The 56,275-nt window shown below is 64.8% G+C and carries 51 protein-coding genes and 3 pseudogenes (2 of these 54 only partly in view); 33 read left to right on the forward strand and 21 right to left on the reverse strand.

What is annotated here, in order from left to right; genetic code table 11:
• The 4 genes from AC07O3_RS25705 to AC07O3_RS25720 form a co-directional block, all read right to left on the reverse strand.
• On the reverse strand, positions 1 to 75 hold the 5' end (the start) of the coding sequence (locus tag AC07O3_RS25705; protein ID WP_495340667.1) for a hypothetical protein. The gene continues 165 nt to the left of window position 1, outside the view; 75 of the gene's 240 nt are visible here — the first part of the coding sequence; its start codon is at positions 73 to 75; its stop codon lies beyond the left edge, outside the window.
• 62 nt (positions 76 to 137) lie between these two features.
• Positions 138 to 1,133: an alpha/beta hydrolase gene (locus tag AC07O3_RS25710; RefSeq protein WP_495340668.1), complete on the reverse strand. Its 996-nt coding sequence runs from the start codon at positions 1,131 to 1,133 to the stop codon at positions 138 to 140.
• A 6-nt stretch (positions 1,134 to 1,139) separates the two neighbouring features.
• Positions 1,140 to 1,907 (reverse strand): coniferyl-alcohol dehydrogenase, encoded by a 768-nt coding sequence (locus tag AC07O3_RS25715; protein ID WP_495340669.1) that lies wholly within the window; start codon positions 1,905 to 1,907, stop codon positions 1,140 to 1,142.
• 33 nt (positions 1,908 to 1,940) lie between these two features.
• Complete coding sequence (locus AC07O3_RS25720) at positions 1,941 to 3,416, reverse strand: benzaldehyde dehydrogenase (RefSeq protein WP_495340670.1); 1,476 nt, start codon at positions 3,414 to 3,416, stop codon at positions 1,941 to 1,943.
• Between the two features lie 256 nt (positions 3,417 to 3,672).
• Here AC07O3_RS25720 and AC07O3_RS25725 point away from each other — a divergent pair, with 256 nt between their 5' ends.
• The 4 genes and pseudogenes from AC07O3_RS25725 to AC07O3_RS25740 all read left to right on the forward strand — a co-directional run bounded on the left by AC07O3_RS25725 (position 3,673) and on the right by AC07O3_RS25740 (position 7,482).
• Positions 3,673 to 5,496, forward strand: a complete 1,824-nt coding sequence (locus AC07O3_RS25725; protein ID WP_495340671.1) for a sigma 54-interacting transcriptional regulator — start codon at positions 3,673 to 3,675, stop codon at positions 5,494 to 5,496.
• A 573-nt stretch (positions 5,497 to 6,069) separates the two neighbouring features.
• Positions 6,070 to 6,252, forward strand: a pseudogene (locus tag AC07O3_RS25730) (IS3 family transposase); the annotation flags it as partial.
• 604 nt (positions 6,253 to 6,856) lie between these two features.
• On the forward strand, positions 6,857 to 7,015 hold the full coding sequence (locus AC07O3_RS25735) for a hypothetical protein (RefSeq protein ID WP_177142450.1): 159 nt from the start codon (positions 6,857 to 6,859) through the stop codon (positions 7,013 to 7,015).
• Positions 7,012 to 7,482: a nuclear transport factor 2 family protein gene (locus tag AC07O3_RS25740; protein WP_177142451.1), complete on the forward strand. Its 471-nt coding sequence runs from the start codon at positions 7,012 to 7,014 to the stop codon at positions 7,480 to 7,482. Before AC07O3_RS25735 ends, AC07O3_RS25740 begins: the two co-directional genes overlap by 4 nt.
• Positions 7,483 to 7,959: 477 nt before the next feature.
• Here AC07O3_RS25740 and AC07O3_RS25745 read toward each other — a convergent pair whose 3' ends face one another.
• Complete coding sequence (locus AC07O3_RS25745; protein WP_093179007.1) at positions 7,960 to 8,223, reverse strand: transposase; 264 nt, start codon at positions 8,221 to 8,223, stop codon at positions 7,960 to 7,962.
• Between the two features lie 814 nt (positions 8,224 to 9,037).
• Between AC07O3_RS25745 and AC07O3_RS25750 the strand changes: the two genes are divergently transcribed.
• The 8 genes from AC07O3_RS25750 to cysC all read left to right on the forward strand — a co-directional run bounded on the left by AC07O3_RS25750 (position 9,038) and on the right by cysC (position 18,380).
• Positions 9,038 to 10,009, forward strand: coding sequence for a sulfotransferase family protein (locus AC07O3_RS25750; RefSeq protein ID WP_093179009.1), 972 nt, complete (start codon positions 9,038 to 9,040; stop codon positions 10,007 to 10,009).
• Positions 10,006 to 11,340 (forward strand): MFS transporter, encoded by a 1,335-nt coding sequence (locus tag AC07O3_RS25755; protein ID WP_495340672.1) that lies wholly within the window; start codon positions 10,006 to 10,008, stop codon positions 11,338 to 11,340. The genes AC07O3_RS25750 and AC07O3_RS25755 overlap by 4 nt, the downstream gene beginning before the upstream one ends.
• Before the next feature lie 13 nt (positions 11,341 to 11,353).
• A complete protein-coding gene (locus AC07O3_RS25760) occupies positions 11,354 to 12,799 on the forward strand; it encodes a condensation domain-containing protein (protein ID WP_495340673.1) in 1,446 nt (481 codons plus the stop codon).
• Positions 12,796 to 14,295, forward strand: coding sequence for a GMC oxidoreductase (locus AC07O3_RS25765; protein WP_495340674.1), 1,500 nt, complete (start codon positions 12,796 to 12,798; stop codon positions 14,293 to 14,295). The genes AC07O3_RS25760 and AC07O3_RS25765 overlap by 4 nt, the downstream gene beginning before the upstream one ends.
• A complete protein-coding gene (locus AC07O3_RS25770; protein WP_495340675.1) occupies positions 14,296 to 15,552 on the forward strand; it encodes an aminotransferase class III-fold pyridoxal phosphate-dependent enzyme in 1,257 nt (418 codons plus the stop codon).
• A 4-nt stretch (positions 15,553 to 15,556) separates the two neighbouring features.
• Complete coding sequence (locus AC07O3_RS25775) at positions 15,557 to 16,276, forward strand: HAD-IA family hydrolase (protein ID WP_256330984.1); 720 nt, start codon at positions 15,557 to 15,559, stop codon at positions 16,274 to 16,276.
• Between the two features lie 10 nt (positions 16,277 to 16,286).
• Positions 16,287 to 17,714 carry a glycosyltransferase gene (locus tag AC07O3_RS25780; RefSeq protein WP_093179016.1) on the forward strand — a complete coding sequence of 476 codons (1,428 nt, stop codon included), beginning with the start codon at positions 16,287 to 16,289 and terminating at the stop codon, positions 17,712 to 17,714.
• Between the two features lie 75 nt (positions 17,715 to 17,789).
• Entirely contained in the window at positions 17,790 to 18,380 is a 591-nt protein-coding gene (cysC, locus tag AC07O3_RS25785) for an adenylyl-sulfate kinase (protein ID WP_093179018.1), read from the forward strand.
• Positions 18,381 to 18,477: 97 nt separating this feature from the next.
• On the opposite strand, the gene AC07O3_RS25790 is transcribed toward cysC, so the two are convergent.
• On the reverse strand, positions 18,478 to 19,248 hold the full coding sequence (locus AC07O3_RS25790; RefSeq protein ID WP_256330985.1) for a FadR/GntR family transcriptional regulator: 771 nt from the start codon (positions 19,246 to 19,248) through the stop codon (positions 18,478 to 18,480).
• Between the two features lie 186 nt (positions 19,249 to 19,434).
• On the opposite strand from AC07O3_RS25790, the gene AC07O3_RS25795 reads away from it, so the two are divergent.
• The 7 genes from AC07O3_RS25795 to AC07O3_RS25825 are packed head-to-tail and all read left to right on the forward strand — an operon-like array spanning position 19,435 to position 24,785.
• Positions 19,435 to 19,935, forward strand: a complete 501-nt coding sequence (locus AC07O3_RS25795; protein WP_093179019.1) for a RidA family protein — start codon at positions 19,435 to 19,437, stop codon at positions 19,933 to 19,935.
• Positions 19,936 to 19,938: 3 nt separating this feature from the next.
• A complete protein-coding gene (locus tag AC07O3_RS25800) occupies positions 19,939 to 20,604 on the forward strand; it encodes an amino acid ABC transporter permease (RefSeq protein ID WP_495340676.1) in 666 nt (221 codons plus the stop codon).
• Between the two features lies 1 nt (position 20,605).
• Complete coding sequence (locus AC07O3_RS25805; RefSeq protein ID WP_093179023.1) at positions 20,606 to 21,262, forward strand: amino acid ABC transporter permease; 657 nt, start codon at positions 20,606 to 20,608, stop codon at positions 21,260 to 21,262.
• Positions 21,243 to 21,971: an amino acid ABC transporter ATP-binding protein gene (locus tag AC07O3_RS25810; RefSeq protein WP_495340677.1), complete on the forward strand. Its 729-nt coding sequence runs from the start codon at positions 21,243 to 21,245 to the stop codon at positions 21,969 to 21,971. Before AC07O3_RS25805 ends, AC07O3_RS25810 begins: the two co-directional genes overlap by 20 nt.
• Before the next feature lie 59 nt (positions 21,972 to 22,030).
• The gene (locus AC07O3_RS25815) at positions 22,031 to 22,798 is read left to right on the forward strand and encodes a transporter substrate-binding domain-containing protein (protein WP_495340678.1); all 768 of its coding nucleotides are present in this window, start codon (positions 22,031 to 22,033) and stop codon (positions 22,796 to 22,798) included.
• The gene (locus AC07O3_RS25820) at positions 22,795 to 23,820 is read left to right on the forward strand and encodes a succinylglutamate desuccinylase/aspartoacylase family protein (protein ID WP_495340679.1); all 1,026 of its coding nucleotides are present in this window, start codon (positions 22,795 to 22,797) and stop codon (positions 23,818 to 23,820) included. Before AC07O3_RS25815 ends, AC07O3_RS25820 begins: the two co-directional genes overlap by 4 nt.
• Positions 23,817 to 24,785 (forward strand): threonine ammonia-lyase, encoded by a 969-nt coding sequence (locus AC07O3_RS25825; protein ID WP_495340680.1) that lies wholly within the window; start codon positions 23,817 to 23,819, stop codon positions 24,783 to 24,785. Before AC07O3_RS25820 ends, AC07O3_RS25825 begins: the two co-directional genes overlap by 4 nt.
• A 413-nt stretch (positions 24,786 to 25,198) precedes the next feature.
• On the opposite strand, the gene AC07O3_RS25830 is transcribed toward AC07O3_RS25825, so the two are convergent.
• The 7 genes from AC07O3_RS25830 to AC07O3_RS25860 all read right to left on the reverse strand — a co-directional run bounded on the left by AC07O3_RS25830 (position 25,199) and on the right by AC07O3_RS25860 (position 35,327).
• Entirely contained in the window at positions 25,199 to 25,669 is a 471-nt protein-coding gene (locus tag AC07O3_RS25830) for a type 1 periplasmic-binding domain-containing protein (protein ID WP_495340681.1), read from the reverse strand.
• Positions 25,670 to 25,965: 296 nt separating this feature from the next.
• Complete coding sequence (locus AC07O3_RS25835; protein WP_093179030.1) at positions 25,966 to 26,640, reverse strand: glutathione S-transferase family protein; 675 nt, start codon at positions 26,638 to 26,640, stop codon at positions 25,966 to 25,968.
• 300 nt (positions 26,641 to 26,940) lie between these two features.
• A complete protein-coding gene (locus tag AC07O3_RS25840) occupies positions 26,941 to 30,465 on the reverse strand; it encodes an indolepyruvate ferredoxin oxidoreductase family protein (RefSeq protein ID WP_495340682.1) in 3,525 nt (1,174 codons plus the stop codon).
• 22 nt (positions 30,466 to 30,487) lie between these two features.
• Positions 30,488 to 31,477 carry a Bug family tripartite tricarboxylate transporter substrate binding protein gene (locus AC07O3_RS25845; RefSeq protein ID WP_093179034.1) on the reverse strand — a complete coding sequence of 330 codons (990 nt, stop codon included), beginning with the start codon at positions 31,475 to 31,477 and terminating at the stop codon, positions 30,488 to 30,490.
• 201 nt (positions 31,478 to 31,678) lie between these two features.
• Positions 31,679 to 32,566 carry a LysR family transcriptional regulator gene (locus AC07O3_RS25850; RefSeq protein WP_495340683.1) on the reverse strand — a complete coding sequence of 296 codons (888 nt, stop codon included), beginning with the start codon at positions 32,564 to 32,566 and terminating at the stop codon, positions 31,679 to 31,681.
• A 48-nt stretch (positions 32,567 to 32,614) separates the two neighbouring features.
• Positions 32,615 to 33,337, reverse strand: a complete 723-nt coding sequence (locus AC07O3_RS25855; protein ID WP_256330988.1) for a Crp/Fnr family transcriptional regulator — start codon at positions 33,335 to 33,337, stop codon at positions 32,615 to 32,617.
• Positions 33,338 to 33,359: 22 nt separating this feature from the next.
• The gene (locus tag AC07O3_RS25860; RefSeq protein ID WP_093179040.1) at positions 33,360 to 35,327 is read right to left on the reverse strand and encodes an aconitase family protein; all 1,968 of its coding nucleotides are present in this window, start codon (positions 35,325 to 35,327) and stop codon (positions 33,360 to 33,362) included.
• Between the two features lie 200 nt (positions 35,328 to 35,527).
• Here AC07O3_RS25860 and rraA point away from each other — a divergent pair, with 200 nt between their 5' ends.
• Both rraA and AC07O3_RS25870 read left to right on the forward strand, forming a co-directional pair.
• Complete coding sequence (rraA, locus tag AC07O3_RS25865; RefSeq protein ID WP_093179159.1) at positions 35,528 to 36,073, forward strand: ribonuclease E activity regulator RraA; 546 nt, start codon at positions 35,528 to 35,530, stop codon at positions 36,071 to 36,073.
• 60 nt (positions 36,074 to 36,133) lie between these two features.
• Positions 36,134 to 36,327 (forward strand): annotated as a pseudogene (locus AC07O3_RS25870) (IS110 family transposase); the annotation flags it as partial.
• Here the strand turns inward: AC07O3_RS25870 and AC07O3_RS25875 are convergent.
• Positions 36,318 to 36,515: a carboxymuconolactone decarboxylase family protein gene (locus AC07O3_RS25875; protein ID WP_371127576.1), complete on the reverse strand. Its 198-nt coding sequence runs from the start codon at positions 36,513 to 36,515 to the stop codon at positions 36,318 to 36,320. The pseudogene AC07O3_RS25870 and the gene AC07O3_RS25875 overlap by 10 nt on opposite strands.
• A 459-nt stretch (positions 36,516 to 36,974) precedes the next feature.
• Between AC07O3_RS25875 and AC07O3_RS25880 the strand changes: the two genes are divergently transcribed.
• Positions 36,975 to 37,991, forward strand: coding sequence for a zinc-dependent alcohol dehydrogenase family protein (locus AC07O3_RS25880; RefSeq protein WP_093179041.1), 1,017 nt, complete (start codon positions 36,975 to 36,977; stop codon positions 37,989 to 37,991).
• A 37-nt stretch (positions 37,992 to 38,028) separates the two neighbouring features.
• Positions 38,029 to 38,853, forward strand: coding sequence for an SDR family oxidoreductase (locus AC07O3_RS25885; RefSeq protein WP_093179043.1), 825 nt, complete (start codon positions 38,029 to 38,031; stop codon positions 38,851 to 38,853).
• Between the two features lie 228 nt (positions 38,854 to 39,081).
• Here AC07O3_RS25885 and AC07O3_RS25890 read toward each other — a convergent pair whose 3' ends face one another.
• A complete protein-coding gene (locus AC07O3_RS25890; RefSeq protein WP_093179044.1) occupies positions 39,082 to 40,296 on the reverse strand; it encodes a multidrug effflux MFS transporter in 1,215 nt (404 codons plus the stop codon).
• Between the two features lie 2 nt (positions 40,297 to 40,298).
• On the reverse strand, positions 40,299 to 41,342 hold the full coding sequence (locus tag AC07O3_RS25895; RefSeq protein ID WP_495340684.1) for an NAD(P)-dependent alcohol dehydrogenase: 1,044 nt from the start codon (positions 41,340 to 41,342) through the stop codon (positions 40,299 to 40,301).
• Positions 41,343 to 41,655: 313 nt separating this feature from the next.
• On the opposite strand from AC07O3_RS25895, the pseudogene AC07O3_RS25900 reads away from it, so the two are divergent.
• A pseudogene (locus tag AC07O3_RS25900) lies at positions 41,656 to 42,486 on the forward strand (molybdopterin cofactor-binding domain-containing protein); the annotation flags it as partial.
• A gap of 44 nt (positions 42,487 to 42,530) precedes the next feature.
• Here AC07O3_RS25900 and AC07O3_RS25905 read toward each other — a convergent pair.
• Entirely contained in the window at positions 42,531 to 42,785 is a 255-nt protein-coding gene (locus tag AC07O3_RS25905) for a hypothetical protein (protein ID WP_143047817.1), read from the reverse strand.
• A gap of 468 nt (positions 42,786 to 43,253) precedes the next feature.
• Between AC07O3_RS25905 and AC07O3_RS25910 the strand changes: the two genes are divergently transcribed.
• The 9 genes from AC07O3_RS25910 to AC07O3_RS25950 all read left to right on the forward strand — a co-directional run bounded on the left by AC07O3_RS25910 (position 43,254) and on the right by AC07O3_RS25950 (position 52,050).
• Entirely contained in the window at positions 43,254 to 43,490 is a 237-nt protein-coding gene (locus AC07O3_RS25910; protein WP_143047818.1) for a hypothetical protein, read from the forward strand.
• A gap of 298 nt (positions 43,491 to 43,788) precedes the next feature.
• The gene (locus AC07O3_RS25915) at positions 43,789 to 44,685 is read left to right on the forward strand and encodes a nitrilase family protein (RefSeq protein WP_093179050.1); all 897 of its coding nucleotides are present in this window, start codon (positions 43,789 to 43,791) and stop codon (positions 44,683 to 44,685) included.
• Between the two features lie 53 nt (positions 44,686 to 44,738).
• Entirely contained in the window at positions 44,739 to 45,908 is a 1,170-nt protein-coding gene (locus tag AC07O3_RS25920) for a substrate-binding protein (protein ID WP_093179052.1), read from the forward strand.
• 31 nt (positions 45,909 to 45,939) lie between these two features.
• On the forward strand, positions 45,940 to 46,773 hold the full coding sequence (locus AC07O3_RS25925) for a branched-chain amino acid ABC transporter permease (RefSeq protein ID WP_093179053.1): 834 nt from the start codon (positions 45,940 to 45,942) through the stop codon (positions 46,771 to 46,773).
• Between the two features lie 10 nt (positions 46,774 to 46,783).
• Positions 46,784 to 48,580, forward strand: a complete 1,797-nt coding sequence (locus tag AC07O3_RS25930; protein WP_093179160.1) for an ABC transporter permease subunit — start codon at positions 46,784 to 46,786, stop codon at positions 48,578 to 48,580.
• Positions 48,577 to 49,284 (forward strand): branched-chain amino acid ABC transporter ATP-binding protein, encoded by a 708-nt coding sequence (locus tag AC07O3_RS25935; RefSeq protein ID WP_093179055.1) that lies wholly within the window; start codon positions 48,577 to 48,579, stop codon positions 49,282 to 49,284. The genes AC07O3_RS25930 and AC07O3_RS25935 overlap by 4 nt, the downstream gene beginning before the upstream one ends.
• The gene (locus tag AC07O3_RS25940) at positions 49,281 to 50,264 is read left to right on the forward strand and encodes an asparaginase (protein WP_093179056.1); all 984 of its coding nucleotides are present in this window, start codon (positions 49,281 to 49,283) and stop codon (positions 50,262 to 50,264) included. Before AC07O3_RS25935 ends, AC07O3_RS25940 begins: the two co-directional genes overlap by 4 nt.
• A 12-nt stretch (positions 50,265 to 50,276) precedes the next feature.
• Complete coding sequence (locus AC07O3_RS25945) at positions 50,277 to 51,428, forward strand: transporter substrate-binding domain-containing protein (protein WP_093179058.1); 1,152 nt, start codon at positions 50,277 to 50,279, stop codon at positions 51,426 to 51,428.
• 4 nt (positions 51,429 to 51,432) lie between these two features.
• Positions 51,433 to 52,050, forward strand: a complete 618-nt coding sequence (locus AC07O3_RS25950) for an ANTAR domain-containing response regulator (protein ID WP_093179059.1) — start codon at positions 51,433 to 51,435, stop codon at positions 52,048 to 52,050.
• A gap of 42 nt (positions 52,051 to 52,092) precedes the next feature.
• Here the strand turns inward: AC07O3_RS25950 and AC07O3_RS25955 are convergent, their stop codons facing one another.
• The 4 genes from AC07O3_RS25955 to AC07O3_RS25970 all read right to left on the reverse strand — a co-directional run.
• Positions 52,093 to 52,680: a hypothetical protein gene (locus AC07O3_RS25955; RefSeq protein ID WP_093179061.1), complete on the reverse strand. Its 588-nt coding sequence runs from the start codon at positions 52,678 to 52,680 to the stop codon at positions 52,093 to 52,095.
• Positions 52,681 to 52,811: 131 nt separating this feature from the next.
• Positions 52,812 to 53,222, reverse strand: a complete 411-nt coding sequence (locus AC07O3_RS25960) for a chorismate mutase family protein (RefSeq protein WP_256330989.1) — start codon at positions 53,220 to 53,222, stop codon at positions 52,812 to 52,814.
• Between the two features lie 10 nt (positions 53,223 to 53,232).
• Positions 53,233 to 54,282, reverse strand: a complete 1,050-nt coding sequence (locus tag AC07O3_RS25965; protein WP_093179062.1) for a Bug family tripartite tricarboxylate transporter substrate binding protein — start codon at positions 54,280 to 54,282, stop codon at positions 53,233 to 53,235.
• 338 nt (positions 54,283 to 54,620) lie between these two features.
• On the reverse strand, positions 54,621 to 56,275 hold the 3' portion of the coding sequence (locus AC07O3_RS25970; RefSeq protein ID WP_093179064.1) for a site-specific integrase. It continues 241 nt past the right edge of the window; 1,655 of the gene's 1,896 nt are visible here — the last part of the coding sequence; its start codon lies beyond the right edge, outside the window; the stop codon is at positions 54,621 to 54,623.

The following is a 56,275-nucleotide window of genomic DNA, read 5'->3' on the forward strand; positions in this document are numbered from 1 at the left end:
CGCATCTGCGGGGGCAAAGCCGCGGTTCGCACGCGCCATTTCGATCACCGTCACAAGAACGTCGGTCTTTTCCATTTCAAGCATCCTGTGGTCAAGTCACAGCGCACCGATGCCGGGGATTCCCATGCTCTCTGCATCTACCCGAACACCACTTCCTTCCATCGCACAGACAGTCGGGATCGCAACCACGCGGCCAGATCGGCCATCACCTCTATGCCCAGCGTCGATACCGCGGTGAAATGAATGCAGGCATGGATGGCATCGGGGTAGTGGCGGTGCGTGGTCGGAACGCCGGCCTGCGCGATGCGCAGCGCCAGCGCAAGGCCTTCGTCGCGCAGCGGATCGTGGCCCATGGTGGCCAGCCAGGTGGGCGGCAGCGTGTGCAGTGCCTGCGCGTGCAGCAGCGCGAAATCGGCGTGCCGCACCAGTTCCTGGCGTTCGCCGAGGTAGCAGTCGATGAACCATCGCATGACATCGGTGGTGAGGAACTTGCCCTCGCCGTTCTCGACCATCGAAGGGCTCGGTTCGCCGTAGTGCTGGGCGAAGGGATAGATGAGCCCCAGCGCACGGGGTGCGAGCGTGCCGGCCGCACGCAGCGTTGCCACGGTGGCGAGCTGCGCGCCCGCGCTGTCACCGGCCAGCGCGATGCGCGACGCATCGACGCCGAGTTCGCGCGCGTGCGCGGCCACCCAGCGCAGCGCACAGGCCACGTCGTCCACCGCCGCCGGAAAGGGATGCTCGGGCGCCAGCCGGTAGTCCACCGCCACCACCACGGCGGCCACGTCGTGGCACAAGGTGCGGCACACCTTGTCGTGAGTTTCGAGGTCGCCGATCACGAAGCCGCCACCGTGCACGTAGAGCAGCAAGGGAAGCGGCCCTTGAGCATCGGGCTGGTAGATGCGCAGCGCCAATGGGCTGCAGGGCCCGTCGATGACACGGTCGTTCGCCGACGCGATGGCCGGCGCCGGCAGGCCCAGGCCGGCGGCCAGGTCGCGAAAGACCTGGCGCGCCAGCGGTGGCGGCAGCGACTCCAGCGGCGGACTGCCTTCGACGGCGGCCTGCGCCAGAAAACCGGCCAGCGCCGGATCGAGCGGCGCCGTGTCGAGCACGGTGGGGATGGCGGTGGGGATCATCGCGCCTCAGATGTAGGTCGACGCCAGTCCGCCGTCGACCGGGATGTTGGCACCACTGATCCAGCGCGCCTCGTCGCTGCACAGCCACGCGATCAGCGGCGCGATCTCGTCGGCGAAGCCGGGGCGCAGCATGCGGTGCGCATCGGCCTGCACCCGCTCCTCGCCAAGCATGCTCACAAAGTCGCCCAGGATCGGCGTGAACACCGGGCCCGGCGCGACGCAGTTCATGCGCACGCCATGCGCCAGCAACCACTTCTGCGACTGCGTGGCACTCCAGACGATCAGCGCTTCCTTGAAGTACTGGTAGCAGGTCTCCTTCGGCACGGGGTGGTCGCGCAGCCAGTGGGCACCGGCCTCGAAGCCCTGCGCGGCGGCCAGGGCTTTGTGCAGCGCCAGGCGCTGCGGCCATTCGGCGCCGAGGATGGAGGCCACGTTGACGATGGAGCCGCCGCGCGCGATGCGCGGCAGCGCCTGCTCGCTCAGATGGCGCAGCCCCAGGTAGTTGACGTCGGCGACCAGCTCGACCGGTGCCGTGCCGGGCACGCCGGCGATGTTGCACAGCGCGTCGAAGCGCTCGGGCAATTGCGCCACGGCCGCATCGATGGCGGCAGCGGAGCTGAGGTCGGCCTTGACGAAGCCGTCGAGCGTGAGGCTGGGGTCGTTCCGGTCCACGCCGATGACACGGGCGCCGGCAGAGCGCGCGACGCGCACGACCTCCGCGCCGATGCCCGACGACGCGCCGGTGACGACGATGGTTTTTCCTTGAAGCTGCATGAAATGTCTCCTGGTGGATACGGTCGCTGACGCTCAGAACGGGTAGGGATGCGGAGCCTGCTTGATGGTCAGCCACTGCCACTGGGTGTATTCCTCCCAGTCGGCCGGACCGCCCACGCTGCTGCCGTTGCCGGCGATGCCGGGACCGCCGAAGGGGTTGACGCACTCGTCGTTGACGGTCTGGTCGTTGATATGGACCATGCCGGAGTTCAACTGCGCGGCGATCGCCATGGCCCGTCCGATCGAGGGCGAGATCACTGCCGACGCCAGGCTGCCCTGGTGGTTGTTGGCCAGGGCCACGGCCTCGTCGTCGGTCTTGAAGGTGATGATGTTGGCGACGGGGCCGAACACTTCTTCGTCGTACACGCGCATGCCGGCCTTCACGCCCGCCAACACCGTGGGCTTGTAGAAGAGGCCCTCGCTGCTGCCACCGGCAAGCAACTGTGCGCCGGCCGCGATGCTGTCCTGCACGATGGCGTGCACGCGGTCGCGCTGCTTCGCGTCGATCAGCGGCCCGAGGGCCACCTGGCCGCTGGCGCCGTCGCCCACCGGCAGGTGCTGGGCTTTCGCGACCAGCCGCTGCGTGAAGGCGGCGACGATGCGCTCGTGCACGATGATGCGATTGGTCGCCATGCAGATCTGCCCCTGGTGCAGGTACGCGCCCCAGGCGGCATTGCTGGCCGCGATGTCGAGATCGGCATCGTCCAGGATGATCAGCGAGTTGGCGCCACCCAGCTCCAGCGTGACCTTCTTCAGGTGGCGCCCCGCCAGTTCACCGATGCGCCGGCCTACCGCGGGCGAGCCGGTGAACGCGATCATCGGCACGTGCGCGTCGGTCACCAGGGCTTCACCGGCGGCAGCATCGCCGGGCAGCACCTGCAGCAGGCCGGCAGGCAGGCCAGCCACCTCGAGCACGCGCGCGATCATGAAGCCGCCGCTCACCGGCGTGCGCGCATCGGGCTTGATCACCACGGCGTTGCCGGCCGCGAGGGCCGGCGCCACGGTGCGAAGCGTGAGGATCAGCGGAAAGTTGAAGGGCGAGATCACACCCACCACGCCGCGCGGCACGCGCCGCGCCAGGCTGGTGGTGCCGTTCGCGCTCGGCAGGACCTGGCCCTGCGCCTGCAAGGGCATGGCCGCCGCCAGGTGGCACAGGGTGATGGCCTCGCGCACCTCGTGCTGTCCCTTGGGCAGGATGGCGCCGGTCTCCCGGGCCACATATAGCGCCAGCTCGTCGAAGTGCTGCTCGAACAGCGCCGCGGCCCGGTGGAACACCGCGGCCTTCTCGCGCGGTGCCACCTGCGCCCAGCTTTTCTGCGCCTGCGCCGCAGCGGCCGTGGCCACCTCCATGTCCTGCGCATCGGCGATGCCGACGGTCGCCATCACCTTGCCCGTGGCCGGCTCGACGACGTCGCGCGCGCCGCCTGCGGACGCGACCCACGCGCCGTTGAACACCTTGCCGGCCCAGGCCGCTGCGTCCAGGAACGCCGGCTTCTCGGAAACATCCATGACTACCCCTTGCGAAAAATTGATCGGCTGGCCGCGGCTGGAAATGCCCGCAGCACGGCCTTCTTTTCGCAACGGGCGTACCAGTGACGCTGCAGCGGGGCGATTCGACACCGCTGCACGGCGCTGTCTTCATTGGAGGATTAGGGGAATTCCCGGGGCCGTAGTAGTTATCTTGGATAACTGGTTTACCCTGACTGCAGACTTCACCAAATCATCAAGAATCGGTCGCTCGTTTCACCAAATGATGAGATCGACATTGACCAAAGTCACAGCTTCACCGGTCCCGCCGCGCATCTCGCTGGCCGACGTGGCGCGCGCCACCGGCGCCGCGCTGGGGCGTTTCGACGGCGTCGAAGTGGCGCGTGCGATGAGCCGCTTCGAAGCCTCGCACGTGGGCAGCGAAGAGCACCCGACGATTGCCGACATCAGCGAATGCCTGTTCTTCTCTCCCGGTGACGGCCGCATCTGGCTGCAGGACCAGCGCATGGTGCTGCTGCACACCGAGGCGCTGGGGTCCCTGCGGCGCGAGCTGATCGACAGCCTGGGCCAGGAGAAGGCCCGGGGCCTGTTCACGCGCGCTGGCTACGTCAGCGGCGCGCGCGACGCGCAGCTGGTGCGCGCGCATTGGCCCGAGGCCGAGCCGGCCGCAGCCGCCATGGCCGGCACCCGCTTGCATGCCCTGGAAGGCGTGGTGAAGGTCGAACTGGTGCACGCGCGCTATGACCCCGAGACCTCGGACTACGAGGGCGAATTCATCTGGCACCACTCGAGCGAGGACGACCAGCACATCGCGACCTACGGCGTCGGTGGCTCGCCGGCCTGCTGGATGCAGGTGGGCTATGCCACCGGCTACGTCAGCACGCTGTTCGGGCGACTGGTGGTGTTCCGTGAGGTGGCCTGCCGCTCGATGGGCGAAAGCCACTGCCGCGTGATCGGCAAATCCGCGGAGCGTTGGGACAACGTGGAAGAAGACATGCGCTACCTGCGCGCGCGCGACTTCGTCGGAGCACCGTCATATCGCGGCGCGGCGGCGCAGGCCGCGGAACTGCCCACGCCGCCGCCCCAGGGCGACGCGATGGTGGGCGCGTCATCTGCCTTCAACGCGGCCTGCCATTTGTTGCATCGCGTGGCGCCGACCACGGCCACGGTGCTTTTCACCGGGGAGTCCGGCGTCGGCAAGGAGAAGTTCGCCAGCATGCTGCACAGCATCAGCCCGCGGCGCGACAAGCCTTTCGTCGCTGTGAATTGCGCGGCCATTCCGGAGACGCTGATCGAGTCTGAGCTGTTCGGCGTGGAGCGCGGCGCCTACACCGGCGCGGGCGCGTCCCGGCCGGGACGCTTCGAGCGCGCCCACGGCGGCACATTGTTCCTGGACGAGATCGGCACGCTGAGCTACGCGGCTCAGGGCAAACTGCTGCGCACCCTGCAGGAGGGTGAGGTCGAACGCGTGGGCGGCACGCGCAGCATCCAGGTCGACACGCGCGTCATCGCGGCCACCAACGTCGATCTGCGCCAGGCCGTGCGCGAAGGCAGGTTTCGCGACGACCTGTTCTTCCGGCTCAATGTCTTTCCGATTCACCTGCCGCCGCTGCGCGAGCGGCGCGATGACGTGCCGCTTCTGATGAGCCATTTCCTGCAGCACTACGGCCGCAAGCACGGGCGGCAGGTCTCGGGCTTCGCACAGGCCGCCGTCAAGGCGCTTCTGAATTACGACTACCCCGGCAACATCCGCGAACTGCAGAACCTGATCGAGCGCGCCGTGATCGTCGCCCCCGAGGGCAGCCTGCTCGAAGTGCACCACCTGTTCACAAGTGGCGAGACGCTGGACAAGAACGTGCTGTCGGTACGGCCGGATGGCCACCTGACGGGCGCTGCGGGCACTGCGCCCCCGCAGGCCGCGCCTTCAAGCCACGCCGTGGCGGACCGCGCCGGTTCCGGTTCATTGGGACAGGTGGAAGAGGCGCTGATACGCCGTGCGCTGGAGCAATGCGGGGGAAACCTCTCCGCAGCGGCACGCACGCTGGGCGTCACGCGCCCCCAACTGGCCTACCGTGCGCGTAAGCGCGGCATCACGAGCTGACGACCGCTTGTTCGGCGCTCAGCATGCGGCAGCGACAAGTGATGCACGACGATGCGCAGCTTGCCGGCATCGTCCTTCATGAAGATCCAAGTCTTGTCGACGTGGTGACCTTGCCGTCGTGGCCATTGCCGGCAATGCCGCCGCCGACCGATGCACCAACTCCAGCCTAGACCTAGAGGAAACGATGCATCACGCGCGCCCATAAGGAAATACGTCACCCCTAGAACAAGTCCGTCTTTGCGCCCGCACCGGGACGCTCCTACCGTCATGCCTCCGACGTCGACATCGAAGAGGACGCCACGTGAGCCCGTCCCGAATCTCCAGGTGCATCCGCCGCATCAAGCCTTCTCCCAGCAGCGCCGCGGCGGACCGGTTCGCCGAGTTGCGCAGGGCCGGCAAGCGGTCGACCCAGTGAAGTGGCTTCACCTCGGCGAAGCGATCTGCACCGAGATATGTGGCAATCACGGGCCTGATGTGGGATTGAACCGCGGAAATGGTCAGAAGTGTTGATTGCTGCCGAAAATTGACCCTCTGGGGGTGCGGACGAAAACTTGGACTACCAGGAGGTAGTTCGTGTCTTCCTACGAAGATCGGATTCGAGCCGTTGAGCTCTACATCAAGCTTGGCAAACGCGTCAGACCCACTATCCGTCAGCTGGGTTATCCAACAAAGAATTCTCTGAAGGGCTGGTACAACGAATACCAGCAGAAGCTCGACTTGCCAGCGGGCTATGCGGGCCGACGACCCAAGTTCTCGCATTACTCCCCTGGCGGTCCAATTTCCCGTCCGCCCCTTAACACGTGGAGCTCTGAGCGCGCCACGGCGAACAAGGCCAGCAGGCCGTTGTAGCGCCTCTTCCGCATTTATGAGATTACCTCACAAGTGTTTGCCGATCCTGCCATCTAGTCGCGACGGAATGCGACCACTACATTGGCTGTAAGGCAAAAGCCATCCGTCACGCGCCTGCGCATGACGAATCGGATTCCGGCCGCAGGATAAACATGCATGCAAGAGCGCAAACTTGAAAGAGGCAACCTTGAAGTCTCGACCTCGGCCTGGGTTGCGTGGGCTTGAGCCACGGCGCGGCCCGCCGGGCGGCAATGACGCCGCTCGCCCTGCTTTCCCTGGGCAGTGCCACGGCTCGGAATGCGGCGCGGCTTGGTCAGCGCTACGGCAGCCACTGGGTTATGTTCGGCGGTTAGCGAGGACACGGACTCGGCCTCTGGGCTGTTCAACGCCACTCACCAGTTCGGCGGATCGCTCTCGGGCTGGCGTTGCTGGTCGCGCTGGCCTGCATCGTCCGGCGCCCGGTGCCCGTCCCTGGAGCCTCTTCATCCACCTCGCAAGCAACTGTGAAGCAATGACCACGACGCTCAACGCCAGCAGCAGCCATCACAGCTGGGACGACCACGCCTTCGAATTGCGGCGGGAACCCACAGCCACACGGCCAGTGTTCCTGCGCTTAACCGCCTCGCCCCTGCGGGGCATCCATTTCCAACCAGAAGAACGCCGTTCATGATCACCAACACCCTGGAACAACGCATTCAAGCCCTTGAGGACCGTGCTGCGCTCAGAGATCTCATCGACACCTTTGCCTACTTGGGCGACAAGAAGGACATTGCCACGCAGATGACCTTGTTCACGGAAGACGCGACCGTGGACACCTACTTTGGCGATGAGCTGTTCGCCTCAACGAAGGGGCGCGCGAAGATTCACGAGGTATTCACCGGTTTCATTGCGAACTTCGAAACCCTCTACCACTTCAACGGCCAGCAGACGCCGACCATCTCCGGCGACGCAGCCACAGCCACCTACTACGGATTGGTCGTTCTTATCTCAGACGCCAACGGCCAGAAGACGAGGAACACCAATGGCGTGATCTACCAGGACGAATACATCCGCCGCAACGGCCAGTGGATGATTGCCAAGCGTGTTTCACGTTTCTCTTGGCGCGACTTCGAAGCCATGCAGGCGCAGCCTGCCTGAGTGTGCGGCCTCGAAAGCGCGGTCGCTAACGTGCACGCGCCCTGACCTGCCGCAATCGGTCCCCGCCCCGCAAGGCGCAGCCGTGCCGTCGTGCGAAGATTACCCACCATGGTCATTTGGCCAGGCCGCGGAGCTGATCTTTGGACCCTCATGCCGGTTGCGAACATCGACACCAACCTCGGCGAGTGCCCCATCTGGCATTCCGAGGAGGTTGGATGGCGGTTCCAGGATCGCGATGCATCAGAAGGAGTGCTCCGCTGTCGGCCACGAAGCCGGACTCAAGCCGGAAGCTGGCTTTCAGCGCGTCGCCCAAATCCTCGATGCCTCGAATGCGCTGATGCAAGGCGCTCTGATCGCGTGCCGCGCCCTCGGTGCACCACATCGAGCGCTGCAGCAGCGACGGTCGACATGACCGGTGCACGCTGAACTGAAAGTGCACCCGCATCCAGGCTGCCAACTCGCGCCGCTTGGCAGCCTTCAGAGCTTTTTTCGGACGACCTCCTGCAGGATCTGCTTGTCCAGCGTCAAGCCGGTCACGATGAGGCTCAGTCTTGCAGACTCGTCCTTGAGCTGCTTGAGCTTACGCAGTTCGCTCGCGCCGAAATCCGCGCACTCCTTCCACGTATAGAACGTTGCCTCCGATACGCCGATCTGTCGACACACATCCACTACCGGCATGCCACTTTCGGCCGGCCGCAATGCGCAGGCAATCCGTTTCTCGGCGAATCTCGACATCTTCATCGCTTCTCCTTGCCTCGCTTGGGGCCTGGGGGAGCAACCGTACTTGTAGGTTTGATCTGTGTAGGTCTTTCGGTGGCACGTCAGCCAGGGCGCGGGCGCCTTCAGGCCACTGCACGGCTGTTCGAGCGCGCGTTTTCCTTGCCTCTGCTTCGCTCATTTGAGATGGCATCCTGATGGTCCTTTCCGCGAGGGCATCGGACGACCAATACAGCCGGCGATCCGGCAGCAATACAGCAATTCGTAAGAATCCGAACCGTCGATGGACCGGCTTCAACAAGGCACCGTACGATTTATTCAATCCGGAATCTTGGATTAAGGCTACCCCACAACGACTCTCTCGATCCAATAACCGCAATCCATCTTTCGGATGCTTTGCAAGGATTCGGTGTTCATGCAATTGAGGAACTTGTCCCCAGAAACAACATCCGCGAGCTGCGGCCCGGCACATCCGAAGTGGCAATGCTGCAAAGGGAGCAAGAAGGTCAGCAGGACCTAGTTGTTCCACGTATTCGCACTGCCGATCCCGAGCAGCCATCGAGGCTTTTTCGAAAGCGAATTCCCCAATCAATGGACAAGCGCGAAATGAGAAATTGGTCGGCAGTTCCTCTTGATGGCGCAGGCAATCTGAGGAAACCTGCGTCGCTTCTTCGGTCTTGCCGAAGAAAGAGCGTCCCATTTCGCGATCGCCTTGCCGATCAACTTTGTGCGCCCCCGCTCACGTTAGCCGCTTCGGCCCATCTGCTACGTGCAGGCATCAACGGGGTGCTGGCCGGATTTGTATTGGCAACGCTTGCCACTGCCCACAGGAGATGCCATGTCCAGTACCGTCATCCAGTCCACCGGCTCCCCTTCACCTGCTCTTCCCTCCAGCCCTGTTCTGCTCGGCGGCGAGAATCGCTCCGGCACCACGCTGCTCAGCATCCTGCTCGACTCGCACCCCGATCTGGTCGTCGGTCCGGAGATCGATTTCACCGAACCCGTCGACCTCGGCCCGCACATCCTCGCGGCGTGCGACCTGATGGACCTGCACGCCTCGCGTCTCGCCGATGCGACGAAGGACAGCGTGCCCCCCGAGTGGTTCGACGGTGCTCACTTCGTAGTGCAGTGCGAGCGATTCGGTCTCTGCCGTGACGACATACGGAACCTGGTGACCCGCCTGATGGCAGAACGGGGCACCGATCTGTCCGTCCTGGAGGATCGCTGCCTGCTCGTCGATTCCATCGGCGAATTCCGACGTCAACAGACGGGGGCCAGACGATGGGGCCTGAAGCTTCAGCGGAGGATTCAGGACATTGGCACGTATGCCGCAATCTGGCCGCAAGCCCATTTCGTCCACATCATCCGCGACGGCCGCGACCTGGCTGCGTCCCATATCAAGACCGTCCCCGACTGGGGCTATCGGACTGTCGAGCAGGCCGCGCGCGGCTGGCTGGAGGTCCTCACCCGGCCCCGCCAAGCTGCGCCTTGCGGTCGCTATCTGGAAGTGCGGTACGAGGATCTGGTCACCGAGCCCCGCCGGACCATCGAGCGGATGCTGGACTATCTCGGACTGCCATGGAACGAGGCCGTCCTGCACCACGCAGAGCAAAAGCACGCGCTGTTCGACAAACCCTGGGGCCATCCCGCAGCGGAAGCCGCCGGCAAGCCCCTGTACACGGGGCGCAACGGCCGGTATCTGCAGGATCTCACGTCCGAGGAGATCAGGGCATTCGAGCGGATCGCGGGAAAGGAACTGGAGCGCCTCGGCTACGGCCTGTCGACATTGCATGCCGAGAACACGAGATGAGCCGGCAGACGCACGAAGCGCTTCGACTGTCCCGCAGCTTCTACCTGCTACTCACAGGCCAGGTGGTCTCCTTCCTGGGCTCCCAGGTGACGCTCCTGGCCCTTCCTCTGACCGCGATCCAACTACACGGCGCGGGACCGTTCGAGACTGGGGTACTGCTCGCCTGCGGGCGGGTTCCTTACCTTGTGCTGGGTCTGCCTGCCGGAGTCCTCGTCGACCGGTTCTCGCACCGGATGCTTCTGATGACGGCGAACACCGCGATGGCGCTCGCGCTGGCCACCGTGCCGTTGGCCGCTTCTCTGCACGGACACGTCAGCATGCTCCACCTGTACATCGTCGCCATTCTTGTGGGTGCGGCCACGGTGATCGCCGATGTGGCCTTCCTGGCTTGCGTGCCGACCGTCGTGCGGCATCCTCAGCTTGTACAGGCGCAGAGCAGGCTGGAGCTGGGACAGTCAGCGGCAGTGGTGCTTGGCCTGCCGCTCGCAGGCTGGCTGATCGCCACCGTTTCCGCGCCCATGGCGATACTCGCGGACGCAGCGTCGTTCCTGCTGGTGACGGCGCTGCTCCCATGCGTGGCAATGAGGCCCGACGGAGCCTCGCCGGCCACGGGGGGCCGCAATGACCACCAGGGCGTCGTGCGGGGCGGCAGCATCATCGGCCGAGTCTGCTCGGAGGCGGCCGAGGGCGCGTTGTTCGTGCTGCATACGCCTCGACTGCGCGCGGTCACTCTGGCCACCGGCACGCTCGTCTTTTGCTACAGCGCCTACTCCGCGGTCTTCCTGGTGTACCTGACCGAAGCGCTGAGACTGACTGCCGCCGAGATCGGGACAGTCACGGGCATCGCTGCACTCGGAGCTGTCGCAGGCTCGTTGCTCGCCCGTCCGCTTGCACGGGCGCTGGGTCTGGGCCGCGTGCTGGTCGCGGCCCTCCTCGCCAGCGCCGCCGGCGCGGTGCTCACACCGGTGCTTCGGGAGTCGGGATGGCTGGCCGCAGGGCTGTCGCAACTCCTGCTGTGGGCCGGCCAGCAGGTCTACAACGTCCATCAGGTACCGATCCGCTACGCACTGACGCCGCCTGCACTGCACGGGCGGGTGAACGCGAGCATCCGCACAGTCGTCTGGGGACTCGCCTCGCTGGGTGCCCTGCTGGGTGGTGCCTGTGGAATGTGGCTGGATGCCCGGACAACGCTGCTGCTCAGCGGCGCCCCGATCGCGGCAGCCACCGCCTGGATCTATGCGTCCGACCTGTGGGCAGTGCACACACCGCAGCTCACGCAAGCGCAAGCCGCACCGGCTTCCGCGCCAACCTTTTCCATTCCTCACAGATAAGACATGCCCCATCATGAAGTTCACTGACATGCCGTCGCTCAGCCTGTCTGCGGGCCGCCTCACCGTCTGGCGAGCCCACGTCCAAGACGGGTCCACGGCTGCATGGGTGGCCGATCGGCGGCGGGCGTCCCACGTCCAGGAAGCACTCATTGCATGCGCAATCGAGGCGGCCAGTGGAGGCCCCCTGCCGCCATCCTGGCTGGGTTGCGCCTTCGACCTGCCCGGCGAACTCGATGCGAACGCCTTCGCCGCGGCACTGCGTGATTGGGCGAATCGCCACGAAACCCTGCGCAGTCACCTTGCTCCTTCGTCCAGCTCCGCTCCGGAGAACGGCCTGCAGCGCATGACACTGCCGGCCGGTGCCGTAAGCATTCGATGCAGTACGGCGGCGGATTTTGCCGACGGCCGGAAACTGGCGCGGCATCTGGAGGCGTTGTTCGACAGCGAGGCCGGGCCCCTCACCTGGCCTGGATACGTCTGTACCACCATCAGCAGCCCGCACGCGACCACGATCTGTCTCGCAGCCGATCACAGCCTGATGGATGGTTACTCGGTTTGCCAGACCGTCTATGAGCTCCAGACCCTGTATGCCGCAGCACTCGCCCTTCGCGATGGCAAGCCTGCCCCGCCCCCTCTTCCCCCCACGGCCAGCTATCTTGATTTCGCGGAGGCCGAACGGACCGCCGCCGATGCACTGACCACCGAGCACGAATTCATCGTCCGATGGCGACAATTCCTTGCCAAGGGGGGCGGTCGCCTGCCGGAGTTTCCTGTACCGGTCAGCGACGCGAGCAACAGCTCCGGCGCCCAGACGGGCGGACGCAGCCAGTTTCTCGACGCATCCGCCACGCGCGACTTCGCTGAAGTCTGCCGCGCGGCCGGAGGCGGCTTCGCATCCGGGCTGCTCGCCTGCTTCGCGAAGGCCAGCCATGAAATCACCGGCTCGGACGAATTTCGCACCATGGTCCCCATCGATACCCAGCCCAGCGCCTGGCAATCGTCCATCGGCTGGTATGTGGGAATGGCCCCGGTCGCCTTTCCCCTGGGCGCAACCGATTCCTTTGCCGAGGCGGTGCGTTCCGCGTTCTGCGGCTTCGACGGGGCCAAGGAGTTGGCCCGCATACCGATGCTGCGGGTGGCGCAGCTTCTGGGCCGCCCCCTGCGCGATCCTTTCATGATCTCGTACATGGACTTTCGCCGTACCCTCGGCGCGCACGACTGGAACCGCTGGCGAGCCATCGCCCTGCGTAGCCGCTGCACCGATCCGGACGAGGTGTGCCTTTGGATCTCGCGAATGCACGAGGGCCTTTTCGTCGACTACCGCCACCCCGCCACCGGCCCGGCGGCCATTGCGGTTTCCCACTACGTGTCCCGTGCGAAGCAGCTCCTGGCCGCCGTAGCGAGCACCGGCTGCTGGGCCGCCACACCCAGACCCAGAGGGGAGGATCATTGTCTGTGACGACCATCAGACATATTTCGGCTGCCTCCTGTGACTACACGGACTTCGACGCGATCGTCGTCGGCTCGGGGCCGTCTGGATCGATCGCCGCACGAACGCTTGCGGAAAGAGGCCATCGCGTGGCGGTCCTGGAATATGGAGGCCTGGTTTCCCCGGGCGCCATGTACGGCCCTCATCAAGCAGCCTACAGCCGGGCATTCACTTCTTCAGACGGCCCCGCCGACGGCAATCCATGGACTGCGTGCGGTGTCGGCGGCGGAATGCAGTTCTACAACGCGATCACATTGAGGTACCGGCAAGCAGATCTGTCGGCCTCCCGATATCTTGCGACTGACATGGAGGTTGACTGGCCCATCACCCTGCAGGACCTCGAACCCTTCTACGCGGAGATCGAGCATCTTCTGGAGGTCAGTGGGTCGAACGGATTTCCATCGTATCCGGCCAGCTCTCGCGGACTCCTGCTATCCAATGCGATGCGGGCGCTCGGAATAAGACCGAAGCGCATTCCACTGGCAATCCGGCCGCCCGGGACCAGCAAGGGATGTATCGTGTGTTCGGCTTGCGATGAACTGGCGTGCCCCACGGAGGCGAAGGCATCCGTGCTGGCCAGGAACATTCTCGACGACTCCGCCTTGCCTGGAACGATCTCGGTTCTGTATGGCTGTTTTGTCAATCGGATCGCGCTGCGCAACGACGCCACGGCGGAAGCCCTTGAGTGCTATGTGCCGCTCTCATCGGAACTGATCCGCATCCCGGTCGGCAAAGTGATCGTCTGCGCGAACGCCGTACAGACAGCCGCATTGATGCTTCGATCGAAGAGCGCGTATGCGCCCAAGGGCATCGGCAACGGATCCGACCTTGTCGGACGGGGTCTCTCATTCAAGATCAGCGGCTACTCGGTCGGCCATATGGAGTCTGCCGGTTGCGACGCCGCTGCCTTGGCCCCGCACTGGGGAACGCATGCGACCGTGTACACGGACGAATTCTACGAGCATGTCGATGTGCCATGCGGATTCGGCGGACTCATCTACGAGGCGAATTTCCCCTCGCCGCATGGGAACGCCGGTCTTGTGCGCCTGCACTACATCGCCGGAGAAGAACCATGGTCACACAACCGCGTCGTGCTTGACGAGGCCGTTGACCCTGACGGCATCCCTCGCATCCGTTTCGAATACGCAAATTCGCAGAACGATCGCGCGCGAATAGGTTTTCTCGCCGACCGCGCGGATGAAATTCTGCGTCACCTCGGCGCGGGCCGAATAGAGCGAGAGCCTTTTGCCCATTCAAAAGGCAGCTCCCACCTGCACGGCACGATGCGCGCCGGGAGCGACCCCGGGACCTCGGTCGTAGACAGCTGCGGACGGATCCATGGATTCACAAACATCCATGTCATGGATGGCTCCGTCATGAATTTCGCAGGGAACAGCAATCCGACTCACACCATCATGGCCAATGCGAGGCGAATGGCCATGTCACTCGATAGAAGGGAAACCTGAATGCTCGATCTTGAAGCCAACGGACATTTGGCCGAATGGGAACGTGAAGCCCGTTCATCCATCGTGTTCCGCTCCGCCATCGGCGCAATGGCGCAGGACGTCAACGGCAAGACCTACATGGACATGACCTCCTGCAGCGGGGCATCACCGTTCGGCAGCAATGACCCCGTATTCAAGGCCAGACTGGCGCACTTGACGGAGCGGGAAGCCGACATCTTGCCGTCGCCGGTGACCCAGCAGCGCCAGATGCTGGCCCGGAAAATCTCGGTGATGTTCCCGGCCACCCCCAGGGTGTTCTTTCTGAGGACCGGATCTTGTGCAACGGAAGCGGCAGTTCGGGTCGCCCGGCACCGAACAGGCCGGCCAGTCATCCTGACGGCCGGCTTCCATGGATGGCACGACATCTTTCAGCAGCATCCCTGGTCGGCCAATCCGCCGGCCAAGGATCCGCACATCCATGATTTTCAATATGACCTCGATATCCTGGAACAGCAACTGGCCGATAACGAAGGAAAAGTCGCCGGCATTTTCTTCACGCCCGAGCCCTCGGTCTTTCCCTCTGAATTGCTTCAGGAAATCTCCAGGCTGGCAAGGCTGCACGGCGCATTGCTGATCGTCGATGAGGTCCTGTGCGGACTTCGCTACGCCAAGGGCGGCTACTGCCGGAAACACGGTGTGAAAGCCGACCTCATCACGTTGGCCAAGGGGATCGCACAAGGTGTCGGCCTTTCCGCGGTGGTTGGCACCGTGGACGCCATGGCGGGAGCCGACACGGCTTATCTCGGCAACACCTACCTGCGCGAGAACCGGGCTTTTGTGGCTGGCAACCTGACACAGGAAATCTTTGAAGAAGCCGCGATTGTGGCCCGGCTCGCCGAGATCGGCTCAACGCTCAAGAGTCTGTTCCAGACCGCGTTCGAGCGCAGCGAAATACCGGTGCGCGTTCTCGGCAACGACACCATGTTCGACATCGTCCTGCCCACGAAAAGGCATGGAAAGGCCTTCGCTCAGCGATGCCTGCAGCACGGTATCTACACCGGCTACCCGGCAAAGTACATGAGCAACGTGTCAATGCATGCGGCGTTCTTCGAAGCTTTGCGGCCGGCACTTGAGCGAACGCTCGCAGACTACCGCAGAGACGAGGACATGGCGGTCAAGGTCACTGACGCGTCCGTGGCTGAGTACTGCGCCGAGGCGTTTCGTGCGACGGAAAAAGCATGTCTCTCCAGCAAGCATCACTGGGTTGCACAGGAATAGGGCCGTGAAGGATCAAACAACAAGGAACCATCGCCGGCTCGCCCAATGGCTGGGAGATCCCCCGGAAGAAGCCACGACCGAAATTCGGATCGAAGACTACGATCACGTGGCCTTTGATCTGGACGGCGTCCTTGTGGATTCGGAGGCGGTGATCGAAAGCGCACTCCGCCGCTGGGCGCGGGAAGAACAGATGTGTCCGGATCACGTGATTCGGATGTCGGCCTCCCGCCGGGATGTCGACTTGGTGGCATCGGTTGCGTGCGACCTCTCGCCGGAACGCGAAGCAGCCCGTATTGCGAATTTTGAGATCCAGGCGATGGGACTGTTGCAACCAGTCCAGGGCGCCGCGGAGTTCTACGGCTCCATCCCTGACGCGCGGAAATCCATCGTGACCTCTTCGGCCAGGGCTTCTGCGTTTGCCCGCCTCGCGACGGCCGGAATCTCTCGCCCAAGAATCATGATTGCGGCCGAGGACGTGAGTCAGGGAAAACCGCATCCACAGCCCTATGAAATGCTGTTGCGCATGCTGGGCATCTCTGCCCGAAGATGCCTGGTTTTTGAGGACTCCCCAACCGGAATTGAAGCCGCCATCGCCGCGGGATGCGACTGCATCGGTGTCGGCCTCCATGCCAGAGGCCATCGTGGCATCAAAGGCTGGATAGAGAATTTTCGCAAGATCTCCCTTCTAAGCAGCCACGCTGAACGTGCCAGCCAGATCAAATAAAGGCCACCCGATGAAGGTATCAACACAAGGCCGCACACCGCTATTTGATGAGGTGCTGATAGAGGGTTCGGTACTTGAACACTACGTAGCGGAGCAAGAGGATTACCAGGAACTTCTCATTGAGTTGTTTCGTTCATCCAGAGAAATTCGAGCCAAGATTGGCGGCCGTTGTCTTTGGCACATAAATTCCACCGCATTCGGTGGCGGGGTGGCCGAAATGCTTCCTCACCACATATGCATCCTTCGAGAGCTTGGCCTTGATGCGCGCTGGCTCATTTTCAAACCGAAGGAAGAGCAGTTTTTCCAATTCACCAAGGGCATTCACAATTCCCTTCACAACGCCGCCGCGGCGGGCCTGGATGAGCTGCTGCCGTACTACCTTGCGGAATCGAAGCAAGGTGCCAAGGAGCTGGAGAGAATCATCCGGCCCGACGATTTTCTGGTTGTTCATGATCCTCAGCCACTTTGCGCCGCGTCACAGTTCCTGAACTCCCACGCGCACCCAGCCATCTGGCGATGCCACATCGGCTACCCGGGACAGAGCTCCACGGTCGACAACATATGGAGACTTCTAGGGAAACACCTCCATCCATTTCAGCGCATTGTCCTGAGCAACAAGGGATATGCCTTCGACACAAGCCACCCCATAGACATCATCCAGCCATCGATCAGCCCGTTCTCGAGCAAGAACCGCAGCCATGCGGGGCCGCCGGACCGGGCGCTGGAAGATCTGGTCTCGTTCAGCAACTGCGAATCAGGGTCCGGCCCGACACTTCGGGAAATTCTGGGCTTGCGGTATTTCCTTCACGTATCCAGGTGGGATGGACTGAAAGGTATCGACAGGATCATTGCCGCCTTCGAACGCTTTATGGGCGCGGCGTTCGACGAGGCATCCGATATGCGCCTGGTGATCGCCGGACCGGATCCCATGGCAGTGGCCGACGATCCCGAGGGACGGGCGTATTTTGAGAAATGCGCGGGCCTGTGCTCCCAGTTGCCCAAGCAGGTGCGCCTGCGCGTGTATCTGGCCTGCATCTCGATGAAAGACAACGACGCAAATGCCGAAATTGTCGGCCGGCTACAGCAGAGCGCGCACGGCGTATTTCAGCTCTCTCGTGAAGAGGGCTTCGGGTTGACGACAACAGAGGCCCTGTTCCGAGGAAAACCGGTCGTGGTGTCGTCCGCCTTTGGCCTGAGAGCGCAAATCGTCGATGGACTGAATGGCGTTGTCCTCGACGAGCCAAGCATCGAGGTCAAAGCGGCGGAGATGATGCATCGCCTTGCGGTCCACTATGGCGATTTCGCGGAGATGGCCAGAACGGCGCGTGAAAACTGTCTGCGCTCCAGTACGCAAATCTCGCAAATTCCGAAATGGTATGCATCGATTCAATCGGCTCTGACAAGTTTTGAACTGCGCAATCCAGTTGATGCACGGTGACGGCGCGCAAGGCGTGTCTATGCCTGCTTGCCGTGCCGGCCACCTATGACCTGAAACAGCAAAAGGAATACCACCATGCTCATCGATGCAATCGACACTGTTCCGTCGTCCCGAGCGATTGGGCCCGAGGACCGCGCGGCGCGTCTGAAGCAAAGCCCCGCATGCTTTTGGCTGACGGGGCTGTCTGGAGCGGGCAAGAGCACCCTTGCCGGCGCGCTGGAACTGCACCTTTGGCAAAGCGGGAAGAATGCCTACGTCGTCGATGCTGACGTCGCGCGGCAAGGATTGAATGCCGATTTGAAATTCAGCCAGGCGGACCGCAGCGAAAACGTACGACGCCTCGGCCACCTCGCGCACAGTATCGTCGACGCCGGATTGATCGCGATTGTCACGGCCATTTCTCCATACTCGAAAGATCGGGCTCTGGTGCGTGCATTGTTCCGGCCACGCCAGTTCTTTGAAGTGCATGTGAGCACCGGTCTGGCGACCTGTGTCGCGCGCGATCCCAAGGGGCTGTACGCGCGCGCCCGGCAGGGCCAGCTGACCCAGCTGACTGGCTGGGACGCCCCCTACGAGACGCCGCAATCGCCCGACGTCAGAATCGACACGGCTGAACTTACCGTAGAGGAAGCCGTGCGAAAAATCCTGGAGCTGTCGACTTGCTAGATCAAAGAGCCGAGTTCCAGGATCGCGCCTGGCCGCCAAAGAAGCACGGCACCGGCACATCCAGGCAGGCAATGCTGGACCATCGCGTGCTGCGGGCCTATCCGTAAACGTTCAGCGACGCCAGGATGCGCGTGAAGTACGCGTCGGCCAGGCTGGTCGCGGCCTTGGCGTCGCGCGCCTGCAGCGCATCGACGATGGCCGTGAGCTCGCGCAGCGTCTGCTCGCGCACCACGGCGCCCACCGGGCCGTTGAGGTTGGAGCGCCCGTCGTACTGCACCGCGCGCCGGTCGGCCACCACGGCGTCGAACACCTGCATCAGGAAGCGGTTGCGCGTGGCTCGGAAGATCGCCTGGTGCACGCCGTAGATGCCTTCCTTGAACTGCAGCCACTGGTCGGCATCGCGCACCACGGCGAGGTGGTGGCGCATGAGGGCGAAGTCTTCGGCGTCGGCGCGCTGGGCCGACAGCGCCATCATGGCCGGCTCGAACAGCAGCCGGCCTTCGAGGATCTCGGTATAGGTCGGCACGTCGCGGTGGTGCGCGGCCACCGGCAGGTCGGACTCGCTCAGCAGCTGCATCAGCCCTTCGGCCAGGAAGGTGCCGCTGCCGACCTTGCGCTCCAGCAGGCCCTGCGCGCTCATCATGGCCAGCGCGTGACGCACGGTGCTGCGCGAGGTCTTGAACTGCTCCGACAGGTCGCGCTCGTTGGGCAGCTTGTCGCCGGGCTTGAGCACACCGTCGCGGATCGACTGGAGGATGGCGCGGTAGACCTTCGAGGCAGTCGCCTTGTCCTGCGCGGCGATCCGGCCCGAGAGATCCGTGACTTCGATCAGCGGCTGGAGCGGCTGCGGCACGGGCTTTGCATTCATGGTTGGATAGCTCGCCAAAATGGTTGACCAATCTCAATTAACAATCTTAGAATGAATTCATTACGCAGTCACACACGTCTGCGTTGTCTGGTTGTGGATTGGTTGACCAATCCTTCCGAATCCGTTGATTTTCGTCGAAAGGTTGACCGGGCGCCGCCCCCGCGGTGCCACGGTGATGTGTTCTCAATGACCCTGGATTCCAACACGGCACCGTCCGCCACGGGCCTCGGTCCCGAAGAGCGGCTCGCCGCGCTCGGCCTGAAGCTCCCGCCGGCCCCGGCGCCCGTCGCCAACTTCGTGGCCTGGCGCCGCTCCGGTCCCTTGCTGTATCTCTCGGGACAGGGGCCGCTCGAAGCCGACGGGCACCTGCACGTGGGCCGTGTCGGCGAGGAAGTGAGCATCGAGGCGGCCTACGCCCACGCACGCCTGACCGGACTGAACCTGCTGGCCGTGGCCAAGGCCGCGCTGGGCGACCTGAAGCGCGTGCGCAGCGTGGTGAAGCTGCTGGCCTTCGTGAATGCCGCGCCCGGCTTCGCGCACCACCCGAAGGTCATCAACGGCTGCTCGGACCTGTTCGTCGAAGTGTTCGGCGACGAAGTGGGGCGGGGCGCCCGCTCGGCCATCGGCGCGGGCTCGCTGCCGGGCCACCAGACCGTCGAGGTCGAGGCCATCCTCGAAGTGGACTGAGCCATGGCCTACCAGTTCCAGTTCGAGGCACTCGCCCCCTACACCGGGCAGTTGGTGGAAGGCCTGCTGCACACGCTGGGCTACGCCGCCTCGAGCATCGTGCTGGGCATGGCCATCGGCGTGGCGGGCTCGCTGGCGCTGGTCTACGGCAACAAGCCGCTGCGCGGCGTGACGCGGGTGTACGTGGAGTTCTTCCGCAACACGCCAGCGCTGGTACAGCTCTTTCTCATCTACTTCGGCCTGCCCAACGTGGGCATTCGCCTGGAAGCGCCGGTGGCGGGCGTCATCTCGCTGGCGCTGTACTGCGGCGCGTACATGGTCGAGGTGTTCCGCTCGGGGCTGATGTCGGTGCCGCGCGGCCTTTCCGAAGCCGGCGCCGCGCTCGGGCTGCGGCCGCGCCAGGTGCTGGTGCACGTGCTGTTCGTGCCGGCGCTGCGCAACGTGTTTCCGTCGCTGGCGAGCCAGATGGTGCTCACGTTGATCGGCACCAGCCTCATCTCGCAGATCGGCGTGGAAGACATCTTCCATGCCGGCAGCTTCATCGACTCGCGCACCTTCCGCAGCTTCGAGGTCTACGTCGTGATCTGCGCGATGTACTTCGTCGCGGTGCAGGCGTTGCGCGTGCTGCTGGGCTTCGTGCAGCGCCGCCTGTTCGGCAAGGAGCGCTGAGATGCGCGGATTGTCCATTGCCGACCTCTGGCTCATCCTCGGCGCCATCCGCTGGACCGCGGCGCTCGCGCTGACGGCCTTCGTCATCGGCAGCGTCATCGCGCTCGGCGTGGCGGTGGCGCGCACCTCGCGCCTGCCGTGGCTGCGCGTGCTGGCGCGCATCTATGTCGAGCTGGTGCAGGGCACACCATTGCTGGGCGTACTGTTCCTGCTGTACTTCGGCGTGCCAATGCTGCTGGGCATCGAGATCAAGGCCTTCACGGCCGCGGCCGCCGCGTTTTCGCTGTCGGCGGGGGCCTTCCTTGGCGAAATCTGGCGCGGCGCGATCGAGTCGGTGCCCAAGGGCCAGTGGGAGGCAGCCTCTTGCGTCGGCCTGCGCCGTTGGCATGTCATGCGGCACGTGGTGTGGCCCCAGGCCTTTCGCGTGGCGCTGGGGCCCACGGTGAGCTATCTGGTGCAGCTCATCAAGAACACCTCGCTCGCGGCGCTCGTCGGGCTGGTCGAGCTCACGCGTTCGGGCCAGATCGTGGCGGGCTCGACGCTGGCGCACCTGCCCGTCTTCTGCGGCGTGGCCCTGTGCTATTTCGCCATCTGCTATCCGCTGGCTCGTCTGGCACTCAACCTGGAAGGACGCATGAATGCCGCTCGTGCTCATTGATTCGGTCGAAAAGCACTTCGGCGACAACCATGTGCTGCGCGGCGTGTCCACCGAGGTCGCCAAGGGCGACATCGTGGCGCTTGTCGGGCGCAGCGGCTCGGGCAAGAGCACGCTGCTGCGCTGCGTAAACGGGCTGGAGACCATCGGCGCGGGCCGCATCGTGGTCGACGGCGTCGACGTGCAGTCGCCGGCAACCGACCTTGCGCTGCTGCGCCGCCGCGTGGGCATGGTGTTCCAGAGCTTCAACCTCTTTCCGCACCTGTCGGCCGCGGCCAACGTGACGCTGGCACCGGTGCTGACCAAGAAGATCGCCAAGGGCGAGGCGCGCGAACTCGCCAGGCAGATGCTGGAGCGCGTGGGCCTCGGCCACAAGCTCGACGCCATGCCCTCGCAGCTCTCGGGCGGCCAGCAGCAGCGCGTGGCCATCGCGCGGGCGTTGGCCATGTCGCCGCAGCTCATGCTGTTCGACGAAGCCACCTCCGCGCTCGACCCCGAGCTGGTCGGCGAAGTGCTGCGCGTGATGGAAGACCTGGCGCGCGACGGCATGACCATGATGGTCGTCACGCACGAGATGGCCTTCGCGCGCCGCGTGGCTTCCGAAGTGCTCTTCATGAACCAGGGCCGCATCTGGGAGCGGGGCACGCCGCAGCAGATGTTCGGCAGCCCGCAGACGCCCGAGTTCCAGCAGTTCGTCCAGTCCGTCGTCTGATTTCCTTTGTCTTGATTCTCTTCGTCGTCCCTTTGTCTCTAGGAGCTTCCATGTTCAGAATGAAAACCCTGTTCGCCGCCGCGCTGGTCTGCGCAGCACCCCTGCTCGCGCACGCCGACAAGCTCGCGGACATCAAGGCCAAGGGCACGATCCGCATCGCCACCACCATCGACGCCGCGCCCTGGGGCTTCACCGACGGCGCGGGCAAACCCACGGGCCTCGACGTGGAGCTGGCCGAGAACGTGGCCAAGGCCATGGGCGTGAAGCTCGAGCTGCAGCAGGTGACGGGCGCCAACCGCATTCCCTACCTGTTGTCGAACAAGGTCGACGTGGTGATCGCCGCGCTGGGCAGCTCGCCCGAGCGCGCCAAGCAGGTCGCCTTCTCGAAGCCGTACGCGGCGGTGTACCTCGGCGTGTATGGCGGCAAGGGCACGCCGAAGTTCGCCAAGGTGGCCGACCTCGCGGGCCAGACGGTGGCGGTGCCCAAGGGCTCCACGCCCGACCTGTCGCTGAGCGAGCTCGCACCCGGCGCCAAGCTGATCCGCCTGGAAGACACGGCCTCGACCATCTCGGCCTTCCTGTCGGGCCAGGCGCCGCTGTTCGCCGAGAACAACTTCATCGCGCAGAAGGTGGCCGACGAGAATCCGGCCAAGGGCATCGAGATGAAGTCGCTGATCCGCATCAGCCCCGCCTACATGGCCGTGCAGCCCGGCGAGACCGCGTTGCTGGCCGAGATGAACAAGATCATCGACGCCAAGTCCACCGACGGCAGCCTCGCCGCGCTGCGCCTGAAGTGGTTCAAGGACGAGCAGAAAGAAGTGAAGTGAGCCAGGCGCGTCCATCCACCGTTTTCACGGACATCGATTGGGCCAAGCCCGGCAAGCAGGTCGGCCATGCGTGGCTGCCGCATTCGGGGCATGACGATGCATGGGGCGCCGTGGCGCTGCCGCTGGCCGTCATCGGCAATGGCGACGGGCCGACGGTTCTGGTCACCGGGGCCATCCACGGCGACGAGTACGAAGGCCCGATCGTCATCAACGAGCTGATCCGCACGCTCGACGCCTCGCAGGTGAAGGGCCGGCTGATCCTGATGCCCGCGGCCAACGCGCCGGCATTGCGCGCAGCTTCGCGCGTAAGCCCGCTCGACAGCAAGAACCTGGCGCGGGTGTTCCCGGGCAACCCCTTCGGCACGCCGACGGAGCAGATCGCAGCGTTCATCCACGACGTGCTGTTCCCGAAGTGCGACGCGTACGTCGACCTGCATGCGGGGGGCAGCTCTCTCTTCATCGAGGAGAGCGCCCAGGTCGTGGTCACGCCCACGCTGGCGCCGGAAGTGCGCGAGCGTGCCGAGGACATGGCGCGCTGGTTCGGCGCCAAGTTCACCGTCATCACCGACAACATGGGCGACCCGCGCACCAGCTGCGGCGCGGCGGCCCACCTCGGGCTGGCAGCGATTGCCGCGGAGATGGGCGAGAACGGCAGCGTGTCGCCCAAGGGCGTGAAGCGCACGCGCGAGTGCCTGTCGCGCGTGCTGGCCCGGCTGGGCGTGGTGCCTGGTGTGCTGCCTGAAGCGCCGCCGCCGAGCCGGCGCGTGCACATCGTGTCCAACGGCGGCAACCTGCTGTCGCCGGGCGACGGCTACTTCGAGCCGCTGCACGAGCTGGGCGACACCGTGAAGGCCGGAGAGGTGGCGGGCTACCTGCACCTGCTGACCGAACCCGCGCTCGCACCGCGCGAAGTGCGCTTCGCCAGGAGCGGCACGGTGTACTCGCAGCGCACCTTCGGCATCGTGAAGCAAGGCAACAACCTGTGTGTGCTGGTCGAAGACGAGGAAGGTGCAGCCGCATGAGCGAGATGAACACGATGCAGCAGCCCATCACCCTCGACGACTACCGCGCGGCGCATGCCCGCGTGAAGCCCTACATCCGGCAGACACCGTTGGTCAACGCGCACCCCTGGGTGCCTGGCGGCGCGGTGCAGGTGCGTTTCAAGGCCGAGTGCCACCAGGTCACCGGCTCGTTCAAGGCGCGCGGCGCCTTCAATCGCGTGCTGACCCTGTCCGACGAGGTGCGCCAGCAGGGCCTGGCTACGGCGTCGGGCGGCAACTTCGGCGCGGCAGTGGCGTACGTCGGCAAGACACTGGGCCTGCCGGCCAACGTGTTCGTGATGAACACCAGCACGCCGATCACGCGCGCGCGCATCGAAAGCCATGGCGCGAAGCTCACGGTGCACGGCGACTTCTGGGACCAGAGCTGGGACGCCGCCGGCGCCAACGTGGCCGAGCACGGCGGGGCGCTGCTGCACCCGTACGCCGACCGGGACGTGGTAATCGGCCAGGGCACGACGGCGCTCGAAATCATCGACGAATGGCCCGAGGTCGAGACGCTGGTTGTCTCCATCGGCGGCGGCGGCCTGCTCGCGGGCATCGCGCAGGCGGCCAAGCTGCTCAAGCCGTCGATCCGCGTGATCGGCGTCGAAGCCGCGGGATGCCCCACGCTGCATACCTGCCGCAAGGAAGGCCGCATCGTGAAGCTGGAGAACGTGAAGACGCGCGTGCCCATCCTTGCGGCGCGCTCGACCGAACCCTTGAACTTCGAGCTGATCGAGAAGTACGTCGACGACATCGTGCTGGTCGACGAAGAGGTCATCGAGGACGCTGCACGCTCCGCCTGGCAGCACGCGGGCCTGGCCATCGAACTCGGCGCGGCCACCGCGCTGGCGGCCGTGAGCCATCGTTGCTTCGCGCGGCGCGACGACGAGAAGATCGCCGTGGTGCTGTGCGGCAGCGGCAGCGACGGGATGCCGCAAGGCTAGGAGTCCGCTAGGCAGACGGTTCTGAACGGGCGAGCGCCGATGGCGGCATCTCGGATCTCGCGCGTTCTGACGCCTTCGTGATTCAAGGCCCGAGGCGCTCGCAGGAGCAGGCGCCGACATGCCCGCCGACGAGAAAGACACCGCCTGCGCGCTCGACGTCATCCGGATGAATGACGCAACGCAAGGCATGAGCTAGGGCGGCCAATGCCGAAGAGGTCCGGCTGTGTTGGCGCATGGTCAGTTTCTTTCTTGGCATATCAAAGCCGATGGTTGAGCCAAGGGAACCGTGGAGGAGTTGGCCTTCACCGAAAGTCCCGATAGCTGTGGACGCAGTTCATTCCGCGCAGTTGGCTCATGCCGCTATTGAGGCACGAGCGCTGGCTGGCCGGCCGCCGCGGTACCCCTGGGTCCGTTCAGCGCACGAAGCGGCCTTCGGGTGTGACGCGCATCATTTCGATGAAGTGTGAACCGGTGGCGCTGCCGGTCGAGAAACCGATGTCCATGCCGGCCAAGCGCAGCTTGAGCGCGCGCAGCGTCGCATGCAGGCGCACGCGCGTCAGGTCGCGACCGGTGCGCCCGATCATCACCAGAGCGTTCAGGGAGCCCTCGAAGCTGCCGTAGCCCACCGGCACCTGTGCTTGTTCCGCTGAGCGGCGATGGTCGCGCGCCGCGGCCTCCACTTCGCCCCAAGGGTAAGGCGTGACCTGCAAGATGGCCAACCCGCCCGCCTGCAGGGGCATCACCTTGGCCGTGACCTCGCCCGAGACGACCGACATGCCATAGAACATCGGTTTGCTGCCGGCGGCACACATGGTCTTGTCATCGACGACCAGGGGACGAAAGCAGTCCGCGCATCCGTGCTCGGCAACCACGCCGACGTGCATGAGTCGTTCCAAGACTTCTTCGAGCACATGGCAACGCGGAAGCTGCGCACGCCCAAAGGCCCGGACTGAGTCCGCTCGTGCTACGGCGCGCTGGGCCAAGTCGACTTGATGGTGAGAGGCAGGCTCTACGCCTGATGCATTGCACGATGTGGGTCGAGGGCGCACGAGAGATCGTCTCGGCGCAGGACTCGCATGTGAAGTTCATCCTGACGGACCACCCGGTGCCGGTCTACAACGCGACGGCGGATCCTACGTCCGTGCAGTGTGCCTATAGGCTGGCGCGCCTGCGCATCCGTCTACGCCCCGTTCAGCGTGTCGGGTGCAGGAATCGGCGACACCCCTTGAGCGTTAGCGGCAACCTCTTGCGCGCGCATGGCGCGAAGATAGCCATCGCGGCGCTGCAGACGCCGCCAGTAAGCCGCCACCGCTGGTGTGAACCGGGTCGCAAGTCCGAGATGCTGGGCCAGAAGCAGCGCGTAGCCCACGGACACGTCCGCAGCTGTGAATCGGTCACCGCACAGATATTCGCGCGCGGCTAGCAATGGCTCGAGCGTGCGCAGCCGGGCCAGGAACCACTTTGCATAGTCGTCTGCAACAGAGGGCTGCCGACGGTCTTCGGGTTCGAACCGAGAGTACCGTAGCACCAGCGTCTGCGGGAAAGTGAGGGTCGCCTCGCCGAAGTGAAGGAGGTTGAGATAGGTGCCGAAGTCCGGTTCTGCGTGATCGATTTGAAGTCGAGTTGGTGCCGCTTTCGCGCAGAGGTACTCGCAGATCGCTGACGACTCGGTCATTCGCGTCGCCCCATCGACCATGAGGGGGACCGTGCCGAGTGGGTTGAGTTCAAGAAACGAACGCTGAAGTACGCGAGGCGGAAACGGCAGCATCACCAGTTCATAGGGCGTCTCGAGTTCCTCCAGCATCCAGAGAGGGCGAAATGAGCGTGCGCTCACGCAGTGATACAGGGTAATCATCAAGAAGAATTTTTAGCGGTCGGTCGGCATCAGATGCGATGCGAAAACACCCCCGGGGCTGGCCGATCACCAGTCGCGCCGTTCATCTCTGTACTCTTGCGGCGTTTGTGCTGCCCGTAGGCGGGGAGGTGTCCATTGCATCTCCTCGCAGTCCAAGTTTTTGTCCGCACCCCCAAACGGAACGTCGGTGGTCGTGGCCGTTGCGAAAGCGGAATCGCCTTCAGCGCTCCGCACAGAGGTGTCGTTGGCGCTGCGGACGGCGTCGACCGCGAGTACATCTTGATCTTTCATGCACCTCTCTTAGACCACCTGGACTGCGCGGTCCTCAACCTGCGTATCCGCAGTTGCAACCGGCTTGCACAGCTGTTCAAGAAGGTAGGCCTCACGGCTGCGGACGGCGTCCACGTTCGCTTCCTTCACATGCCCGTAGCCGCGCATGGCCTGCGGCAGCCTTGCGAGTTCCAGAAGAGTTGCAGTCTGTTCGAGCTGCGCTTGGGCAAGCACCTTGCGCATCTGCCCCAGGAAACGCCCAAACTCGGCACGCTCATTGCGGCGCTCTTCGGTATAGGCGAAGACGTCGAAGACCGTCCCCCGCAAGACCTTGCCCTTGGCGAGCCACCGGAAAGCCATGACCAACCAGGGTCCGTAAGCCTTCTTGACCAGACGCCCCTTGCCATCGCGCTTGGCCAGAAGCGGCGGCGCCAAGTGGAAGTGCAGCTTGAAGTCTCCCTCGAACTCACGGTCGATCCGCTCGAAGAATCCGCTCTCCGTGTAGAGGCGAGCCACCTCGTACTCGTCCTTGTACGCCATCAACTTGTAGAGGCTCACGGCGACCTCGCGAGCCACGCGGTCGCCGCCCAATGTCGCTTTCTCAATGGCGGCAAGTTCACGAACACGAGCTTCGAAATATTGTGCGTACTTGTCGCTCTGGTAGCCAGAAAGCCGCGTCTTTCGATCTGCAATCAGGGTGTCAAGAGTCGGCGTGCGCTGCGGCATCAGCATCACCCGCGGCACGTCGATGCCGGCCGCCGCACGCACCTTGTCAGGTTCCAAGGCAGCTTGTCGTCCCCAGGCAAACGCCGCGGTATTCATCTGCACGGCGGTGCCGTTGAGTTCAATGGCGCGCAGCAGCGCCGCCCCCGAAAGGGGAATCCTGCCCGACTGCCACGCGAATCCCAGCATGAAGACGTTCGTCGCTACCGCGTCGCCCAGCAGCTTGGTGGCGAGGCGCGACGCGTCGATCGTCGCGATCTGCTTGACCCCTGACTTCAACTGCTCCAACAGATCTTCGGGGCGAGCCTGCCAATCCAGGTTCTTCGTGAAGCCGCCGGTTGGCGCAACATGGGTGTTCACGACCGCGGCCGTTCGCTCCATGCTGGATGCAGCCATCGCTTCCTTGCCTGCCGCGACCATCAGATCGCAAGCCAGCAGCAGGTCCACCTGCTTTTGGCCGATCCGCGCCCCGTGCAGTGCATCGGGCTGTGCAGCCAGGCGCACATGCGACATCACTGCACCGCCTTTCTGCGCCAAGCCCGCCATGTCCAGAATGATGACGCCCCTGCCTTCGAGGTGCGCGGCCATGCCGATGAGCGCGCCAATCGTGACCACGCCGGTGCCGCCCACGCCGGTGATCAGCACGTTGTACGGCTGGTCCAGCGCCGGAATGATGGGCTCGGGCAGGTCTGCAGGCAACGCACTCTGGGACCTGGGAGCCTTGCGAAGGGCGCCGCCCTCGACGGTGACAAAGCTGGGACAGAAGCCCTTGACGCAGGAGTAGTCCTTGTTGCATGAGCTCTGATCGATCGTTCGCTTGCGGCCGAGCGGCGTTTCAAGCGGCACGATGGAGACGCAGTTCGACTGCACGCCACAATCGCCGCAGCCTTCGCACACTTCCTCGTTGATCACGACCCGCTTCGGCGGATCGACCATCTCCTTCTTCTTGCGTCGGCGGCGCTTCTCGGCGGCGCAGGTTTGCGCGTAGACGATGACCGAAACTCCGGACGCATCCCGCAACTGGCGCTGCACCTCGTCGAGCTGGTCCCGATGGCTGACGACGGTGCCAGCGGGCAAGCCGCCCAGGGCCTGCCACGACGCAGGGTCGTCGGACACCAGGTGCACGTTCCTGACACCCTCAGCAGCAACCTGCTGCACGATCTGGATGGCGCTCAGGCTCCCTTCGACTGGCTGCCCGCCGGTCATCGCGACTGCGTCATTCGCCAGGATTTTGTAGGTGATGTTCACGCCCGCGGCGATCGCGGCGCGCAGCGCCAGCGAACCGGAGTGGCTGTAGGTGCCATCGCCGAGGTTCTGGAAGATATGGCCCTCGGAGGTGAACGGTGCATGGCCAATCCAGGCAGCCCCTTCACCGCCCATCTGTGTAATGTTGCCCGTGTTGCGCCCCATCCAGGTCGCCATGCCGTGACAGCCGATCCCCGCACCGGCGCGCGAACCCTCGGGCAGCATGGTCGAGGTGTTGTGCGGGCAACCCGAGCAAAAGAACGGCAACCGCTGGGGCAGCGTCGGGTCGAGGGCCGCCGCGCAGCCGGCGTCGGCCAGAACCGTTGTCGCCGATTGTGGCAGTGCGCCGGCGCCGAGCACTTGCAGCAGGCGCTGTGCAATGACTCTGGCGATCAGGGCCGGCGTGAGCTCGCCGTTCGGCGGCAGTAAAAAGCCGTTCGGTGAACGGACCCATTCCCCTTCGCCATCTGCCTTGCCAACGACGCGCGGGCGGGCATCGGCCGGTGCGTTGTAGAGCTGTTCCTTGATCTGCGGCTCAAGCACGCCTCGCTTCTCCTCCACAACGAGGATCTCGGTCAAGCCCTGGGCAAACTCCGTCACGCAGACGGGTTCGAGCGGCCAACTCACACCGATCTTCAGCAGGCGCAGTCCGAGGGACTTGGCGCCAACTTCATCTATGCCGAGCAACGACAGGGCTTCACGCGTATCCAGGTAGCTCTTGCCGGTGGTCACGATGCCCAATTTGGCATTCGGAACCTTCCATTCCTGCCGGTTCAATCCGTTCAGCCGGACATACTCGAGCACGGCCTGAAGCTTGTCGCGCAGCAGCCGCGCCTCCTGCTCCATCGGAGGATCCGGCCACCGGATCGACAGCGAGCCCGACTGGATCTGCTGGTTGTCCGGCATTCTTGTCTCGATCGCCATCGGGTCGATCTCGAAGGACGAGGTGGTCTCGATGGTTTCGCTGACGGCCTTGAAGCCGATCCAGCAGCCCGAGTAGCGCGACATCGCCCAGCCGTGCAGACCGAACTCAAGGAATTCCCGTACGCCCGAAGGGTTGAGCACGGGGATCGCGGCGGCGATGAATGCCTGTTCACTCTGATGCGGCAAGGTCGATGACTTGCACGTATGGTCGTCGCCTGCGATCGCCAGCACGCCGCCGAACCTGGACGTTCCCGCGATGTTCGCGTGCTTGAAGACGTCGCCGCTGCGGTCCACGCCCGGGCCCTTGCCGTACCACAGGGCGAACACGCCATCCACCGTAGCCTTCGGATCCATGCCGGCCATCTGCGAACCCCATACCGAGGTCGCGGCAAGTTCTTCGTTGAGGCCGGGATTGAAAGTGATCTTGTTCCGCTCCAGAAGCTTCTTGGCTTTCCAGAGCTCCTGGTCGACGGAGCCGAGCGGTGATCCGCGGTAGCCCGAGACGAATCCGCCGGTCTTCAGGCCCGCTGCCTCATCGCGCGCCTTCTGCACCATCAGCAGGCGCACGAGCGCCTGCGTGCCAGTCATGAACACGCGGCCCTTCGGCAATTCGTACTTGTCGTTGAGAGAAACGGTTGTGCTCATGACTTCAGTTCCTTGCATTGGGGATCCGGATCGCGCGAGATCATTCGGCGGTGGCACCGGACCGCTTCACCAGCTTGCCGTGCTTCTCCAGTTCGGAGATCAGAAAGGGTTGCGTCTGCTCGGGTGTGGTCGTCATCGACGTGAAACCTTGCACCACGAAGCTGTCTTGGACCTCCTTTGTCGCCAGTGCTTCCTTGAGCCTCTGGTACGTGCTCGCGACCACGGAAGGTGCCATGCCCGCCGGACCGATGATCGCGACCCAGCTGTCGAATTCGAAGTTCGGAATGCCGCTCTCGGCCACCGTTGGCACGTCCGGCAGCGCCGGGTTGCGTGACGCAGTACTCACCGCAAGGGCACGCAGCTTCCCCGCCTTGATTTGAGGGGCCGCGACTACCAGCGGCAACATGCCGAAATGAACCTGCCCGCCGATGATGTCTGTGGTCATGGCGCCTGTGCCTTTGTACGGGATGTGCTGGGCCTGGAGACCCGCCTCGCTGAGGAAATACTCCGCGGCCAAGTGCAGAACTGTCCCGTTGCCGGACGAGCCATAGGAGAACTTCTTGGGATTTGCCTTCAGCTCGGCAATGAACTCGCGCGTGGTTTTTGCCTTGACCGTGTCCGGGTTCACCGCCAGGACCAGCGGGGAGGATGCGATCACCGAGATCGCAGTGAAGTCCTTGATGGCGTCGAACGGTACGTGCTTGTAGATGAAAGGATTGATGACGTGATTGGAGGACACCATGCCCAGAACCGACCCGTCCTTCGGGGCCCGCACGATCTGCTGCGTCCCGATCACGCCGCCACTTCCGGGCAGGTTGTCGATGACGATTGGCCGCCCAAACGCGGCAGCCAGGCTGCTGCTCATCGCGCGGGCCACTGCGTCCACGCCTGAACCCGCCTGATTGGGAACGATCAGGCGCAGCGGCCTGATATCGGCCGATTGCGCCTGTGCCGGCGAGAACGCGCCGGCGAGGCTCCACAGTGAAAGGGCAACAGCGGCTCCGCGGCCGAGAAGTAAAGGAATGTGCATGGTTTGTCTCCGTGGAATTGGCGGAAGATTCCGCTACCTTGGCGGCGACGCCACCTGGCAGCTCTTATTGATAGAGCGATGCTCGCTCGGGCGGACTGTAGGTGCGATGCCGTTGCCGGGCGAAGTGCTCTTGCGTCACAGGGGATATGACGGAACGCGATACCCTTACCCGAATTGCAGTGTGCGGGCCCGGCCCGAGGATCAGCTGCGCAGAGCAGCGATCATCGCGTCCACGGCTCGCAACCGACTCGACTTCTTGAGCGCAAACACACTCAGCTCCCGGTCCTTCCAGGGCTCGTCGAGCGGTCGTCGCACGAAGCGCTTCGTCCCGGCGAGCGCGCGCAAGGCGCTTCCGGTCATGATCGCGATGCCCAGTCCGACCTCCACCATGCGGCAGGCGGCCTCGTAGCTGCTGACAGCGACAACCGGTGTGTAAGGCATCCGAAGCTTCTCCGCCTGCTCCTGCAGGAAACTGTCGCCAGCGCCGCCGGTCTGGATGCGCACGATCGGATGATGCAGCAGCTCCGTGAAACGAATCGCGCGCTGCCTCGTCAACGGATGATTCGGCGGCAGGATGACGATCAGCGGGTCGTCAGCGAAATGCCAGGACTCAAGCGCAGGCGGTACGGCCACTCCTGCGAGGCAGACCGCCACATCCGCACGGTCGTCCAGGCAGGCCCGGATGCACTCGCTGGACAAGCGCTCCTGCAGCACGATCTCCACGTTCGGGTGATCGCCCCGGAATGCATGCAGCCGTTCCGGCAGAAATCCGACCACCGAGGACAGGTTGGCAAACAGACGCACCGTGCCGGCGACCTCCCCGCTCAGCGCCTGCACCTCCCGCGCAAACGATTGAATATCGGCGTCGAGTTTCTCGCCGAGGGCGTACGCTCGCTGCCCTGCTTCCGTGAGGGTGACGCCGAGGGGGGAACGGCTCAGGAGTTGCACTCCCAGCGTGTGTTCCAGATCGGCAATGCGCCGGCTGAGCGCGGATTGCGCGATGTGCTCGGCATCGGCCGCGCGCTTGATCGAGCCTTCGCGCGCGGCGGCGAGGAACAGTTGAAGGCTGACGGGATCGACGCGACGCATGTTCCTGGACCAAGGCTGGTGGGCTGGATTGTCGCCCAGGAGCGGTGGTTATGAAGAAGCGCGCTCGTAGATCTGCCGCAGCGCCTGGCCATTTCGCACGACAACGCCGCCGTGCTCGATGCGGATCGTTCGGTCGCGCTCCATCAGCTTCAACTCCTGGTTGAGCCTCTGCCGGGAGCAGCCGATCAAGCCGGCAAGCTCGGTTTGTCGCAGGCGCAAGGCGATTCGCACCTCCGGACTGCCTGCGTCCGCCGGCTCCCCGTAGGTGCGCGCGAGCTGCGAAAGCTGCCGAGCGATTCTGGCGCGCAACGACTTGGTATTGAGGTCCTCCACGAGACGATACAGCTGGCGCATACGCTGCGATTGAAGACGCAAGAGCGCAAGGCAGAACTCGGGATGATTGACCAGAATCTCCTGCATCTCTTCGCGCCCGACACACAGCAAGGTGGTGTCCCCGTGCGCCAGGACATCGTAGGGCCGACCTTTCAGATCGAACATCTCGACTTCCCCGAACCACACGCCCGGTTCGATATAGCGCAGCGTGAGTTGCCTGTCCTCAGGTGTATGGGACCCGATACGCACCGCGCCAGCCAATACCGCCAGCCAGGCGTCGGCGGGATCACCGCGCCGGCAAATCACGCCTGCATCAGGGAAGCGCCGCACCTGCGCGCGCCGCAGGATGTCGTGACGAAGTGTCGCCGACAGTGACGAGAACCATGGATCGTTGGCGACGGCTTCACGCTCATGGTTGTCGAGGGCCAGCTTGGTCACCGTTTGCCGATGGCATTCAGGTTCAGGCCGCATGCAAGGGCCCTGCTTCGGCTCGAGCCTGCACCTCCGCAAAGGCCGCGAGCTCGCCCGCAAGCGCGCTGGCCACCACCGTGGCGGGACTGGCGAGCCACACCTTTCCAGGACCGCATCGCCCAGGAAAGTTGCGATTGATAGCGCTAACGGTGACCTCGCTCGCCTGCTCCGACGTCCCAGGCCCACCATTGACGCACGCACCGCAGGAGGGTTGCAGCATCTCGGCGCCCGCGCGCTCGAAGACGTCGAGATAGCCCTTCTCCACGCAGTAGTCGCGAACGTCGATCGTGCCGAACTGGAGATAGAGCTTCACGCCCGGATGCACCCGCAAGCCCCGATTCACAGCCCACGAAAGCACCTGATGATAAGAGTCGAAGTCCTCGCGCTTTCCGCCCGTGCACGAGCCGCCGTAGGCGATGTCGACCTTGGGGCGTTCCGACAATTCGGTGACAGGCACGCCGTTGCCGGGATCGCCGGGGCGAGCCACCATCGGCGCGAGCGCAGAACAGTCGACCTGGATGATCTCCGCATAGGAGGCCTCCGCATCGCTGCACATCCAATCCTGCAGCTGAAAGTCGATGCCCCGGCGTTCGCGCAGGAAACGAACCGTTTCTTGGTCGGGGGCAACGATGCCGGTGAAGCCGCCGAGTTCCGCAGTCATGTTGGTCAGGGTCGCCCGCTCGTCGGTTGAAAGCTGGGCGATCACCGGACCGGCAAATTCAAACACCTTGCCGACCCCGGAGCCGGCTCGAATGCGAGGGTCGGCCAGCAAGTGCAGGACGACGTCCTTCGCACTCACCCCCGTCGGCAGTCGGCCCGCGAGTTCAACGCGCAGCGACGCAGGAACGGTGATCCGGACCAGTCCCGTGACGAGGGCGTTGGCCATCTCGGTGCTGCCGACGCCGAAGGCAAGGCAGCCGAGCGCACCGCTGTGGGTGGTGTGCGAGTCGGTGCCGACAATGATCTGCCCGGGCAATGCATAGCGCTCGGACATCATCGGGTGCGAGATGCCTTCGCTGCCGACACCATCCGCCAGCAGGCCATGCGCAATCAAGCCGTACTCCTCGCCAAACTTGCGATGCTCGCGAACAACGTTCTGGACAGCAGGCAGCAATCCGGCGCGCGTGTGCGCGATGCTGCGGTGGACATAGGAGGTGTGGTCCTCGAACAGCCGCACACTCTGCGGATCGTGCAACTTGAGTGGCCGGCCGAACTCCGCGTGCAACATGTGCGCGCACATCGGCGTGTAGTACTCGATAAGAAAGCGCCAATCGGGTCGAACGAAGGCTCCGCTGCCCGCCTTCAGACCGGAGCCGCTGTCGCCGGTCACCATCAAGTGACTCGCGATGATCTTCTCGACCAGGGTTCTTGAGCCGCTGCTGCTGGTGTTCGCCGGCGGCAGGCTGATCTGCTTCATCCGCTCGCGCCCATAGCGCAGCAATCCACCATGGCGCAGGATCGCCGCCGCCTGAGCATCGCGCGAAGCCACCAGTTCCTCAATGTCGATCGGCTCACCATTCTGTACACGCTCGATGAGACTGAAGTCGGTGGAGGTGAACAAGCCGAGGTTGTCCGCGTTCTGGCGATAGATCCGCTCGAAGCTTTCCGCGACCACCAGGCGAATGCCGGCGGCGCGCTCTGACATCGGACTGTGCTCGCGCGAGGAACCCTTGCCGTAGCGCTTGCCGGCGACAGTGACCGCGAAACCGCCATTTTTGACCGCATCGATTCCGATCGGACAACGGCCTCCCGAAACAAAGCCCAGGTAGGGATAGCGGCCCAGGCGCTCGTCCCAGACGGCGGCCACCGTTGCCGGAGTGATCTCGTCTGTTGAAATATTGTCTCGGAGTGCGCCAGCCTCCACCAGAGCCAGATTTTCACCCTGGAGCTGCCGCTCGACGACTTCGGGGTCGTTGCTCAGGAAAAGGACGCGCGAATTGAGTCGGATGATCGTCATGGATTGAACCTCGTGGCCACACTTTAGGAGACGCTGGACCTGCACATGTAGTGCTGATGCGCCACGGGGGCTATCGCCGCTTGGCATAGCATCTGAAAACCGGTCGCTTGCCAGCGCGGCAGGCGCGAGTGCTCAGACGGCATCGGGGCTATCGCGGAATGCGCTATCCGTTGGCCGCTGCGCGCACCTAACATGTGCGCATGCCCTTCAAATCTACTGATCTTTGCGATGCCTGCGATGGCGCGCAGGTGTGCGAACTTCCCTTCGTGGGATTCGGCCTGAGACGCGCGTTCGCGGGCGCCATCCGCACGGCGCGCTACACGAACGGGATCAGCGCGCTTCGCGTCCTGATCAACCAGCCCGGACACGGACAGGTGCTGGTCATCGATGGCGCCGCTTTGCCGTGGCGTGCGCTGTTTGGAGACGTCATGGCCGGCCTGGCAGTGCGCAATGGATGGGCCGGCGTCATCGTCAACGGCATGATCCGCGATTGCATCGAGATCGACGCATTGGACATCGGAGTGAAGGCACTCGGGACGATCCCGCGCCGGGCGGACATCGGTGGCAGGGGCGAGATAGACCTGCCGGTTCACTTCGGCGGTGTCACATTCACTCCCGGCGCGCGGCTGGTCGCGGATGAGGACGGTGTGATCGTGCTGCCGCAGGGTTTGACGGAATCGAACATCCACGTTGATGATGCGATTGCCGCGACCGCAAGATATGCAGCCGGGTCCGATCCAAGGTGACGGAAGGGAGCCATCGCTTTTCGCTGCGAAGTGGGTGCGGCAGATTCGCCATGACCGGCGATGGCGCCGCAGCTCGTAAAGCCCTACGTCAAGACAAATAAGAACGATGCGGACTGCTCGGCGAGTTTGGCATCGTCATTCCGCAAAGAATCGGCTACATCGCTAGCTGTGTTCCTGAACTGATCAAGGACGGCGCCAACGACCTCCCTGGCGCGTTTCGACTGCTGGTGCAACGGTTGCTGGATCACCTCAAGGACCTGTAGAAGGCCAGGTGCGTGAGGACTCCAACGATCTCGGACGGCTTCAGGCCATTGTCCAGTCCGAGGTTGATGTGCGATGTCATCTGCGCCGCCTGGCCGTTGGTCACCAGCGCGGAGAGCGTGACCAGGCTACGGTTGCGCGGCGCCAGGTCCTTGCGTTTCCACACATCGCCGAACAGCACGTCCTGCGTGTAGGCGAACAACTGGGGCGGCGGTCTCGCGGGCCATGCACGCCGCGGGCGTGTCGGGCACGGCGCTCCGCTGAGCGTCAGCGTCGAAACCGGTGGCGGCCGCCAGGACCAGGAAAGGAAGCGACTGTTTCATGGAAGCGGTCTCCCGTGGGAACAGGGGATTGGCAGCGCACGCGGGGACGGCAATCGCATGGCCGGCCACGCCACATGTTCAATCTGCTCATTCGCAAGTGGCGCTTTCGACTGCCGCAAGCGTGCCACACCTTGCCCGGCACGAAGCCCCGGCCTACATTGCTCCAAACAACCCGTGCGACCCCATGAGGGGGCGCGCAGCCCACGGGATCGCCCTTGTCGCGGCGATCGATGCTTTCAGCCAGGCCTTCGCCACACCACGGCAATGCCTATCTGCAGGCTGCCTGACCCCCAGACCTTTCACCAGGAGCCATCAACATGTTGGGAACCAAGCTCTACGCCCCCGGCGACGTGCGCATTGAGGAGATGCCCGAGCCGACCATCCAGAAACCAACGGACGTGACCATCCGCCTGGCCGCCACCTGCGTCTGCGGCTCGGACCTGTGGCCCTACCGCGGGCTGAATCAGGTCGACGCACCAATGCACATGGGCCATGAATATTGCGGCACCGTGGTCGAGGTTGGTAGCGCCGTCACCTCGGTCAAGCCCGGGCAGTTCGTCATCGGCTCCTTCTGCCTGTCCGACAACACCTGCCCGCACTGCCGCTTCGGTTTTCCGTCCTCGTGTGTACAGCGCGAGTTCATGACCGGTGCGCAGTCGCAGTTCGCCCGTGTGCCGCTGGCCGACGGCACGCTGATCGCACTGGACCAGCAACCCGACGATGAACTGATCCCCAGCCTGCTAGCGGCCTCCGACGTGCTCGGCACCGGCTGGTACGCTGCCGTGGCGGCGCAGGTGCAGCCCGGTTGCACCGCCGTCGTCGTGGGCGACGGGGCGGTGGGTCTCATGGGTGTGCTGGCCGCCCGGCAGCTCGGCGCGGCGCGCGTGATCGCCATGAGCCGGCACAAGGCTCGCCAGGAGCTGGCGTTGGAGTACGGCGCCACCGACATCGTGGCCGAGCGCGGCGACGGGGGCGTAGCCAAGGTCAAGGCGCTGACGGACCAGATCGGCGCCGACGCCGTGCTGGAGTGCGTGGGCACCAACGAGTCCATGCAGCAGGCGCTGGCCATTGCCCGGCCGGGATCGATGATCGGCTACGTCGGCGTGCCGCACGGTGTGCAGTTCGACGGGCAGAAGCTGTTCTTCTCGCAGACCGGCATGCTGGGCGGCCCGGCCCCGGTGCGACGTTTCCTGCCGCGCCTGATCGAACTGATCATGCGCCGCAAGATCAACCCCGGCAAGGTGTTCGACCTGCAGATCCCGCTGGCCGACGTGGCCGAGGGCTACAAGGCCATGGACGAGCGCCGGGCCATCAAGACCCTGCTGCGCGTGTGATGCGCACAGCGATCCAGTTCAATAAAGGAGCAACGCAATGAAGGAACTCACCGTCGTCGTCGGCGCTGGCGGCATCGGCCAGGCCATCGCCCGCCGCGTCAGCCAGGGGCGCCACATCCTGGTGGCCAACCACACCCAGAGCTCGGCCGACGAAGCCGCCAAGGTGCTGGAGAACGCCGGCTTCGAGGTCACGGCCATGCAGGCCGACGTGTCGGACCGCGGCCAGGTGCAGGCCGTGGTCCGCAAGGCCCAGTCGCTCGGACCCGTGAAGGCGCTGATACAGGCGGCCGGCGTCTCGCCGAGCCAGGCCCCCATCGAGGCAATCCTCAAGGTGGACCTGTACGGCACGGCCGTGCTGCTCGAAGAGTTCGGCAAGGTCATGGCCGAGGGCGGCTCGGGCGTCGTGATCTCTTCCCAGTCGGGCTACCGCATGCCGGCGCTGACGGCTGAACAGGATGCGCTGCTGGCCACGGCCCCCCCTGAGGAGCTGATGGCGCTGGACTTCGTCAAGGGCGTGCGGGACACGCTGCATGCCTACCAGATGTCCAAGCGCTGCAACTCGCTGCGGGTACGTGGCGAGGCAATCCGCTGGGCCGAGCGCGGCGCGCGTGTGAACGCTATCAGCCCCGGCATCATCGTGACCCCGCTGGCGCATGACGAGCTCTATGGCGAGCGCGCGGCGTTCTACCAAGGCATGCTGAAGAAGATGCCTGCGGGCCGGGCCGGTACACCGGACGAGATCGCCGCGCTGGCCGCGCTGATCTTGGGGCCCGAAGGCGGCTTCATCACCGGCAGCGATTTCCTGATCGACGGCGGTGCGACGGCCAACTTCTTCTACGGGCCTGAGGCCCAGAAACATTAGCAAAAAGCCCTGCCGTCCGAAGCCAGTCAGCCAAGCGCTGACCGGCATTTTTTCGGCGGGTACTGGCCTGGCGCTGCTGCGCGTGGAGCGCTTGAGCGTGTGCGGCGGTTGGCAGGCACAGACAGCCGCCACGCCGCGAACCTGCTGCCGTGCGAGCACCTAGAGCAGACAGGCGGGACTATGGGACTATCGGTCCCAGCGGCAAGCCGTCCGTGCGTGCAGTCATCTTCAGTTCAGCTCCCTGCGACGCCAAAACGCCATCGCAGCGCAGGCGGTGCCGGACAGCGCCATGACCACGACCATAGGCCGAGGCGTGCCGTCGGACAGCCCCGCCAGCAACAACGACGAGACAATGCCGCTGCCGTACTGCAGCGATCCGATCAGGGCCGCAGCCGATCCGGCCAGCCCCGGTTGCACGTCGTCGAGCGCGGCCGCGGTCGCGCTGGCGGCGATGACGCCGTTCATCGAGAAGAACACGAACACCGGCACGACGACGCCTGGCAGTCCACCCAGGTGCCACGCCACCAGCCCCAGGCCGGCCAGCATCGCCAGCGCCGCGATGGCAGTGGCCGTGCGCAGCAGCGCGTCGAGTCTGTAACGACTGACCAGCCTGCGGTTGACCATGCTCACGGCCATCAGGCCCACGACGTTGAGCCCGAACAGCCAGCCGTAGTGCTGAGCGTCCACATGGAAGTATTCGATATACACGTGGGGTGAGCCGGCGATGAAGGCATAGGCGCCGACGTAGAACAGCGTCACGCACAGCGTGTAGCGCATGAAGACCGCGTTACCCAGCAGAGCACGGTAGTCGGCGAACGCTTCGGAGGTGGGCGTGGTGGCGCGCCGCGCCGCCGGCAGGCTCTCGGGCAACTGGCGCAGCGCCAGCTGCATCAGTGCGCCCACGGCAGCCAGCAGCCAGAAGATGCCGTGCCAGGAGCCGAAGCGCACGATCTGGCCGCCCAGCAGCGGCCCGACGATGGGCGCGACGGCCATGATGACCGTCAGCGTCGACAGCGTCTGCGCCGCCTGCGTGCGGGGATAGAGATCACGCACCATGGCACGCGCCAGCATCGGACCGGTGCAGGCGCCGAAGGCCTGGAACATGCGCCAGAACACCATCTGGCCCATGGTCTGCGACAGCGCGCAGCCGAGCGAGCCCACGACGAACAGCGCCACACCGATCACCAGCGGCCGGCGCCGGCCGATGCGGTCGCTCACCGGCCCCCAGACCAGTTGCGCCAACGCGAAGCCGACCAGGAAGCCGGTGATGGTCAGCTCCGCATTGCCCTGCAGCTCGCGCTGCATCTGCGGCATCGCGGGCAGATAGATGTCTGTGGACAGCGAGGTGAAGGCCATCAGCGCGCCGAGGATCAGCAGAAGGCGCAATTTGCTCCCACGCGAAGGGCTGGCCGCGGCCTCGGTGGCGGCAAGGTGCGACGCCATGGTCAAGCCACCTGCGCGGGCAGCGAAGCCTTATCGATCACGAAGCGGTAGCGCACGTCGGCCCGCTCCATACGCTCGAAGGCTTCGTTAATCTGGTCTATGCGGATCATCTCGCAGTCGGGCAGGATGTTCTTTTCCGCACAGAAGCCCAGCATCTCCTGCGTCTCATGGATGCCGCCGATGAGCGAATCGGCGATGCGGCGGCGGCCCAGCAGCAGAGGCACGGTGTTCCTCTCCTGTATCGTCGGACCGACTTGGCCCACGATGGCCAGTGTGCCGTCTACATCTAGCAGCGGAAGGTACGGGGTCAAGTCGTGCTTGACGGACACCATGTCGATGATGAGGTCGAAGTCGCTGGTGGCCTTCTCCATCGCCTGCGGGTCCGACGAGACCAACAGCCGGGCGGCCCCCAGTGCCAGTGCATCGACCTGCTTGTCGTTGCTACGGCTCAACACGGTCACGCCCAGCCCCACGGCCATGTGGCCCAGGCCGATCACGCCCACCCGGCCGCCCGGGCCCACGTTCCAAGTGCCTAGCGACGACCAAGTGGTGATGCCTGCACACAGCAACGGCGCCGCAAGCGCCAAGTCCAGCCCCTCGGGTATGCGCAAGCAGAACTCTTCGCGCACCACCAGGTGCTTGGAGCAGCCACCCTGCGTGTTCTCGCCGGTGATGCGGTCCTGCCCGGCATAGGTGCTCGTGTTGCCGGCACGGCATAGTTGCTCCTCGCCTTTGCGGCACTGGTCGCAGGCGGGACAGCTGTCCACCATGCAGCCAACGGCCACATGGTCACCCACCCTGTAGCGGCTGACCCCGGCGCCGAGCGCGGCAACGCGACCGACGATCTCATGGCCGGGCACGATGGGGTAGTAGCTCCAACCCCAATCATTGGGCGCGGTGTGCAGGTCCGGATGGCAGACATCGCTGTAGAGGATTTCCATCGCCACGTCGTTGGCTCGCAGGCTGCGGCGTTCGAACTGGAACAAGGCCAGTGGTGCGGTGGGACTGTAGGCGGCATAGCCGGTGGTGTGCATTGCAGACTGCATCGAAGCAAGGCGTGCGCCGGGGCGGCACACACGACGAGATGAACTCTAAGTGGCGCAGGATCCTGGCACTAGTCCGCCTCGACTTGAAGGATTGACAAGTTGCACTTGCCGAAGAACTGTCCCCCGAGCCCGAGCGAGCTGCATGAATGCTTAGGATCAGGCAGTTCCCACCACCTCGTCGGTGCACTGGCCGCCATGCCGCGCGCCCAATCGCAATCGAGTCGATCTAGCCGGGCGCTGAAGACTACCTGCAGCAGCCCGAAGCCCACCACCGCGGCGACGATCGGCCCCGTGGACAGCAACCCCCAACCGCGGCATGGTCACGGTGGAAACCGACATGACCGATATCGGGACGGGGTCGTACACCATCATTGCGCAGACCGCCGCCGAGACGATGGGGATGTCGCTCGACGGGGTCTTCGTGCGCCTGGGCGATTCAGCCTGTCCGATCTCGGTCGGCTCCGGCGGGCAATGGGGAGCGAACAACTCGACCTCGGGTGTCTTCGCGGCATGCATGAAGTTGCGCGAGACCATGTCGAGCAAGCTCGGCATCGCGCCGGGTGCCGCGGAGTTCTCGGACGGCACGGTGCGCGCTGGCGCACGTGCAGTGCCGCTGGCCGAAGCGGCGGGCACGGATGGCCTGGCGGCCGAGGACGGCATCGAATATGAAGACCTCGACAAGAAGTACCAGCAGTCCACTTTCGGCGCACATTTCGTGGAGGCCGGTGTCGACGCCGCGACCGGCGAGATACGCGTTCGACGCATGCTTGCAGTTTGCGCCGCGGGGCGCATCCTGAATCCGAAGTCCGCCCGCCGCCAAGTGATCGGTGCCATGACGATGGGCGTCGGAGGGGCGTTGATGGAGGAACTGGCGCTCGACAAGAGGCATGGCTTCTTCGTCAATCACGACCTGGCGGGCTAGGAGGTGCCAGTGCACGCCGACATCCCCCATCAGGAGGTGGTCTTCCTGGATGAGACGGACCCGATCTCGTCGCCGATGAAGGCCAAGGGTGTAGGCGAACTCGGCATGTGCGGTGTCGCGGCCGCGGTAGCCAATGCGGTCTACAACGCGACCGGCGTCCGGGTACGCAACTATCCGATCACGCTCGACAGGCTACTGGATCGCCTGCCACCAGTGGCGTGAGCCGAAACAGGCGGCAACGTTTGCAGGAAAGTTCCACCAGTTGATCAACGGATGCCCTCCATGATTGGCGCATGGGTTGCAGGGTTGCGACGCTGCACGCGCCAAGAGCGCCGGATGGAAGCCAGGTTTGTAGCCGAAACCGCCGCCGTGCTCGCGGTAAACACCTGCTGCTGCTCGCGCAGCGGGTAGTTTCCGGCGAATGACTTCATCGAGATTCCTCCGCAAGACCAGTGCCTTGTGCACGGGGTGACTTGATCGAAATGACCATCGCGCAGCAGCGTGATCTCGTAGCCATTCATGACATCTTCGACCCCCTCCGCACGCAGCCCAGCGCGACCGCCCGGTGCACAGTGACGCGACTCTTGGACCGTACACTGCTCTACACGACCATCGCGCGCGCTCAAGTGCAGGCCACCCCGGTGGGGACTTCGAGGCAGTACGTCGTTGCGCCGGCCTGATGTCCCGCCCTTACCAAATCTCGATGGCAGCAGTGCCTCGGTGGTAGCGGATTTGCCATTGGTCGCCGACCGAGAGCCACAGCGAAGAACGCAGAGTGTGTAGGGCCAGAGAGCCATCCGACTGGAGGTGGATGGCCCGATAGGTGAGGAGAACGACGCCCGGTTGGAGTTCTGCGGCGACGAACATGTCCGCCACGAACTTCAGGTAGATGAAGGCCGGCTTCCAGTCTGGACAGAGACTGCCCCAGAGATTCTGGCAACCATGTCACTCCCCTGAACGTGTTTTGAGCGGCGGAGAATAACGCGTCCATGCGCAAAGAAGAACGCGAGGGCGTTTGGCTTCGCGATATGGAGATGCAGCGGCCTCCAGCCCGCATCGCGCTTCTGATTGATGTGCAATGCCAGGGTCTCGGCGAGACCGAAGCCGGAGCGATTCGAACTGCTTCGGTAACCGCGCTCCCCGACCGAGAGGCAAGTGAAAGTTACTGCAGCACGACACATCCATCTGAATCTCCGCTCAACCTTTTGCGCGAGGCCCTCAAATGAACCTTAAGCCGTCAGCTCCCCCTGAAGCCTGCCTGTTGCGATGTTCCACCAGAGAGAGACGGCTCGTAGAGTCCTGCTCAGGCGGGCGACAGTATTCGTAGCGGCTCAAGGGTTTACGCTGATAAATGATTTTGGAGCGCTATTGACATGACGCCGTCATCTCCATAATCTCCAGCCCCACGAAAGCAATCGGTTGGATTGCATTCGGGCAGCAACAGCGCTGCTTCACATACCGGCTATGAAAGCCCTCGACTTACGCGAAAGCGTGGTCGAGGGCTTTTTTGTTTTTGGAGCGTAGATGGCAACGGCGGATGGACTTTCAGCGAGCCCGGAATTCCCGGACCTGATCGTGGCGAGCGTGCAGATGGAGCCGCGCGTCGGCCACACGACGGCGAATGTCGCGCGGTCGGTGCGGCTGATCGAAGAGGCGGCCGCACAAGGCGCCGCGATCGTCGTGCTGCCCGAGCTTGCCAACAGCGGCTACGTGTTCGCGAGCCGCGCCGAGGCGTTCTCGCTGGCCGAGCCCGTACCCGATGGGCCCAGCACGCAGGCCTGGGCCGAGGTGGCGCGGCGGTGCAAGGTCCACGTGATTGCCGGCATCGCTGAACGCGAAGGCGACCGCCTGTACAACGCCGCTGCCGTGCTGGGCCCCGGTGGTTGGCTCGGCACCTATCGGAAGCTGCACCTCTGGGGCGACGAACACTTGTTCTTCGAGTCCGGCGACAAGGGGCTGCCGGTGTTCCACACCGAACTGGGCCGTCTGGGCGTGGTGATCTGCTACGACGGCTGGTTTCCCGAGACATACCGCCTGCTCGCGATGCAGGGCGTCGACATCGTCTGCATGCCCACCAACTGGGTGCCCATGTCCGAACAGCCGGCGGACCGCCCGGCCATGGCGACCACGCTGGCCATGGCCAATGCCCACAGCAACGGACTGAGCATCGTCTGCGCGAACCGGATCGGCACCGAGCGGGGCCAGCCCTTCGTCGGCCAGAGCCTCATCGTGGGTGCGCAGGGCTGGCCGCTGGCCGGGCCCGCCTCGCACGATGCCGAGGAAATCCTCTATGCCCGGATCAACCTCAAGGCCTCGCGCCGGGCGCGCCATCTGAACGTGTTCAACGACGTGCTGCGCGATCGACGCGATGACATCTACGACCCGATGCTGGGCACGGGCTGGCCGCTGCCGCGGCACTGAATCGACACGACATCCCCTTGTTTCTCAACCTGAACCCTTCGAGGATTTTGACCATGAAAAAACTAACGTCCCTCTTGTGTGTCGGCAGCCTGGTCGGCGCGTCCGCCCTCGCCGTGGCGCTGAATGCCCAGGCCGCAGATCCCATCCGCATCGGCGTGGCCGTCGGCCTGTCGGGCGCGAACAGCGTGGTGGCGCCTGCCGTCGTGCAGTCGTCGCAACTCGCGGTCGAGCAGATCAACGCGGCCGGCGGCATTCTCGGCCGCAAGGTCGAGTTGGAGATCGTGGACGACGCCTCGGGCGCAGTGGGCGCGCAGAAGGCTTTCGACACGCTGGTCTTCCAGAAAAAGGTCCAGGCCATCATCGCCATGGAGACCAGCGCCGCGCGCAATGCCGCCCTGCCGGTGGTCACAAAAGGCAAGGTGCCCTACATCTACACCTCGTTCTACGAGGGCCGTTCGTGCAACCCCTGGATGTACGTGAACGGTTGGGTGCCCGAGCAACAAGTCTCCCCGATGGTCGATTACTTTGCGAACGCCAAGGGCGCCAAGAATTTCTTCCTGGTGGGCAACGACTACGCCTTCGGCCGCGGCATGCTGGAGTTCACGAAGAAGTACATCGAGAAGAAGGGCGGCAAGGTCGTTGGCGAGGAATATCTGCCGATCGACGGCAGTGACTGGACCTCGGTGGTTTCCAAGATCCGTTCCGTGAAGCCCGATGCGTTGATCAGTGCAACAGCCGGTGGCGCTCCCAATGTGTCCCTGGCCAAGCAACTCAAGGGCGCCGGCCTCACGCTGCCCTATGGAAATCTTGCGATCGACGAAGGCACGGCCAAGACCATGGGCGACGTGGCCACGGGCCTGTACATGTCGGCCTCGTACCTCACCGGCATCGAAACGCCACAGAACAAGGAATTCATCGCCGCGATGACGAAGAAGTTTGGCGCCGACCTGAAGACGCCCAACGAACTCTCCGAACCCCAGTACGAAGCGTTCTTCCTGTACAAGGCGGCGGTCGAAAAAGCCGGTTCGACGGACTCGGCCAAGGTGACCTCGGCGCTGGGCGAGGTGTCGTACACAGGTCCGCGCGGTGCCGTCGCAATGAACAGCAGCCGTCACACGCAGCTGTCGATGCGGCTGGGGCAGGTGCAAGCCGACGGATCGATCCTGATCCTGGAGACTTTCAAGAACGTCGATCCGGGCGCACAGTGCCCCAACATCAAGTAAGCGGATTTGCTACCGCAGGCTGAAACTTTCCATGGTGCTCTTGCTGGACCTACTCACGACGGCGGCGATGCTGTTCGTCGTCACCGCCGGGCTGATGATGATCTTCGGGGTCATGAAGATCGTCAACTTCGCGCACGGCGCATTGCTCACGCTCGGCGGCTACGCCAGCTATGTCGTGACTCAGCTCAAGCTCGACCCCTGGCTGAGCTGGCCGCTCGCGCTGGTCGCGGGCATGGCCGCCGGCATGCTGGTGGAGTGGCTGATCGTCAAGCCGCTCTACAAACGGCCGCTTGACGCCATCCTCGCCACCTGGGGCCTGGGTATCGTCATCGGCCAGCTGATCGTGATGGGGTTCGGGCGCGAGGTGCAGTTCGTCGACGCGCCGCTGTCGGGCACCTGGTCGGTGTTCGGCGTCGACTACTCGGCCTACCGCCTGCTGCTGGTGCCGATCGCGGTCGCGCTCTGCCTGTTGCTCACGGCGCTCTTGAACGGCACGCGCTTCGGCATCCGCACGCGCGCGGTGATCATGAACGAGGAACTGGCCAGCGGCCTGGGCATCCATGCCGGCCGCGTGCGCTTCATCACCTTCAGTCTGGGTGCCGGCCTCGGCACGTTGGCCGGCACGATGATCACGCCGCTGTCCAGCGTCGACCCGAACATGGGGTTGCCCTGGCTGGTGAGCGCGTTCATGCTGGTCATGGTGTCGGGGCATTCGATGCTGAGTCTGCTGGCGACCTGCCTGGTCTTCGGCGCCTGCCAGGTTCTGGTGAGCACTTACGCCAATCCCGTGCTCGGCGGCCTGACCATCGCGGTGCTGGCCGCGGTGACCTTGCGCATCCGCCCCAAGGGGTTTGCACGTGGCTGAGATCATCGCAATGGCGAAATCGCCTTCTTCCTCCGTACGCGGCAAGCTGCAATCGGGCCGGGGCATCGCGGTGCTCGGCGCCGTGGGCGTGGCATTGCTCATTGCCGGGCCATGGGTGTTCGACACCTACCTGCTCAACATCCTCATCAAGGCCTTCTTCTTCGCCATTGCGGCCATCACCGTCGATGTGCTGTGGGGCTACACGGGCTATCTCACATTCGGCCAGTCGGCGTTCTTCGGCATCGGCGCCTATGCGGCGGGTCTGGCCTTCACGCATGGCGGCTTCAGCGTGCCGATGGTGCTGCTGGCCTTCGGCGCGGCGGTACTGGCCTGTGCGGCCGTTGGCGCGTTGGTGGGCTGGTTGTCCTTCTATCGCGGTGCGTCGCCCTTCTTCGCGACCGTCATCTCGCTCGTGCTGCCCATCGTGCTGACCCAGCTCCTGCTCTCGGGCGGCGAGTGGACCGGCTCCAGCTCGGGGCTCACGGGCTACGAGACATTCGATCTGTCGATGGCGGCCTGGTACTGGGTCTCCGGCGCGATGCTGTTGCTGTTCGGTGTGCTGGGCTGGCTGCTGGTGCGCAGCGATGCGGGCCGTGTGCTGGCCGCCATCCGCGACAACGAATCGCGTTGCACGTATCTCGGCATTCCGATCGCACTGGTCAAGATCGCGTTGCTCGTGGTCATGGCCGTGGTGGCGGGCCTGGCGGGCTTCGGCTACGGTGCCTTCAGCGGGGTGGTCGCGCCGGAGCTGACGGGCTTCGCCCTCGGAACCGAGTTGGTCATCCTGGTGGCGCTGGGCGGACGCGGCACGCTGTGGGGGCCGCTCATCGGGGCGGTGCTCATCAACGTCGCCACGGCGTACCTGAGCAGCAGCATGCCGTTCGCGTGGCAGCTGATCCTTGGTGTGGCCTTTGTGCTGGTGATCGTGTTGTTGCCGCAAGGCCTGGTGCCTCTGTTGCTCAAGCCCTTCGGGCTGGGGCGCATCGCAGCGCGGGTGCCGGTGCTGGCCGAGCGCCCGCTCGACGCGCGGAACAACACGCAGAGTGCGGCACCCGCGCTGCAGATGCACCAGGTTGCGCGCAGCTTCGGTTCGCTCAAGGTGCTGCAGGGCATCGACCTGGAGGCGCGCGCAGGTGAACTGGTCGGCCTGATCGGCCCCAACGGCGCTGGCAAGACCACGCTGATGCGCTGCATGAGCGATGGCGCGGACCGCAGCGCCGGCACGGTGGTGCTGTGCGGCAACGACATCCGCCAGCTCCCGCCCGAGGCCTGCGTGCGCTTCGGCCTGGGCCGCAAGTTCCAAAACGCCAACATCTTCGAATCGCTCACGGTCGCCGAATGCCTGCGCATTGCGGGCACGCTGCTCGAATGGCCGTCGTTGATGCGGCAAGGCGGCACGCCGAACCTGCCGCCCTATGCCCTGGACGTGGTGCGCACCACCGGCCTCGATGCCAAGCTGTCCGTCGTGGCGCGCGATCTGTCGCACGGCGAACAACAAGCGCTCGAGCTGGCGATGGTCCTGGCGCTGGAGCCGCGCATCGTCTTGCTCGACGAACCCACCGCAGGTCTGACCAAGACCGAGCGCACACAGGTCGGCCAGATCCTGTCGTCGCTCGCGCACCGCTACGGGCTGTGCTGTCTGCTGGTGGAACACGACCTCGACTTCGTCGAGGAAATCGCGACGCGCATCGTTGTGCTGCATCAGGGCACCATCGTGATGCAGGGCAGCTTCCGCGAGGTGGTCGATTCACCGCTGGTGAAGACCATCTATTCCGGCAGCGCTCACGCAGTGAAGGAGGCCGCATGACACAGGCCGCATTGAAGCTGGACGGCATCACCAGCGGTTACCGGGAATCGGTGGTGCTGCGTGGGCTTTCGCTGAGCGTGGGCGCGGGCGAGGCAGTGGCGCTGCTGGGCAAGAACGGCATGGGCAAGAGCACGCTGCTGAAGACGGTGATGGGCTACCTGCCCAAGAAGGCCGGCGAGATCCGCCTGGGCGGCACGGACATCACCCGCATGCCGCCGCACCGCATCGCGCGGCAAGGCATCGCGTACGCGGCACAGGAACATGCGTTGTTTGCCGACCTGAGCATTCGCGACAACCTGCGGCTGGGTCTGGCGAAGGAGTCCGAATTCGACGAGAGATTCGGCGCGATCGATCCGCTGTTTCCGGTGTTCAAGAGCCGGCTGCCGCAGTATGCCGGCACGCTGTCCGGTGGCGAGCAGAAGATGCTTCTACTTGCACGCGCACTGATGATGCGACCCTCGGTCATCCTGCTGGACGAGATCACTGAGGGGCTGCAGCCATCGGTGATCGACCGGCTGGCCAATGCGCTCGTGAGCGAGCGTGCACAGCGCGGGACCACGCTGCTGATCGTCGAGCAGAACGTGCCGTTCGCGCTGCAGGTGGCTGACCGCTACGTGGTGCTGAAACAGGGCGAGCTGATCGACGAGGGCGATGCGAAGGCGGTCGGCGCGGCTGAGCATGTGTTCGGGCACTTGCGCGTATGACGCTTCCTCTCTGCGTGCTCATCGCCACCGGTGGCACCATCGCGATGAAGGTCGATCCGATGCACAAGGCGCCGCTGCCCGCCCTGTCGGGCCAGGATCTCCTGGCCAGTGTGCCGGGCCTCTCGGACATCGCACGGCTGGAGGTGATCGACCTCTGCAACAAACCCTCCGATCACATGGGGCCGGATGACTGGGCAACGCTGAGCAGCGTCGTCGACGCCGCGCTCGCGCGCGAGGACGTGGCCGGCGTGATCGTTTCGCACGGCACCGACACGCTCGAAGAGGCGGCATGGTTCCTCGACCTGACGCTGGCCACCGACAAGCCCGTGGTGCTGGTGGGGGCGCAACGCAACGCCTCCTCCCCCGACTTCGACGGTCCCCGCAACCTGCGCGACGCGGCGCGCGTCTGTCTCGCACCCGACGCCCACGGCCGGGGCGTGATGGTCGGGATGAACAACCAGGTCCACGCCGCGCGCGAGGTCACCAAGACTCATACCAGCGACGTCGAGGCGTTCAAGTCCGGTGACTTCGGCCTACTCGCCTCGGTCGACGAAGACCGTGTGGTGTTTTCGCGATCGCCGCTTCGGCGCCAGCACGTACTGCTGCGCGGCGGCACCCTGCCGTTGGTGGAGATCGTGGCCATGTATGGCGGCGCGAGCGGCGCCTTGCTGCGCGCGACGGTGGCGCAGGGCGCACGCGGCATCGTCGTGCAGGCACTGGGCTTCGGCAATGTGAACGTCGCGGTATTCGAGGCCATCGAATGGGCCATCGGGCAAGGCGTGGCGGTGGTCGTCTCGACCCGTGTGCCCAATGGCCGCGTGTTGCCGGTCTACGGTTTCGTCGGCGGCGGGAGTACGCTCAAGGCTGCGGGGGCGGTGTTCGCCGATAACCTGAGTCCGCAGAAGGCACGCATCCTGCTGATGCTGGCATTGCAGGATCACCTCGATGCAGCGTCCCTGCAGGCGCTGTTCGACCGATGATGAAAGACGCTCATGGCCACTGACATCGCAGACATTCCCGCCGAAGACGGCTGGCGCATTGGCGTGCTCTATTCGCGCTCCGGAGCCACGGGCGTGACCGAGTCGGAGCATTTCTTCGGCACCGTCCTGGCCATCGAGGAAATCAACGGCCTGGGCGGCGTGCTGGATCGCCCGCTTTTGCCCATCGCCTACGACCCCAAGGGCGACTCCGGCGAGTACAGGCGACTGGCCACACGGCTGCTGCTGGAGGATGAAGTCAACGTGGTGTTCGGCTGCTCGCGCTCGTCGAGCCGCAAGGCGGTGCTGCCCGTCATCGAGCGCTGCAACGCGCTGCTCTGGTATTGCTCGTTCTACGAAGGCTTCGAGTATTCGCCCAACGTGATCTACACCGGGGCGGTGCCCAACCAGAACAGCGTGCAGCTCGCGGCCTACCTGTTGAAGAACCGGGGCACGCGGTTCTTCCTGGTAGGTGCCGACTACATCTATCCGCGCGAATCGAACCGCGTCATGCGCGAGATGGTGGAGCAGCACGGCGGCGAGATCCTCGACGAGGTCTATCTGCCGCTCGAAGCCTCCGAGCCCGAGTTGCAGGAAGTGATGCGCGACATCGTGGCCGCACAGCCCGATGTGGTGTTCTCCACCGTCGTGGGCGAGTCGGCCAGGCGCTTCTACCAGATCTACCGCGAACACGGCCTGGACCCGGCGCGCATGCCGATCGCGAGTCTGTCGATGGCCGAAGAGGAAGTGCGCCTCACTGGCGCCGGCATCTGCGAGGGGCACATCACGGCGGCGACGTATTTCAGTTCTCTGCAAAACGAAAGCAACGCACGCTTCGTCGAACGATGGCGCGCGCGTTTCGGCGACCGTCCCACCAGCACCTGGTCGGAAATGGCGTACAGCCAGATGCACCTGTTCGCGCGCACGCTGGAGCGCACCGGCAGTTTGGACACGCGCAAGCTGGTGAAGGCCTCTCACGGCGTGCGATTCGACTCCCCTGAAGGCCCGTTGTCGGTGGATGCCGATAACAACCACTGCATGTTGACCCCGCGAATCGGCGTGTGCCGCGCCGACGGGCAGTTCGACATTGTGTGGCAGGGCTCGGAGCCGGTGAAGCCCGACCCCTATCTGTCGACCTTCGGCTTCTCCGAGTTCTGGCTGAGCTGATCCGATGAGCAGCTTGCGCCGCCTCTACGACGACCTTCGCAGCATCTGCGTCGCGGTGGTGTATCCGCCTGGCGAAGACCGGGACGTGCTGCTCGACCAGCTCAAGCGCATCGGCTGCAGGCTCAAGGTGATCTGGCCCTTCCCAGCCGAACCACCCACGGGCTGCGACGTGATCTTCTTTCAGGTCTCGCAGGAGCTGCAGGGCAGCGCGAGCTGGAGCGCCAGCGCGGTCGAGGCCACGCTCGTCGCCCTGTCCGACTACGAGAGCCCGACAACGCTGAAGCTCTTGCTCGATACCAGCGCCCACGGCGTCATCACGCGGCCGTTTCGCTCGTCGGGCGTTCTGAGCACGCTTGTGCTGGCGCGCTCGTCGCGCGGCTACCAGGAACGGCTGCAGAGCAAAGTCAATAAGCTCGAAGACACCATCCGATCGCGCCGCCTGATCGAGAAGGCAGTGCGCCTGCTGACCGAGACGCAAAACCTCTCGGAGAGCAAGGCCTACGAGCACATGCGCTCACGCGCGACCGCGTTGCGCGTGACCGTGGCCGAGGTCGCAGCCATGGTGGTGGAGGCGCATGAGGCAATGGAGAAATTGGGGTTTGGACGCACGCCGGGCGCATGACACGCGCAGCAATTTGAAGCGTCGGACAACGAACGACTTGGCTCACTCCCGAAACTGTCGTGCGACCGGGCTGCCCTTCCAGACCACGGCCCTTCCTTCATCGACGGCTTGGCGCCCGTAGAGAATCCATGCGTCGCAGACGGTGCCGATGGACTCGATCGCCTCGAAACGCTCTGCGTGTGCCGCTGCAAAGGATGTGAAGACGATGCCCGCGTCGTAGCGTCCTTCGGTCAGGCCGGCCTGGACCGCGAGCACCGTGGACTCGTGAACGACGGTCGGCCAGGCGGAAAGGTCGGAATAGTTCTGCGTGGCGGGCTGCACGCCCACCCTGCCGGCGCCCTCGCCGCTTCCCGTGGTCCGTACCAATGTCATGGGCCGGCTGGGAGAAATGAAGGCGTCGACCACCACCATGGCCGCGCGATAGCTACCTGTGAGTTCGGCGGCCGCAGGATGAACAGCGCATTGAAGCAGGTAGTCCGCCTCACCGGCGATCAGCGCACGTGCACCGCTGTGGAAATCGTCGAACAGGACGATGCGAGCGGTTTCCGCGATGCCATGCGCGGCCAGGTACTGCTGGAGAACGAAGTGGTGGTTGCTGCCCTCGCGGCCCAGCGTCGAAAAGATCAGCATGTGCTCGCTCTGGCGGTAGATAGACTGGCCGGAGATGGTCGATCTCGATGGCCGCCTTGGCAAAGGTCGAGGCGTGCGCGAGTTGCCGGTGATGCCTTGACCGGCCCTGTCCGAACGGGAAATGCGCGGCCTCATGCAGCTGTTTCGGGCGCGTCAATGATTTCATCCTCCAGCCGGCAGGTCTCGGTGATGATCAGTTCGTAGAGGGCGCGCAGGAACACCGGACTCATGCCGTGCTCGGCGGCAAAGGCCGCCGCACGCTCCTGTACCACGCCGATGCGGTGGGGCTGCATCATCGGGATCGCATGGTTGCGCTTATGCAGGCCGATACGGCAGCAGCAGACAAGCCTTTGCCTCAAGGTCTCCAGCAACGTCCTGTCCAGGTCGTCGAGTTCGTCTCGCAGCGACTGCAGGGTCGACTGGGCTTCCTCGTTGCGGTCGACAGGGCCCGCGTCCGCGCTCATCGGGGCTGAGGCTGCGTCACGGGCCTCGGCCATGGTTTTCTGGCGCCCGTCGGGGCGCCGCTGTTGTGCTGAATTCATGTGGAGCTCCTTATTCGAGCCTGATGCCCTGGCTGGCGATGATCTGCGTGAGCGTCGCCGTGTCCGCCTTCACGCGGCGCGTCAGCGCCTCACCCGAAATGCCGACGGCCTCGTAGCCGTGCTGGAAGAGCTTCTGCCGCACCTCGGGCGAGCGGATGACTTCGGCGAGCACCTGGTTCAAGCGCTCCACGATGGGGGCCGGCAGGCTGGCAGGCGCCGCCGCCGCAGTCCAGATCTCGAGCTCGAAATCCTTCAGTCCCGCTTCCTGCAGGCTCGGGTAGTCGGGTACGAGCGCGGAGCGGCGCAGCGAGGTCACGCCGATTGCACGCAACTTTCCGGCCTTGACCTGCTCATCGGCGAGGCCCGGCGGAAGGAGCGCCAGTTGCAGTTGCCCGCCGATCAGGCCGGAGATGACCTGCGGATTGCCCTGATAGGGCACGTGCTCGGCGCCGATGCCGGTGCGGGTCTTGAGGAGCTCCATGCCGAGGTGGCCGATCGTGCCGATGCCGGGCGAACCGTAGCTCCAGCGGCCGGCGGCAGCGCGCGCTGCGTCGAGAAAGCCTCGGGCGTCAGCCTTCGAGACCTCCGACGTCGTGGCGAGCACCAGGGGGGCGGTGCAGATGATGCTGAGCGGCAACAGATCCTTCTGCGGGTCGTAGGGAGTCGCTGGATTGAGAATCTTGGCGATCGTCATGTTGCCGTTGATGAGGATGCCGATCGTGTGCCTGTCGGTGGACCTCGCGACGATGTCCGCCGCGATATTGCCGCTGGCGCCGGGGTGGTTCTCGACGATCACGGGCTGACCCAGCGCCTTCGCCATCGGAGCGGCCAGAGCGCGCGCCACGAAGTCCGGCGATGAGCCGCCGCCGAAGCCGACGACAAGGCGCACCGGTCGCGTCGGCCACTTCACATCCGCGGGACGGGCGCTTGAAGTGCCCGGCGGGGCGAGATCGGTGCGGTTTGCGCCGGACGATTGTGCGAAGGCGCCGCCAGTGCAGGCGAACGCGCCCAAAACACACAGCAAGCGCGCGGCAAACGATCGAAAAAAGACGAAGGACATGGCGTGAGAAATTGGAAATCGGAAGCCCAAGTCTTTCTTCGCTGACGCGCCGAATCAACTCCTGCTTGGTGCGCAAAAACTCCACTTCGCGTCACCGCCGTGCAGATCCGACTTGCCCACGAGCAGGCGAAGCCAAGGCTTCCCGCATTTGCTTGCCACGCAAGATCACTGTCGAGCACCTGCGGCGTCCGGCTGCGCCAAGGGCTGACGTGCCGGGACCGGCACGTCAGCCCTTGGTCTTCGATCATGAAACCGCTGTGGATGTACCGTCCGCGATCGGCCACGCGCAACCTTGAGCGACGGCGGACGCCGGATTCGCGCACGGCGTACCCCTTCGTCTAGCCGGACCGGCGCCTCGCGAGGTACATCGAGGTCGTGCTCGGCAATGCATGGCCCAGATTGTTCTGCACCACCTGCAGCGGCAGCGGTGCCTGCCCTGCCCTGCCCCGCAAGGCATGCGATCCGTGGGAATGCCGCAGCCAGTGCGTGCTGGCCTTTCTGAGTTGCTTGGCATCGGCCGCGTCGAGGCCCTGGACGGCAGCGCGCGCGAGGAATGCCTTGATGGCCTGGTAGAGCCCCGAAGGCGACCAGGCGGGAGGGTGTTCACCGCCTGTCTCAAAGCGCGCCAGCACGGGGATGCCACGGTTGCCGGCGGCATCCGCCTGCCGATCGAAGCCGTGGCGTGCCAGCTCATCCCCGAGCTCATCGACCAGTTCGGCGGGTACGGGCACCTGGCGGCGCCCCCCGCCCTTGCCGGTCACCGAGAGCAGCCAGACACTTGTGGTCGAACCGTCGGCCGCGGTCGCATGCCGCAACTGGAGGTGCTCGCAGCGCGCATTGGTGATCTCGGCCAGCCGCAGTCCTGTCGCATACAGCCAGCGCATGCCTCGGCGCAGGCGCCGCCCGGCGTCGGTGTCCACGTGAACGCGCAGCAGCGCATCGATGTGGTCCCACTGGGCGAAGCTCAGCGTGCGGTTCGCGCCGAGCGGGCGCTGCGGATCGGGGGGCAAGGCCGATTCTGCAAAGGGGTTGCCCGTCACGTAGCCCTGGCTCGCCAGGAAGGCGAACAAGCTTCGAAGAATGACCAGGGACTGACGCAACGCCACCGGCGTCAACGCGCCTTCCAGCGGCCGCCACATCGGCGACCAGCGCTGGTGATGACGCGGCCCGCACCAGGCGACGGGTGGCTTGGCCAGGAAAGCCTGGTAGGCGCCTGCATCTTCGCCGGTGAGCGAGGACATTGCCTTGCCGCGCTCCAGCACAGCCCAGAGCAGCAGGCGCTCCGCCTCCTTGCGGTACGAGCGCTGCGTGGACGACAGGGGCGCCTTCACAGCGCCACCGCCCTTCGAGGCCAGCCACGCGTTGATCGCCTCATGGTCGTTGGCCGCCGCGAGCCGGCAGACCTCCCGCGGTGCGCGGCAAGTCCCCGCGCGACCATCCAGCCCAGCCGGCAGCACGAACTTCTCGTAGGGCACCAATGCGGTGGCGGCCGGGACCACCTGCGCCAAGGCAGATGGGCTCAGCTGCGCGCGCGGCTGGGCCGCATGCACGCCGATGCGCAAGCCCAGCACCCGCTCGTTCGCATGCACCCAGTCCAGGACCCGGGCAGCCTTGCGTTCACCCACGCCGGGCACATGGACCCACCAGCGCGCACCGGCGTCGTTGATTCGCTCCACCAGCGCGGCCAATGTCGCAAATCCCGCGCGCTCGAGCCGCTCGGCCAGCACCGGATGCAGCCAGGCGGCCACGCTGTCGCCCGGGCGCGGGTCCTGCGCGACCAGACCCTCGAGCCAGCGCAGCGCCTCCAGCTGGCGCTCGATGACGCGCGCACGCCGCAAGGTCTGGCCACCGCCTGCCGACCGGCTTCTTCCGCCGGCGCCGGCTCTCCCGAACGCGGCCTCGTAGGCCTCGATCTGTTCGGCCTCCGAGAAATCCTCCATGCCCCGGGCCAGCGCGAATTCGGCCAGGCTCGGCAACGCCGGCACGGCGGTGA

It is taken from the genome of Variovorax sp. GW821-FHT09D05 (assembly GCF_059416325.1).

What these genes read in the sequence shown, in the direction of transcription:
- AC07O3_RS25710 (WP_495340668.1), bottom strand. Translation starts at nt 1,133, where the DNA reads ATGATCCCCACCGCCATCCCCACCGTGCTCGACACGGCGCCGCTCGAT.
- AC07O3_RS25715 (WP_495340669.1), bottom strand. Translation starts at nt 1,907, where the DNA reads ATGCAGCTTCAAGGAAAAACCATCGTCGTCACCGGCGCGTCGTCGGGC.
- AC07O3_RS25720 (WP_495340670.1), bottom strand. Translation starts at nt 3,416, where the DNA reads ATGGATGTTTCCGAGAAGCCGGCGTTCCTGGACGCAGCGGCCTGGGCC.
- AC07O3_RS25735 (WP_177142450.1), top strand. Translation starts at nt 6,857, where the DNA reads ATGACCACGACGCTCAACGCCAGCAGCAGCCATCACAGCTGGGACGAC.
- AC07O3_RS25740 (WP_177142451.1), top strand. Translation starts at nt 7,012, where the DNA reads ATGATCACCAACACCCTGGAACAACGCATTCAAGCCCTTGAGGACCGT.
- AC07O3_RS25745 (WP_093179007.1), bottom strand. Translation starts at nt 8,223, where the DNA reads ATGAAGATGTCGAGATTCGCCGAGAAACGGATTGCCTGCGCATTGCGG.
- AC07O3_RS25750 (WP_093179009.1), top strand. Translation starts at nt 9,038, where the DNA reads ATGTCCAGTACCGTCATCCAGTCCACCGGCTCCCCTTCACCTGCTCTT.
- AC07O3_RS25755 (WP_495340672.1), top strand. Translation starts at nt 10,006, where the DNA reads ATGAGCCGGCAGACGCACGAAGCGCTTCGACTGTCCCGCAGCTTCTAC.
- AC07O3_RS25760 (WP_495340673.1), top strand. Translation starts at nt 11,354, where the DNA reads ATGAAGTTCACTGACATGCCGTCGCTCAGCCTGTCTGCGGGCCGCCTC.
- AC07O3_RS25770 (WP_495340675.1), top strand. Translation starts at nt 14,296, where the DNA reads ATGCTCGATCTTGAAGCCAACGGACATTTGGCCGAATGGGAACGTGAA.
- AC07O3_RS25780 (WP_093179016.1), top strand. Translation starts at nt 16,287, where the DNA reads ATGAAGGTATCAACACAAGGCCGCACACCGCTATTTGATGAGGTGCTG.
- cysC (WP_093179018.1), top strand. Translation starts at nt 17,790, where the DNA reads ATGCTCATCGATGCAATCGACACTGTTCCGTCGTCCCGAGCGATTGGG.
- AC07O3_RS25790 (WP_256330985.1), bottom strand. Translation starts at nt 19,248, where the DNA reads ATGAATGCAAAGCCCGTGCCGCAGCCGCTCCAGCCGCTGATCGAAGTC.
- AC07O3_RS25795 (WP_093179019.1), top strand. Translation starts at nt 19,435, where the DNA reads ATGACCCTGGATTCCAACACGGCACCGTCCGCCACGGGCCTCGGTCCC.
- AC07O3_RS25800 (WP_495340676.1), top strand. Translation starts at nt 19,939, where the DNA reads ATGGCCTACCAGTTCCAGTTCGAGGCACTCGCCCCCTACACCGGGCAG.
- AC07O3_RS25805 (WP_093179023.1), top strand. Translation starts at nt 20,606, where the DNA reads ATGCGCGGATTGTCCATTGCCGACCTCTGGCTCATCCTCGGCGCCATC.
- AC07O3_RS25810 (WP_495340677.1), top strand. Translation starts at nt 21,243, where the DNA reads ATGCCGCTCGTGCTCATTGATTCGGTCGAAAAGCACTTCGGCGACAAC.
- AC07O3_RS25815 (WP_495340678.1), top strand. Translation starts at nt 22,031, where the DNA reads ATGAAAACCCTGTTCGCCGCCGCGCTGGTCTGCGCAGCACCCCTGCTC.
- AC07O3_RS25825 (WP_495340680.1), top strand. Translation starts at nt 23,817, where the DNA reads ATGAGCGAGATGAACACGATGCAGCAGCCCATCACCCTCGACGACTAC.
- AC07O3_RS25830 (WP_495340681.1), bottom strand. Translation starts at nt 25,669, where the DNA reads ATGCACGTCGGCGTGGTTGCCGAGCACGGATGCGCGGACTGCTTTCGT.
- AC07O3_RS25835 (WP_093179030.1), bottom strand. Translation starts at nt 26,640, where the DNA reads ATGATTACCCTGTATCACTGCGTGAGCGCACGCTCATTTCGCCCTCTC.
- AC07O3_RS25840 (WP_495340682.1), bottom strand. Translation starts at nt 30,465, where the DNA reads ATGCAAGGAACTGAAGTCATGAGCACAACCGTTTCTCTCAACGACAAG.
- AC07O3_RS25845 (WP_093179034.1), bottom strand. Translation starts at nt 31,477, where the DNA reads ATGCACATTCCTTTACTTCTCGGCCGCGGAGCCGCTGTTGCCCTTTCA.
- AC07O3_RS25850 (WP_495340683.1), bottom strand. Translation starts at nt 32,566, where the DNA reads ATGCGTCGCGTCGATCCCGTCAGCCTTCAACTGTTCCTCGCCGCCGCG.
- AC07O3_RS25860 (WP_093179040.1), bottom strand. Translation starts at nt 35,327, where the DNA reads ATGACGATCATCCGACTCAATTCGCGCGTCCTTTTCCTGAGCAACGAC.
- rraA (WP_093179159.1), top strand. Translation starts at nt 35,528, where the DNA reads ATGCCCTTCAAATCTACTGATCTTTGCGATGCCTGCGATGGCGCGCAG.
- AC07O3_RS25880 (WP_093179041.1), top strand. Translation starts at nt 36,975, where the DNA reads ATGTTGGGAACCAAGCTCTACGCCCCCGGCGACGTGCGCATTGAGGAG.
- AC07O3_RS25885 (WP_093179043.1), top strand. Translation starts at nt 38,029, where the DNA reads ATGAAGGAACTCACCGTCGTCGTCGGCGCTGGCGGCATCGGCCAGGCC.
- AC07O3_RS25890 (WP_093179044.1), bottom strand. Translation starts at nt 40,296, where the DNA reads ATGGCGTCGCACCTTGCCGCCACCGAGGCCGCGGCCAGCCCTTCGCGT.
- AC07O3_RS25895 (WP_495340684.1), bottom strand. Translation starts at nt 41,342, where the DNA reads ATGCAGTCTGCAATGCACACCACCGGCTATGCCGCCTACAGTCCCACC.
- AC07O3_RS25905 (WP_143047817.1), bottom strand. Translation starts at nt 42,785, where the DNA reads ATGAATGGCTACGAGATCACGCTGCTGCGCGATGGTCATTTCGATCAA.
- AC07O3_RS25910 (WP_143047818.1), top strand. Translation starts at nt 43,254, where the DNA reads ATGCGCAAAGAAGAACGCGAGGGCGTTTGGCTTCGCGATATGGAGATG.
- AC07O3_RS25915 (WP_093179050.1), top strand. Translation starts at nt 43,789, where the DNA reads ATGGCAACGGCGGATGGACTTTCAGCGAGCCCGGAATTCCCGGACCTG.
- AC07O3_RS25920 (WP_093179052.1), top strand. Translation starts at nt 44,739, where the DNA reads ATGAAAAAACTAACGTCCCTCTTGTGTGTCGGCAGCCTGGTCGGCGCG.
- AC07O3_RS25925 (WP_093179053.1), top strand. Translation starts at nt 45,940, where the DNA reads ATGGTGCTCTTGCTGGACCTACTCACGACGGCGGCGATGCTGTTCGTC.
- AC07O3_RS25930 (WP_093179160.1), top strand. Translation starts at nt 46,784, where the DNA reads ATGGCGAAATCGCCTTCTTCCTCCGTACGCGGCAAGCTGCAATCGGGC.
- AC07O3_RS25935 (WP_093179055.1), top strand. Translation starts at nt 48,577, where the DNA reads ATGACACAGGCCGCATTGAAGCTGGACGGCATCACCAGCGGTTACCGG.
- AC07O3_RS25940 (WP_093179056.1), top strand. Translation starts at nt 49,281, where the DNA reads ATGACGCTTCCTCTCTGCGTGCTCATCGCCACCGGTGGCACCATCGCG.
- AC07O3_RS25945 (WP_093179058.1), top strand. Translation starts at nt 50,277, where the DNA reads ATGGCCACTGACATCGCAGACATTCCCGCCGAAGACGGCTGGCGCATT.
- AC07O3_RS25950 (WP_093179059.1), top strand. Translation starts at nt 51,433, where the DNA reads ATGAGCAGCTTGCGCCGCCTCTACGACGACCTTCGCAGCATCTGCGTC.
- AC07O3_RS25955 (WP_093179061.1), bottom strand. Translation starts at nt 52,680, where the DNA reads ATGCTGATCTTTTCGACGCTGGGCCGCGAGGGCAGCAACCACCACTTC.
- AC07O3_RS25960 (WP_256330989.1), bottom strand. Translation starts at nt 53,222, where the DNA reads ATGAATTCAGCACAACAGCGGCGCCCCGACGGGCGCCAGAAAACCATG.
- AC07O3_RS25965 (WP_093179062.1), bottom strand. Translation starts at nt 54,282, where the DNA reads ATGTCCTTCGTCTTTTTTCGATCGTTTGCCGCGCGCTTGCTGTGTGTT.